Origin of the sequence: Treponema socranskii subsp. buccale, assembly GCF_024181585.1 — a bacterium.
GTDB lineage: Bacteria > Spirochaetota > Spirochaetia > Treponematales > Treponemataceae > Treponema_D > Treponema_D buccale.
Genome location: NZ_CP054258.1, coordinates 1,037,542 through 1,095,212, shown reverse-complemented (window position 1 = coordinate 1,095,212; position 57,671 = coordinate 1,037,542). Strand labels below are relative to the sequence as shown.

At 49.5% G+C, this 57,671-nt stretch carries 48 protein-coding genes (2 of these 48 only partly in view); 12 read left to right on the top strand and 36 right to left on the bottom strand.

All coding sequences use genetic code 11. From position 1 onward, the window contains the following. On the top strand, window positions 1–351 hold the 3' portion of the coding sequence (pyk, locus tag HRI97_RS04780) for a pyruvate kinase (protein ID WP_253727004.1). Its footprint begins 1,443 nt before the window's first position; 351 of the gene's 1,794 nt are visible here — the last part of the coding sequence; its start codon lies beyond the left edge, outside the window; the stop codon is at window positions 349–351. 134 nt (window positions 352–485) lie between these two features. Here the strand turns inward: pyk and HRI97_RS04775 are convergent, their stop codons facing one another. Next, entirely contained in the window at window positions 486–1,271 is a 786-nt protein-coding gene (locus HRI97_RS04775; protein ID WP_253727003.1) for a hypothetical protein, read from the bottom strand. Window positions 1,272–1,324: 53 nt separating this feature from the next. On the opposite strand from HRI97_RS04775, the gene HRI97_RS04770 reads away from it, so the two are divergent. From HRI97_RS04770 to HRI97_RS04745, 6 genes are all read left to right on the top strand, one after another. Next, complete coding sequence (locus HRI97_RS04770) at window positions 1,325–1,759, top strand: MarR family winged helix-turn-helix transcriptional regulator (RefSeq protein ID WP_253727002.1); 435 nt, start codon at window positions 1,325–1,327, stop codon at window positions 1,757–1,759. A 171-nt stretch (window positions 1,760–1,930) separates the two neighbouring features. After that, window positions 1,931–2,944 carry a BMP family ABC transporter substrate-binding protein gene (locus HRI97_RS04765; RefSeq protein WP_253727001.1) on the top strand — a complete coding sequence of 338 codons (1,014 nt, stop codon included), beginning with the start codon at window positions 1,931–1,933 and terminating at the stop codon, window positions 2,942–2,944. Window positions 2,945–2,973: 29 nt separating this feature from the next. Further along, entirely contained in the window at window positions 2,974–4,404 is a 1,431-nt protein-coding gene (locus tag HRI97_RS04760; RefSeq protein ID WP_253727000.1) for an ATP-binding cassette domain-containing protein, read from the top strand. Beyond that, window positions 4,401–5,417: an ABC transporter permease subunit gene (locus HRI97_RS04755; protein WP_253726999.1), complete on the top strand. Its 1,017-nt coding sequence runs from the start codon at window positions 4,401–4,403 to the stop codon at window positions 5,415–5,417. Before HRI97_RS04760 ends, HRI97_RS04755 begins: the two co-directional genes overlap by 4 nt. After that, on the top strand, window positions 5,398–6,231 hold the full coding sequence (locus HRI97_RS04750; RefSeq protein WP_253726998.1) for an ABC transporter permease subunit: 834 nt from the start codon (window positions 5,398–5,400) through the stop codon (window positions 6,229–6,231). The genes HRI97_RS04755 and HRI97_RS04750 overlap by 20 nt, the downstream gene beginning before the upstream one ends. 70 nt (window positions 6,232–6,301) lie before the next feature. Further along, window positions 6,302–7,447, top strand: coding sequence for a M24 family metallopeptidase (locus HRI97_RS04745; protein ID WP_253726997.1), 1,146 nt, complete (start codon window positions 6,302–6,304; stop codon window positions 7,445–7,447). Between the two features lie 34 nt (window positions 7,448–7,481). Here the strand turns inward: HRI97_RS04745 and HRI97_RS04740 are convergent, their stop codons facing one another. Further along, a complete protein-coding gene (locus HRI97_RS04740; RefSeq protein WP_253726995.1) occupies window positions 7,482–10,343 on the bottom strand; it encodes a tetratricopeptide repeat protein in 2,862 nt (953 codons plus the stop codon). Continuing rightward, entirely contained in the window at window positions 10,333–12,030 is a 1,698-nt protein-coding gene (locus HRI97_RS04735) for a fibronectin type III domain-containing protein (RefSeq protein WP_253726993.1), read from the bottom strand. Before HRI97_RS04735 ends, HRI97_RS04740 begins: the two co-directional genes overlap by 11 nt. Before the next feature lie 7 nt (window positions 12,031–12,037). On the opposite strand from HRI97_RS04735, the gene uvrC reads away from it, so the two are divergent. Then, the gene (gene uvrC / locus HRI97_RS04730) at window positions 12,038–14,110 is read left to right on the top strand and encodes an excinuclease ABC subunit UvrC (RefSeq protein WP_253726991.1); all 2,073 of its coding nucleotides are present in this window, start codon (window positions 12,038–12,040) and stop codon (window positions 14,108–14,110) included. Between the two features lie 165 nt (window positions 14,111–14,275). Further along, window positions 14,276–14,578, top strand: a complete 303-nt coding sequence (locus HRI97_RS04725; RefSeq protein ID WP_253726989.1) for a 4-fold beta flower protein — start codon at window positions 14,276–14,278, stop codon at window positions 14,576–14,578. 164 nt (window positions 14,579–14,742) lie between these two features. Here HRI97_RS04725 and HRI97_RS04720 read toward each other — a convergent pair whose 3' ends face one another. From HRI97_RS04720 to leuA, 23 genes are all read right to left on the bottom strand, one after another. After that, window positions 14,743–15,705 (bottom strand): transketolase family protein, encoded by a 963-nt coding sequence (locus HRI97_RS04720; protein WP_253726987.1) that lies wholly within the window; start codon window positions 15,703–15,705, stop codon window positions 14,743–14,745. Further along, window positions 15,702–16,508 carry a transketolase gene (locus HRI97_RS04715; protein WP_253726985.1) on the bottom strand — a complete coding sequence of 269 codons (807 nt, stop codon included), beginning with the start codon at window positions 16,506–16,508 and terminating at the stop codon, window positions 15,702–15,704. The genes HRI97_RS04720 and HRI97_RS04715 overlap by 4 nt, the downstream gene beginning before the upstream one ends. A 108-nt stretch (window positions 16,509–16,616) precedes the next feature. Further along, window positions 16,617–17,900, bottom strand: a complete 1,284-nt coding sequence (ulaA, locus tag HRI97_RS04710) for a PTS ascorbate transporter subunit IIC (protein ID WP_253726983.1) — start codon at window positions 17,898–17,900, stop codon at window positions 16,617–16,619. 47 nt (window positions 17,901–17,947) lie between these two features. Beyond that, entirely contained in the window at window positions 17,948–18,229 is a 282-nt protein-coding gene (locus HRI97_RS04705) for a PTS sugar transporter subunit IIB (protein WP_253726981.1), read from the bottom strand. Further along, on the bottom strand, window positions 18,226–19,926 hold the full coding sequence (gene ptsP, locus HRI97_RS04700) for a phosphoenolpyruvate--protein phosphotransferase (protein ID WP_253726979.1): 1,701 nt from the start codon (window positions 19,924–19,926) through the stop codon (window positions 18,226–18,228). The genes HRI97_RS04705 and ptsP overlap by 4 nt, the downstream gene beginning before the upstream one ends. Before the next feature lie 7 nt (window positions 19,927–19,933). After that, entirely contained in the window at window positions 19,934–20,194 is a 261-nt protein-coding gene (locus HRI97_RS04695) for an HPr family phosphocarrier protein (protein ID WP_253726977.1), read from the bottom strand. After that, a complete protein-coding gene (locus tag HRI97_RS04690) occupies window positions 20,191–20,655 on the bottom strand; it encodes a PTS sugar transporter subunit IIA (RefSeq protein WP_253726975.1) in 465 nt (154 codons plus the stop codon). Before HRI97_RS04690 ends, HRI97_RS04695 begins: the two co-directional genes overlap by 4 nt. A gap of 1 nt (window position 20,656) precedes the next feature. After that, window positions 20,657–22,204 (bottom strand): BglG family transcription antiterminator, encoded by a 1,548-nt coding sequence (locus tag HRI97_RS04685; RefSeq protein ID WP_366794433.1) that lies wholly within the window; start codon window positions 22,202–22,204, stop codon window positions 20,657–20,659. 369 nt (window positions 22,205–22,573) lie between these two features. Next, window positions 22,574–24,337 carry a flavocytochrome c gene (locus HRI97_RS04680; protein ID WP_253726972.1) on the bottom strand — a complete coding sequence of 588 codons (1,764 nt, stop codon included), beginning with the start codon at window positions 24,335–24,337 and terminating at the stop codon, window positions 22,574–22,576. 163 nt (window positions 24,338–24,500) lie between these two features. Continuing rightward, entirely contained in the window at window positions 24,501–25,433 is a 933-nt protein-coding gene (locus HRI97_RS04675; protein WP_253726970.1) for a transketolase family protein, read from the bottom strand. A 1-nt stretch (window position 25,434) separates the two neighbouring features. Beyond that, window positions 25,435–26,241, bottom strand: a complete 807-nt coding sequence (locus HRI97_RS04670; protein ID WP_253726968.1) for a transketolase — start codon at window positions 26,239–26,241, stop codon at window positions 25,435–25,437. Window positions 26,242–26,279: 38 nt separating this feature from the next. Then, window positions 26,280–27,146, bottom strand: a complete 867-nt coding sequence (gene fba / locus HRI97_RS04665) for a class II fructose-1,6-bisphosphate aldolase (RefSeq protein ID WP_253726966.1) — start codon at window positions 27,144–27,146, stop codon at window positions 26,280–26,282. Between the two features lie 31 nt (window positions 27,147–27,177). After that, entirely contained in the window at window positions 27,178–28,836 is a 1,659-nt protein-coding gene (locus HRI97_RS04660) for an ABC transporter permease (protein ID WP_253726964.1), read from the bottom strand. A gap of 11 nt (window positions 28,837–28,847) precedes the next feature. Beyond that, window positions 28,848–29,936, bottom strand: coding sequence for an ABC transporter ATP-binding protein (locus HRI97_RS04655; protein ID WP_253726962.1), 1,089 nt, complete (start codon window positions 29,934–29,936; stop codon window positions 28,848–28,850). A gap of 215 nt (window positions 29,937–30,151) precedes the next feature. Further along, the gene (locus tag HRI97_RS04650; RefSeq protein WP_253726960.1) at window positions 30,152–31,186 is read right to left on the bottom strand and encodes an extracellular solute-binding protein; all 1,035 of its coding nucleotides are present in this window, start codon (window positions 31,184–31,186) and stop codon (window positions 30,152–30,154) included. A 59-nt stretch (window positions 31,187–31,245) separates the two neighbouring features. Continuing rightward, window positions 31,246–32,184 (bottom strand): carbohydrate kinase family protein, encoded by a 939-nt coding sequence (locus tag HRI97_RS04645; protein ID WP_253726958.1) that lies wholly within the window; start codon window positions 32,182–32,184, stop codon window positions 31,246–31,248. After that, complete coding sequence (locus HRI97_RS04640) at window positions 32,177–33,019, bottom strand: MurR/RpiR family transcriptional regulator (RefSeq protein ID WP_253726956.1); 843 nt, start codon at window positions 33,017–33,019, stop codon at window positions 32,177–32,179. Before HRI97_RS04640 ends, HRI97_RS04645 begins: the two co-directional genes overlap by 8 nt. 92 nt (window positions 33,020–33,111) lie before the next feature. Next, on the bottom strand, window positions 33,112–34,014 hold the full coding sequence (locus HRI97_RS04635; RefSeq protein WP_253726954.1) for a metallophosphoesterase: 903 nt from the start codon (window positions 34,012–34,014) through the stop codon (window positions 33,112–33,114). A 182-nt stretch (window positions 34,015–34,196) separates the two neighbouring features. Beyond that, on the bottom strand, window positions 34,197–35,318 hold the full coding sequence (locus HRI97_RS04630) for a DUF362 domain-containing protein (RefSeq protein WP_253726952.1): 1,122 nt from the start codon (window positions 35,316–35,318) through the stop codon (window positions 34,197–34,199). A gap of 75 nt (window positions 35,319–35,393) precedes the next feature. Further along, a complete protein-coding gene (locus HRI97_RS04625; protein WP_021331358.1) occupies window positions 35,394–36,320 on the bottom strand; it encodes a ribonuclease Z in 927 nt (308 codons plus the stop codon). Continuing rightward, window positions 36,317–37,534: a lipid II:glycine glycyltransferase FemX gene (locus HRI97_RS04620; protein ID WP_253726950.1), complete on the bottom strand. Its 1,218-nt coding sequence runs from the start codon at window positions 37,532–37,534 to the stop codon at window positions 36,317–36,319. Before HRI97_RS04620 ends, HRI97_RS04625 begins: the two co-directional genes overlap by 4 nt. 3 nt (window positions 37,535–37,537) lie before the next feature. Next, window positions 37,538–39,856, bottom strand: a complete 2,319-nt coding sequence (metG, locus tag HRI97_RS04615; RefSeq protein WP_253726948.1) for a methionine--tRNA ligase — start codon at window positions 39,854–39,856, stop codon at window positions 37,538–37,540. A gap of 296 nt (window positions 39,857–40,152) precedes the next feature. Further along, window positions 40,153–41,835, bottom strand: a complete 1,683-nt coding sequence (leuA, locus tag HRI97_RS04610; RefSeq protein ID WP_253726946.1) for a 2-isopropylmalate synthase — start codon at window positions 41,833–41,835, stop codon at window positions 40,153–40,155. A gap of 328 nt (window positions 41,836–42,163) precedes the next feature. Between leuA and HRI97_RS04605 the strand changes: the two genes are divergently transcribed. The 3 genes from HRI97_RS04605 to HRI97_RS04595 are packed head-to-tail and all read left to right on the top strand — an operon-like array spanning window position 42,164 to window position 45,134. Further along, window positions 42,164–42,763, top strand: coding sequence for a hypothetical protein (locus HRI97_RS04605; protein WP_253726944.1), 600 nt, complete (start codon window positions 42,164–42,166; stop codon window positions 42,761–42,763). A gap of 56 nt (window positions 42,764–42,819) precedes the next feature. Further along, window positions 42,820–44,229, top strand: a complete 1,410-nt coding sequence (locus HRI97_RS04600; protein ID WP_253726942.1) for a hypothetical protein — start codon at window positions 42,820–42,822, stop codon at window positions 44,227–44,229. Between the two features lie 47 nt (window positions 44,230–44,276). Continuing rightward, window positions 44,277–45,134: an NAD(P)-dependent oxidoreductase gene (locus HRI97_RS04595; RefSeq protein WP_253726941.1), complete on the top strand. Its 858-nt coding sequence runs from the start codon at window positions 44,277–44,279 to the stop codon at window positions 45,132–45,134. 447 nt (window positions 45,135–45,581) lie between these two features. Here the strand turns inward: HRI97_RS04595 and argS are convergent, their stop codons facing one another. From argS to HRI97_RS04545, 10 genes are all read right to left on the bottom strand, one after another. Beyond that, window positions 45,582–47,405, bottom strand: a complete 1,824-nt coding sequence (gene argS, locus HRI97_RS04590) for an arginine--tRNA ligase (protein ID WP_253726939.1) — start codon at window positions 47,403–47,405, stop codon at window positions 45,582–45,584. A gap of 60 nt (window positions 47,406–47,465) precedes the next feature. Continuing rightward, window positions 47,466–48,821 (bottom strand): FAD-dependent oxidoreductase, encoded by a 1,356-nt coding sequence (locus tag HRI97_RS04585; protein WP_253726937.1) that lies wholly within the window; start codon window positions 48,819–48,821, stop codon window positions 47,466–47,468. 17 nt (window positions 48,822–48,838) lie between these two features. Continuing rightward, window positions 48,839–49,675, bottom strand: coding sequence for a carbohydrate ABC transporter permease (locus tag HRI97_RS04580; RefSeq protein WP_253726935.1), 837 nt, complete (start codon window positions 49,673–49,675; stop codon window positions 48,839–48,841). Beyond that, entirely contained in the window at window positions 49,665–50,576 is a 912-nt protein-coding gene (locus tag HRI97_RS04575) for a carbohydrate ABC transporter permease (protein WP_253726933.1), read from the bottom strand. The genes HRI97_RS04580 and HRI97_RS04575 overlap by 11 nt, the downstream gene beginning before the upstream one ends. 102 nt (window positions 50,577–50,678) lie before the next feature. Beyond that, window positions 50,679–51,947 carry an ABC transporter substrate-binding protein gene (locus HRI97_RS04570; protein ID WP_253726931.1) on the bottom strand — a complete coding sequence of 423 codons (1,269 nt, stop codon included), beginning with the start codon at window positions 51,945–51,947 and terminating at the stop codon, window positions 50,679–50,681. An 82-nt stretch (window positions 51,948–52,029) separates the two neighbouring features. Beyond that, on the bottom strand, window positions 52,030–53,151 hold the full coding sequence (locus HRI97_RS04565) for a phosphotransferase enzyme family protein (protein WP_253726929.1): 1,122 nt from the start codon (window positions 53,149–53,151) through the stop codon (window positions 52,030–52,032). 212 nt (window positions 53,152–53,363) lie between these two features. After that, window positions 53,364–55,397 (bottom strand): DUF5107 domain-containing protein, encoded by a 2,034-nt coding sequence (locus HRI97_RS04560; RefSeq protein ID WP_253726927.1) that lies wholly within the window; start codon window positions 55,395–55,397, stop codon window positions 53,364–53,366. 20 nt (window positions 55,398–55,417) lie between these two features. Further along, window positions 55,418–56,266, bottom strand: coding sequence for a carbohydrate ABC transporter permease (locus tag HRI97_RS04555; protein WP_252722080.1), 849 nt, complete (start codon window positions 56,264–56,266; stop codon window positions 55,418–55,420). A gap of 37 nt (window positions 56,267–56,303) precedes the next feature. After that, on the bottom strand, window positions 56,304–57,218 hold the full coding sequence (locus HRI97_RS04550) for a carbohydrate ABC transporter permease (RefSeq protein WP_253726925.1): 915 nt from the start codon (window positions 57,216–57,218) through the stop codon (window positions 56,304–56,306). 215 nt (window positions 57,219–57,433) lie between these two features. After that, window positions 57,434–57,671: the end of an ABC transporter substrate-binding protein gene (locus HRI97_RS04545; protein ID WP_253726923.1), read on the bottom strand. 1,001 nt of this gene lie beyond the right edge of the window; 238 of the gene's 1,239 nt are visible here — the last part of the coding sequence; its start codon lies beyond the right edge, outside the window; its stop codon occupies window positions 57,434–57,436.

Below are 57,671 nucleotides of genomic sequence, written 5' to 3'. Positions count from 1 at the left end.
GGAAACGTATTGGCGCGCGGCCGATCGGGGGGCACGGCATCCGATGTGTCCCGCGTATCCGGAAGAATCGTAAAAGCCTCTTCGCCCGAAGACGCCGTTTCGATGCTCCGCCGCAAAACGGGCGAAATCCTCGTCTGCCCTTCCCTCGACGAAAGCTGGATTCCGATCCTCCGCCTCGTCGACGGCGTCATTTCGGAAGGCACGAATGAAATCCCCGCCGACACGATGAAAATGATAAACACGAATATCGTTTGGCTGAACGAAGCGGGAAAAGACGCCGGTACGATCGAAAACGGACTGACCGTGACGATCGACGGAAAAGATCTGCTCGTATATGAAGGAAAGATGTAGCGGACGAAGCGAAGCGGAAGAACCGGCTTTTCAGGGTTCCGCTTCCGCTTCATTCTCCGCAAACTTCATCCTTTGCGGAGAACGGCTTCGCCGCCCTTACAATCCGGCGTAGGCTTTATTTTTTAAAACAGTCCCTACTCTTTCCACGGAAATATCAGCGATTTGAACGAACGCGGGCCGAGAGTCTCTTTATCGTTTTGCAAAAGTTCGTCCCACGGAATGTATCGCTTTTCTTTCGGCGTCTTCAACTCCGGATGCGCTTCATAATAATCGTATTTATACAAACGCAGACGAAGCGCGTTTACCTGTGCAAGAATGATGCCCGAAAGAGACGGCAAAAGACCGAAAAAAAAGACGCTCAGCACCGTAAGAAAAAAAACATACAGCGCCGTAAACAGAGAAAACGGAACATTGTCAAAAAATATGAGAAAGCATTTTTTCAGGCACTTTTTAAAATCGTTGTGCATGAGAGAGCGGATCGCAACGAACCATTGAAGAGAAAGCAGCGTAAAGACGACGAGCCACACGAACATCGCACCGATAAATATTGCAACGAGCGTTTTTTGCGCAAAATAAAAGGGAATGCACACATACGCTGCAGCTCCTACGACGGCGAGGACAAGACCGAATCGGATGCCGTCGGCGATACACGACGGAATCGCCCGAAAAAAATCCGCAATGTGCGCGCTTCCAAAATTTGCCGCAGAAAAAGCGACTTCTCCCGATGCGAGGGCGAGTATCGATATGACGATGCCTGAAACGAGAATGAGAGCTATGACGACAGGCACGCTTTGCTGCAACGCATAGATGAGCGAAAGAAGTCCCAAAGACACGGCCATGACGACGAGATTTATGACGATGAGCGTGAGCATATTATCCCAGCCGTCGTAAAAATTTTTTTTGATAAAGAAAAGATACATACGGCATTGTACAGCTATTTGATTCGGAGCGCAACAAGGTGTATACTTTTATTATGCAAACGGATATACGGCAGAGCATGTCGCTCGTATCGCGCATACATTCGGCGGCGGCGGATTTTCTCATAAAGCGCCTTGCGGAAAAGGGTTTACCCGACTTCGCGTCTTCTCACGGTTTTATTTTATTCCAGCTCGCGGCAAAAGACGCGCTTACGATGAAAGAGCTTTCGGAAAAAATCAACCGCGACAAATCGACTGCGACCGTTTTGGTGCGAAAACTCGAACGCGACGGATTTGTAAAAACTTCTCCCTCTCCCGGAGATGCGAGAAGCAAACTCGTATCGCTCACGCGTAAAGGAAAACGATACAACGACGTAACGGCCGAGCTTGCAAAGGATCTGCTTAAAATATTCTACAAAGGATTTTCCGAAACCGAAAAGAAAAACGCTTTCGCCTTTCTCACGCGCATTGCAGAAAATTTTTCTCAATAAGACGAAAGACCGTCCGCATACGATGCAGGCGGAACGGCCGCACGCATCGACCAACGGCGGATGCGGTATTTCGCGAACGCTGTGTTTTCATATTGCATTCATGCGAGTGCGGTCACATGCTTGACAAAAGTTTTATATAAAACTATATTTATCGGCAAGAGGTAATTCATTATGAAAAAATCGATATGCGCCGCAGCACTCACGGCTTTTCTTTTGGCTTTGTTTTCGTGCAGCGCAAAAAAAACTCAAGCTCATTCCATCGCGGTTTTCGTCCCCGGCATCATAGCCGATAGCCCCATCTATGCGATGCTCGCCGAAGGCGTGCAGCATGGCGTCGCTTCATACAACGACGGAAAAAATGCAAGCGCGCAGGCTTCCGTCACGGTGCTCGAAGCGGGAACGAACCAAGCCGAATGGTCGGCAAAGCTCACCGCCCTCGCTGCGGAACAAAAATACAGCGTCATCATTTCGTCGAATCCGTCGCTGCCGGAACTCGTCGAACCGCTTACCGTGCAGTTTCCGAATCAAAAGTTTATTCTGCTCGACGCCTATAAGTCGGGCAACTCGTCGGTCGCAACCGTTCGCTACAATCAACACGAACAGTCGTATATGACAGGCTATATGGCGGGTCTCATGACGAAGTCGAAAAAGATAGGTCTCATTGCAGGACAGGAATATCCGGTCATGAACAACGTCATACTTCCCGGCTACAAAGAAGGCGCGGAAGCCGCTTCTCCCGGTACGGCGGTCGATTTCCGCGTCGTCGGCAACTGGTACGATGCGACAAAAGGCGCCGAACTTGCAAATGCGATGTATTCGTCCGGAGTCGATGTGATCCTTCCGATCTGCGGCGGAGCCTCGCAGGGCGTCATCAACGCGGCGAAGGAAAAGGGAAAATATCTCGCATTTTTCGACAACGCGAGCTTTGAGCGCGCGCCGGACAATATCATATCGTGCACACCGCTCAATCAGGCGAAGATGGCGGAAAACGTAACGCTCGACTACCTTACGGGTAAAACCGAATGGGGTACGGCGAAAACCGTCGGCGTCGCGGACGGTTTCGTGAGCTTTGTACAGGATGCGCCGAATCGTAAAAACGGAGCTATAACGGATGAAATGCGTGCAAAGATGCGAGATGTCGTCGCGAGTATAGAAAACGGCACGCTCGTCCTCCCGCAAAATTGACATGACAAATTTTTATTAATTAATTTACTATGGATGTTGCGCTCGAACATATTTCAAAACGGTATCTGCACAAAACGGTGCTCGAAGATCTTTCCCTCGTCTTTCAGGGCGGTATGATTCACGCGCTGCTCGGAGAAAACGGCGCGGGAAAATCGACGACGGCGGCTGTTTTAAGCGGCGCGCTCAAACCCGACGGCGGCAGGATTCTCATCGACGGAAAGGCCGTGCGGTTTTCTTCTCCGCGCGATGCCCTTCGCTCAGGCATCGTCTGCGTGCGTCAGAGGCCGCTCATCGCCGACGGCATCAGCGTATGGGAAAACATTCTCCTCGGAACGGAATACGGAGCTGCGGGAAAAAAGCTCAAAAAGGGTGAAATCCTTTCGCGCGCGGAATTGTTAAAATCGAAATGGGCTCCGCATTTAAACTTCCGCGCTCTCGCCGCCCATATCGGAGGCGACGAACGCTTTTATACGGCGCTCATCTCGGCTCTCATACGCGAGCCGCGTATGCTTATTCTCGACGAGCCGTCCGCGCTCCTCGACCGGGAACAGAGGCTTTCCCTCTATGCAAATATCCGCGAACTTGCAGATAAGGGGATGAACGTCATCGTCATCACGCACATCATGCAGGAAGCTTCCCTCTATACCGATACGGTAACCGTACTGCAAAAGGGAAAGGGTGCCGAACGCTGTGAGCGGAGCGCTCTGTATGTGCCGAAGGCAAAATCGGAAGCCGCACAGCTTCATACCGTTCGTACGGGAAAAAGCGGCTATTGTATTTCGTTCGAACACATCGGCGTACGGCCGAAAAAGCGGCCGGCTCTTTTCGACGTGTCGTTTACCGCAAAAAGCGGCGGTATCACCCTCATCGAAGGCTTGCCCGAAAGCGGACTCGGTACGCTCGAAAACGTCGTCACGGGTATGGAAAGCGCACGTACGGAGGGATTGTGCCGCATCAAAACGGCGGAACGAAGCTTATGCATCGATCTCAAATCGGGAAAGTGGATGCCGTATTTTTTACGAACCGAAGCGAAACTCCGTACGGCTATCATCCCGTCGGACAGAACGTTCCGCGCGTCGAATCCCGACCTTTCGATCGAACAGCTTTTATGCGCAATGTACGGCGGAAAGAGCGCGGACGAATATGCGACGCGACTGATAGAAAAAGCGAAGGTTTCGATCAGGCCCGATGAAAAAGCGGCATCTCTTTCGGGCGGCATGCTGCAGCGCTTAATCCTCGCGCGGGAATTCGAAAACGATCCGAATTTGATCATTGCGTGTGAACCGCTGCAAGGACTCGACGGCAAAGCGGCCGAACGTACGCAGGAGCTGCTTTTAAACTTTGCACATCGCGGCGCCGTCGTCATCGTGCTTTCGTCGTCGGAATTTCCGAAAGCGCTGTGTGCGGCACACTACGTGCTCGAAGGCGGCGCTCTTCGCGAAATGCGGGAGGCGGCGTGAAAAAAATAACAATATTCGATGCGCTCCCCGTCATCGCAGGTCTCGTCTTCACCGTCGCAGTGCTCACTCTCTTTTCGCGCACCCTCGTTTCCGCCCTCGATTTTTTGGCAGGCTCTTTTACGTCGCGCTACTATTTCGGAAGCGTGCTCAATACGGCAGCCCTCCTCTCTGCAGGCGCGCTCGGAGACGCGATCGTGCTTACGGCAGGCGAATACAATTTGGGCGGCGAAGGACAGATTTACGCCGGAGGATTTGCCGCAGCCGTCGTCTTTACGCTTCCCGTCGGATGGCCGTCCGCCTTCGTTACGGCTGCCGCCTTTGCCGCTTCTCTTTTGCTTCCCGCCGCGATGGCCCTCGTATCGGCCTCTCTTCGGCAATTAAAAAACGCCGACGTACTCCTCACGTCCTTTCTCGTTTCGGCGGCGGCGATTCCGTTTATCGATTCGCTTATCGCAGGGAAGTTCCGCGGGCAGACGAACAATCTCCTTGCAACGCCGTTTATCGCGGAGCGTTTTCGCTTTGCGCATATTTTAAATCCATCCCCGCTTTCGGCTTTGGCGCTTATTCCGCTCGCGCTGTGCGGCGCGCTTTGGTACGTCAAATACCGCACGGTAAGCGGAAGACACCTTCAGATCACGGGGATATCGAAAGAGTTTGCAAAATATTCGGGCTACCGGCAAAGCCGCACGCTCTATGCGACGCTCGCAGCGGCAGGCGCGCTTCACGGACTTGCGGGTTTTATCGCTGTCGCGGGAACGTACTACACCTGCCACGCGGGATTTTACGGCGGCATGGGATGGAACGCGCTTTCGTGCGCGCTCATCGCGAATTCGAATCCCGCAATGATCGCTCCGGCAAGCCTTGTGCTCTCCTGGCTTTTTACGTCGGCAAACAGGGTTGCGCTCAACAACAACTTCGGTTTCGATATGAGTGCTCTCATTCAAGGCGTCATGCTTTCGTGCATCGCCGTCAAATATGCAGGAGGTATGCGGCATGCAAAACGCGGTCTTTAGCATAGCCCTTTTATCCGCACCCCTGTTTTTGGCATCGTTCGGCGCACTCACAAGCGAATACTCCGGGCGCATGGCGGTTTTTCTCGACGGCATTATCAACCTCGCGGCATTTTTTTGCTATGCGTTCAGCGTATTGACCGGATCGTTTATCGCAGGCGCATTCCTCTCGGTCTTTTGCTGTACGCTCATCATATTCGTTTCGATCCGCGCCGTCGAATCGCTTCACGCAAATCCCTTTTTGGCATCCCTCGGTTTAAACCTTTTTACCGGCGCCCTCGCGTCGGCCATCTCGGTCGCGCTTTTCGGTACACGCGGCGTGCTCACCTCTCCATCCTTTTCGTTTCCTGCCGTAAACGCTCGCCTTTCGACGGCAGTCATCGCTTTTGTTTTTACGGCGGCGGGATTCGCATTTCTCTACGGGACAAAATACGGGCTCTACATCCGCATCACCGGAAAAGATGCCGACGTCCTTTCTTCGCGAGGCATCGACGTGTCGGCGTGCAGGACTGCGGCGTGGTGCATCGCGGCTTTTTACGGTGCGCTTGCCGGCTGCATACTGTCGTTCAGGCTTTCATCTTTCGTGCCGAATATTTCAAGCGGACGCGGATGGCTCGCCCTCGCGGCGGTATTTTTAGGCAGACGGACGGGATGGGGCACGGCGGCTGCCGTTATCGTCCTCTGCACGGCGGAATATTTTGCGGCGAACTTGCAAAACGTTTTTCAAAATATCGCCTCTCCTCTTTTGATCGCCCTGCCCTATATCGCATCTCTCGCGCTCATCGTGCTCGTACCCGATACGAAGAGGGGCGAATAGAACGCTCGAAATCACCGCTTCGCTTTCCGAAATATAAAAAAATCGCTATATTTATATACAAGGAATATATATGAAAATACCGACAACAGATGAATTTAAAAAGATGTATACCGAGCGCCGTGCACGCGTCGCCCGCTTTATGAAACAAAACGGCATCGGTGCGGCAGTCTTTATCGACAGTGAAGAAAAACGCGAAAGCGCCGTGCGCTATCTTTCAGGCCACATAAACGATGCGGTTTTGCTCGTATTCGACGATGCGTATTCGGTACTCGTTCCGTGGGATGAAATCATGGCAAAACGATATGCATTCGCAGATAAAGTTGTGCCGTATACGAAATATAAAAACACTGCAATCGATGCGGTAAAAGCGGTGCTGAGTGAAAGCGGTCACTTAAAAAACAAAAAAGTCGAACTGCCGCCTTCGACGACCTATCCCGAATTTTTAAAATACGTCGATGCGCTCGAAGGCTGCGACGTCCACTGCCGGGAAAACAGCGTGCATCACTATGTCACAGAGCTCCGCATGATAAAAGACGCGTACGAAATCGCATGTACGAAAGAAGCCGCGCGTATCGGAGATTTAATAATCGATACGGTTGAAGAGGGCATCAAATCGAAAAAGCTCGTAACGGAAACGGATGTCGCATTGCTTATCGAAAGGGAATGCCGCGCTCACGGCTGCGAACGAACGGGATTCGACACGCTCGCCGCGGGACCGGATCGCAGCTGGGGTATCCACTGTTTTCCGAATTACACTTCCGGAAAATGGGCGGATTCGGGACTTTCCATTCTCGATTTCGGCGTCGTCGTAAACGGCTACACGAGCGATACGACGGTCACGGTTGCACGCGGAAAGCTTTCCGCTGCACAGGAAAAGCTCGTCGATCTCGTACAAACAGCCTATGACGAATGTCTCAAACTGTACAAACCCGGTCTTTCAATCCGCGATGCGGCGCTCAAAGCCGACGAAGTATTTGCTGTGGAAAAACGGAAAATGCCTCACGGTCTCGGACATGCGATCGGTCTTGAAATACATGAACCTCCGCGCGTTAATCTCAAAGCATCCGAAACCCTCGTTTTTAAATCGGGCATGATCGTAACGCTTGAACCGGGACTCTACGACGAAGAACTCGGAGGCTGCCGCCTTGAAAACGACGTACTTATCACCGAAAGCGGCAACGAAGTTATAACGCATTCGAGAATTATTAAATTATAATTGATTTGCGGATTCGCATTGCACCCGGGCGAACTCAGCGTCCGCGTGCATTTTCGAGAGCTTCCGATGCGGCAGCGTCGAGAGCTGCGGCAAGGGATGCATCGGGCAAATCGGAAAGTTTTGTTCGCATATCGTGGATGACAAGCGGTACAAGCTGTTCATCGGTGAGTGCGGGAAAGGACTCTTCTCCGTTTTCCAAAAGACCTGCAGACAGTTTTATCTTCCTGAGCGCTTCGGCCGTCGCAAGCAGCCCCGGCTTTCCGGAAAGACGCGCTATCACGTAATCGAGCAAAAGCCTCGTCCGGCTTTTCATGAATTTTTCTTTCCGCCGCGAAGGTAAAAAATCGCACATGGCGCGGAGCTTTTTAAAAAGAGCCAATTCGATTGCAAAGTCTTTTGCGCTTTTTTTATCTTGCAGAGCCGAGGCGATATCGGGAAGCGCGCGCACGGCTTTTTCAAGCGCGGCGTTAAAGTCTCGAGGCATTTCCTCTCTGCGCCCTTCGCCGCCGGTTTGTTTTGAAATATTTTCGTTTGCATCCGTTTCGGAAAGAGCTTTTTCTGCCGCATCCCGTATTTTTTTCACAGCATTTTCTGCCGCACCTTTGACGTTCGACTCCGCATGTTCGGCATCCGACCGTATTCGTTCGACGCTCTTTTTCACCGAACCGATAAGCTCGCGCATTTCATTGACGGCATCGCGCGCGGCTTTGCGCGTCCGATGCGCTTCATCGTAGGAACGACGCAACGCTTCAAGTTCATCCGCACGGCGGACGTTTACGGCTTCCAATGCGGCTTCAAGTTTTCGGGAAGCCGCTTCGGCCGCTTGGCGTTCGACTTCCGCGATGCGTTCGGGAGCAAGTGCACCCGCAGCTTCATGCGGACCCTGTGCACGAAACGAAGATTCCGCAGATATTTGCTCGCTTGCACCGGCTTCCGCTCGCGCTTCTTTTTCAGCGGAAAGCGGCAAAGAGGTCGGACTCTTTGGCAAAGAAGCAGGCGCGTCTTCGGCTATCGGAACGGGCTCGTCTTCGTAATTTACACGCTCAGCTTTACTTTTCGGGAAAACGGTCGGAGGCTCAAATCCCGCATCGATATTTTCCGTGCCGAAGACGTCTTCTATATTTCCGGAAAGACTTTCATCGATTCCCGCAGCAGGCCCCGTCCTCCCGTCGAAAACATCGCCGCTTCCGGCCGCCCGCGCGGTCGCATCTTTGTCGATCGGGCGGTCGGACGGAATGAGGAGATCCAAACCCTCCGCTTCGGAATCCCGCATTTCCTCATCGCTTTCCCGATCGGCAATCGTAAACGGATCGATTTCGTCGTCGGCTTTTAAAAGGCTTTCACCCGCCAAATCAAAATCGAAAAAATCATCGTCTGAGCGAACCTGTCCGTAAACGGAAGCTTCGGCGGCTTTCGTTTCGGGAGAATCCATAACGATTTCCGCACCGGTTGTTTCATCGTTTTCATCCGCAGTATAATCGTTCTGTGTACCGTCCGCTTCTTTTAATAATTTTTCGATACGCGCACTTTCATTTTTTGCCGAAACATTGCCGCCGTCTACGGCGAGGGCGGCGCGGTAAGCGGCAAGCGCGGACGAAAGTTTTCCTTCCTCCGTATCGATTTCCGCCGACAGCACGAGTACTTCTTCATCGCTCGGATATTTTGAAAGATAGCGCGCGATAAAATTCCGCGCCTTATCGAATCGCCCCGCTTGCATAAAGCGTCGCGCCGCCGATTTTTCATACGCAAAATATTGCGAGTCGATCGAATTTATTTTTTTATAACAGGAAGCGGCCTTTTCATCTTCTCCCCTGCAAATACAATACTGTCCGTAGAGATCGAGGATTTGCACATCGTTTTGATTTTCCGCATAGAGCGCTTTCAGTTTTGCAAATGCACTTTCATAATCACGGGCTGAAAGAAGCGTGCGGACATATTGCTCTCCGACTGCGGCGTCCGACGGAAAATCGTTTTCAGCCTGACGAATAAGGGCGGCTCCGTTTTCAAGCGCGCCTTTTTTTTCATACGCGTCGGCAAGGCACGAGATAAGGGTCGTATTTTTCGGATCGAGCGTCAAAGCTTTTTTAAGTGCGGAAACGGCAGCTTCATAATCAAAGCGCTTGAGCGCTATACGGCCGAGCAGCGCAAAAAGCCCCGCATTCGACGGATACAGAGCGATCGCCTTTGTGACGACGGCTGCGGCCGCTTCCGTCTTATGACGACGGAGCAAAAGCGCTGCATACTTTCGAACGGCTTCCGTGTTTCCGGGTTTTGCACGCAGGACAGCTTCGTATACGACGGCCGCTTCTCCGTCCGCGCCGACGGCTTCATACGTTTCGGCAAGATTCAACTGCAGCACCGGATGATTCGGATCGATTTGTAAACCGCGTTTATACGCCGTCATCGCTTTTTGATATTCTTTACGGAGCGCATAGATGGCGCCCAAATGATTGTACGCAAGCGTATCGCCCGGATCAGCGGCGATAACCGATTCGAAGCATTCGATCGCCTTGTCGTAATCTCCCATCGAACGATAGGTAAATCCCAAATTATACTGTATCGCAGTTGTATTGCCGCCTGCGGAGAGCGCTGCACGAAGAGAGCGGAGAGCATCGTCATAGCGGCCGAGCCTGCGGTAAATGCCGCCCGACGCGATGAGAGAGGCCGCATCGTTCGGATCAATCTTATTAATTTTTTCGTAATAAGGAAGAGCGCGCGCATCGTCGCCCGATTTGACGTACACGTCGCCGAGCGCAAAAAGCACATCGCGGTTTTCGGGATCGTTTTTTAACAAGCCCTTATACAAGCGCGCGGCGAGTTCAAAATCGCGGGAAGCGAGAGCTGCCGCCGCACGGCGAAAAACGAATTTATTCTCCTCTGCCCTTTCACTTGCCATAATCGCCGTCCGATGCGGGGCGCGCATAGGTTTCGCGCGAAAGAGGGCCGACTATGCGCCTGTCGAGTTTCGAATAAGATGCAACTGCAAAATAATAAATCGTTCCGTTTTTGAGATTCGTGAGCGTTACCGCCTGCGAAAAACCCGCATCGACAGGCGATGAGCCTTCGCGTGCAACCCGTCCGAGGTATTCGCCGGGTCTCGTGCCGTAGTAAACGTAATAACCGCCCGCATTTTCGTCGACGGAATGCGCCCACGAAAGCGTTACGCTTCCGTCACCGGCAGCCGCTTTTACGGTAAAAGGCGGAAGCGGCAAAGGAGGCACCGTATAATCGATATCGATTTGCGTAATCGACGGCGTGTGCGATCCGTTTCCGTCGGGATAAAGATCGGCGGCTATTTGAAAATACAAACCGTTTACGCCCGAAATCGCTTCTCCGCTTCGCACCGGACGCCACGCGGGATACGAATCCGTCCAGTCGAAAACGTTATCACCGCTTCGTACATAGAGACGCACCGCTGTTTGATCCGGTTTACTCATCAGCGCCGTCACCGAATTGAGGGAAGATGCGACCGACGTTAAAAGCGGCTGCGTTTCGATCCGCCCGCCGGACGCACGGTACTTCGCATAACCGAGAGCCGACGCATCTTCCGATTTTTGCAGCATCGCTTCGTCGCAGGTTCCCCTTTGTATGCGAAAGTCGTCGATAAGCCCCGTATACTTTCCGCACAGTTCTATATCCGCAGGTACGCCGAAATACGCAGGATACACCGAACCCGACGCACGGCCGGTCGACGTAACGTAGGCGATCGCTTCGAGCATGCCGTTCACGCGGTATTCGATACACCCATTCTCTTCGTCGAAAGCGATCGAGTGATACGCCCATGTTCCGGGAATCAGCGTCGTAATGCCCGAAAGCGTTACATCGCCTTTATCGTATCCGTCAAAGATATTCGAAAACGTCCACGAAAGATGATTTTGATAAAAAGATGCCGTAATCATCTGATATACGATATTGCGTCCGATGCTGCGCGACGAGCGCCAATTAAAAACGACTTCACCGTTTTCCGCAACCGCGGGCGAAAGCCAAAACTCAATATAAAATGACGGTGCAGGTCCCTCCGTACCGAAAAGCGCTCCACGTTTTCCGCGAAGCGATATGCCGCCCGTACCGCGGGAAAGAGCGGCGCCTTTTCCCATCGCCGATTTTGCCGAAAGCAAAAGGGCGTTTTTGCTCACAGTGTAATGCCCCGTCTTATCCGAAAACGGCTTTTTTTCGAAATCGAAAAGCGTATCCGTCATCGCGTCCTGAACACGGCTGTCGGTGGCAAGTTCGATACACGGATAGCCGAAGCGCCCCGTCCCCTCCGCAACGCCTCTCCGGAGCGAAAGCTTCGACCAGCCTTCGCTTCCGCCGATCGTCACGGAATCGGCAAAGGCGGAACGGATACACAAAACGGCCGAAAGCGCGTACAATAAAAAGCACGCGCGAAAGCGAAGCGTCCGCGAAACGGCAAGTGTATGCGCCGAACGAAGAGCGGTCGATAAAACGAAAGCGCGCACCGGATGAAAAGCGCACGAAACGGCAAGTGTATGCGCCGAACGAAGCGCACATAAAGCGGCAAACGCACGTACTGGACGAAGCGCGGACAAAATCGTTATTTTTTTATTATACGGAAAACACATAGGCACTATGGCAAAAGCGGTACGGGAAATATTACACGAAACGGCATTACAAGCCCCCTCTTCAAGCGGCGTCTACCTGTGGCGGAACCGGCAGGGAGATGTCATCTATGTCGGCAAAGCGAAAAATCTGAAAAATCGCCTCACCTCGTATTTTTCCGGCAGCAAAGACATCAAAACGAAACTCCTCGTCGCGCACGCCGAGTCAATCGAGTATATCACAACGGCAAACGAATATGAAGCCTTTCTGCTCGAAAACAATCTTATTAAAAAATACAATCCGCGTTACAACATCGATTTGAAAGACGGCAAATCCTATCCCGTTTTGCGGATCACGAACGAAGATTTTCCGCGCGTCATCAAAACGCGGCGCATCCTCGAAGACGGCTCGACCTATTTCGGCCCCTACCCCGACGCGGGCGCGCTCGACACCTTTATCGACACGCTCTACCGCATCTACCCCGTGCGCCGGTGCAAAACGCTTAAAAAACGCGATGCCCCCTGCCTCTACTACCACATCGGCCGATGCGACGCCCCCTGCTGCAAAAAAATTTCCCGCGAAGCCTATACCGAATACATCGGCGAAATCGCAAGCCTTCTTGAGGGAAAAGGAGACGACACCCTAAAAAAAATAAAAGCCGAAATGCAAAAGGCATCAGAAAACCTCGACTTCGAAAAGGCCGCGCGCTTGAGAGACGGACTCTCAGCGCTTTCGATCATGCAAAAACAGAACATCGTCCAAACTTTCGACGGAGATGACCGCGACTATATCGCCTATTGGAGGGAAGGAGAACTCGTAAGCTTTACCGTCTTAAAACTCCGCGGCGGCAAACTCGAAGGACGCGGCAATTACCGCACCGTAAGCTTAAACGAAGACGCGGAACTCATCGGAGAGTTTTTCAACGCATACTACACCGACAAAGCCGAAGTGCCGCCTCACATCTATATACCGAATTTATTAATTAATAATTTATCCGACATTGAAAATTCTCATACCGATGCGGGGAAGAGCCCTCCCCCGCGCTCGCACACGGTTGCTCGCTCCCCCTCCAGCGGGGGCACCCCGCAACTCCCCGATCGAAGCGTCGCTTTTCTCTCGCCCGCCGAACTTGCAAGATGGTTTTCCGAAACGCTCGGCGCCGAAACCGAAGTCGTCCCCGTTTCCGACGCAAGAGGAAACGCAAAATACCACACGGCAGCCATCAATATGGCAAAGCAAAACGCGCATGAAGATATCGTGCGGCGCTTACGCGAACGGGGCGACATACCCGCGCTCGAAGAACTCAAAACGCTTCTTTCTCTCGACACGCTTCCCGTGCGCATCGAAGGATTCGACATCGCGCATATCGGCGGAAAATTCCCCGTCGCAAGTTTAATAAGTTTTTATAACGGCAACCCCGACAAAAAAAATTACCGCTATTTCCGTCTCAAAACGACCGACGGCATCATAGACGACTTCGCATCCATGCGGGAAGCGACGAGCAGACGCTATACGCGGCTTTTAAACGAAGGGCGGGAATTGCCGGATCTCCTCCTCATAGACGGCGGCATCGGACAGGTGAATGCGGTGCAGAGCGTACTCACATCGCTCGGCATCGACATCCCGATCGCGGGACTTGCCGAAAAAAACGAAGAAATCTACCGTCCGGGCAACAGCACGCCCGTCGTACTTCCGCGCAGAAGCGACGCGCTCCGCCTGCTCCAGCGCGTAAGAGACGAAACGCACCGCTTTGCGACAAGTAAAAACCAGCGCCTCCGCACCAAAGAAAATACCGTAAGCATTTTTCTCGAACTTCCGGGCATCGGCGAAAAGCGAGCACGCACATTGATAAAAACATTTACGACGCTCGAAAACCTCGCAAGTGCCGATAAAGAGCGCATCGCGGACGCGCTCGGCGTGAGTGCCGACGAAGCGGAAAAAATTATGCGGGAAGCGAAAAAGCTCAACGATGCACGGAAAGGAAAAAAAGCGAAACAGATCGAATCGCTCGAAAATGCCGGCACGACTGCACAAAAAGCCGCAGCAGCGCACTATATCGACAGTCTTGCCGGCGCCGCCCTCAACGGAAGCGGTACCGAATAAAGGCAGTCTATTGCCGAAAGTACCGCGCCTTTTTACAGCACGCATTGTTTTCTGCCAATATAATTTCATCCGCCCTTCCCGCGCCTGATTGTAGAAAATGCGATTTTCTCTATAATGTATACGATCGCTATATGACCGCATAAAAAATTATTAAGGAAATTGCAAATGGAATACATTTTCGATAAAGAAGGAAACCCGCTCGGCGTCGTACAAGGCGCATACATCCGCGACATGGAAGGAAATCCCGTCGGACAGCTCAAGGGCGAACACGTCCACAAACTGAGCGGAGGCTATGTCGGAGAGCTCAAAGACGGCATGATTTTGGACATGCACAAAGGCAACTTCGGAAACGCAGGCTATGCCGAAAATCCGGGAAAGGGTATGCATCCTATGGCACATTCTCCGCGGCCTCCGGTGCGCACCGTATTCGAAGACGCGTGGGAGAGATTATTTGACGATGGGAGGTAAGATGTGCGCGTTCGACGGCAGTTGTTGCACGAAATGATAACGTCAGTCAATACAGAGAAGATTTAAAAGAGGTAGCCTCCGCCGAGCGGATTTGTACAATCGTGCAAAAAGGCGTGATCGATAGACTGATGGATGAGCTTTGCGATAACTCCTTAAAATTATATTTATTCGGCTGAAACACACCCCAAAATACTTAAGACTTTTTTTTCAATAGCCTCTGCAGAAAGACCGAATTTGGATTTCACTGCCTGTGATTTTCCGGATTCGGTAAAAACATCGTTGACGCCGACATATCCAACAGGACAACGAGCTGACGAAGTGCAGAGTGTTTCTGCAACAATACCGCCAAGCCCTCCGTAGACTGAATGGTTTTCTACCGTAACGATAGTCTTAACTTGTTTTGCAATATCTAAAATACCGGTATTGTCAAACGGTTTTAATGACGGAACAGCCAAAAGTTTTCCTTTTAGCTTCTTGTCTGCCAAGCGCATAAATCCGTCACAGGCTTGTAAAGCGGCACTGCCTTCATATACGATTGCAAAATCATCACCTTTGTCACATATCATTTCCAATGTATCGAATGAGAATTGCGTGTTTGCGGAATGAAGTACCGGTGTTTCATCGCGCGGCACTCTAATGTAAACAGGCCCTTGTATCTGTAAAGCATAAAACATGGCGGCGCGTACTTGGAAATGATCGGCAGGTGACAGCACCGTTAAGCACGGTATTGTTCGCGTGAGCGCTATTTCTTCATTTGCATGATGTGTCCCGCCGTCAGGCCCGTTATCCATACCCGGGTGTGTTGCCACGATCTTTACATTTAAGTTTGAAAAACAGTTTTGACGCAACTGTGTCCAACAAGTTCCGCTGGAAAAAAGCGCAAAGTTAGCATAAAAAGGAATGAGTCCTTCTGCCGCAAGGCCGGCAGAAACGCTCATGGCGTTCTGTTCGCCGATTCCCATTTCAAAAAATCTGTCAGGATAGGCCCTTGCGAAAGCATCTGTTTTTGTTGCAGCAGCCAAATCGCAGTCCAGTACAACTGTGCGAGGATCTTTTTTACCGATTTCAACCCATATATCACCGAGAAAGGATCTGGGTGAAACCGTTTCAGTATACAGCGAGTTCATACTACTTCTCCCAATGCCGCCATTGCGCTTTTGTATTCATCATCGGACAGGCCTTTGCTATGCCATGCGGGATTGTTTTCCATATAGGGAACTCCCTTGCCTTTGACCGTTTTTGCAATTATACATAAAGGTTTTTTAGGATGTTTTTTTGTCTGTGCAGGATCCAGCGCGTCGATAATAGCGTCAAAATCATGCCCGTCAATGTTAATGCAATGCCAGCCGAAACTCTGCATTTTATCTGCCAAGGGTTCCGGTACTGTAACCTTTCCATGGGATGAAAATCCGTTGCGATCTATGATGCACACAAGATTTTCAAGCTCAAAAGACGGCGCAAACATTGCGGCTTCCCAAAATTGACCGACTTCAATTTCTCCGTCGCCTACTGTAACAAAAACACGATGAGGATCTTTGTTGCGTTTTTTTGCCAACGCCATGCCCATCCCGACGGACAACCCTTGCCCAAGCAATCCTGTTGTAGCATCGATTGCGTTCGGCAATTTGACTGTCCAAGGATGTCCTTCTAAAGGAGAGTTAACAGCCCTATATTGCGATAAAAGACCTTCGTCGAGCAAACCTTTTTCACAAAGTATCGCATATAAGGCCGGCACGGCATGACCTTTCGACAAGATAAATTTATCTTTGCCGTTTTTATCCTTTGTCATATATTTTTGAAAAATGACGGTAATAATATCTGCTATAGATAAAGAACCGCCGGGATGACCCGCGTTTGCTTTGTATATCATTGATATAATGCGTTTTCGGCATTTAGCGGCAACGGCTTGCAAATCTTTTTTCTCATCCATAAATCGACCTCTAATAAGTGAGGATGCTTTGCTTTTAAGCATCCTCACATTTTTCATAAACCGATACGATTTCCCTTCGCGTATAAGGGAATATCTCATCAGTATTTCCTAGATCTTTCCGAAAAGTTTACCGAGATAGTAAATAACCAAACCGATTACAACAAAGTCCGTTTCCGGGAATGCCGATCCGGCAAGTCCCATCTTTGCAAAAACAGGATACATAAGAGCCGGGCCTACGGCAATGAGAATACCGGTTACAAAGCCGCCGGCAATAGCGCCTTTCCAACCGCCGGTTGCATTACCGAAAACCCCTGCAGTTGCACCGATAAAGAAATAAGGTATTGCAACGGGAATGATAACCACGGTCCCCAACAGAGAAAAGACAGCCATGCAAATCAACCCGGCAACATAAGCGGAAATAAAGCCGATCACTGTTGCGGTCGGAGCATAAGGGAACACCACAGGGCAATCCAACGCCGGTTTTGCATTGGGAATGAACTTTTCAGAAATACCGACAAAGGCCGGCACAAGTTCCGATAACATCAGACGTACACCGGTAATAATTACATATACGGCACCGGTAAACATAAGACCTTGCATCAGAGGGAACAACAACCAATGCGTATCGCCTGCAATTTTTTGCACAGCTTCTTTACCGGCTGAAAAGGCGGATATATAGTAAAAAATAATGATAGAAAGAGCGATAGATACGATATAATCTTTAAAAATCGAAAGCCAACCGGGTAGTTTTAATTTTTCCGTGCTTTCTTCAGGGTTACCCACTTTTGATCCTATCCAGCCGGAAAGCGCGTATGTTAAGGTGCAATAATGTCCGATAGCAAGTTCATCGCTTCCTGTAACTTTTTTCATAAAAGGATGGGCAATTGCAGGGTATATTGCTGCGGCAAATCCGAGTATGATAGAGCCGATTATTACAGTGAGTACATCGTTTAAACCGACTGCTTTTAACGATACGGATAGAAGTGCAGCTAAGAACAAATTATGTTGGCCGGTAAGAAATATAAATTTAAATTTCGTTACGCGCGCAATTAACAAGTTGGCGCAAAATCCCAGCACCATAATAAGAGTTATGATCGTGCCTAAATTTTTTTGAGCCATACCGGTAATCGCTTCAGCAAGCGGCAAAACGCCTTGAAGATTAAACCCTGTCGCGAATAGCTGTTGGAAATTAGCAAGAGCTCCAACAGCGGCACCGCCGCCAATACCGAAAATAAGAAATCCGACAATTGTTTTCGTCGTTCCGGTAATAACCGCGCTCGGTGATTTTTTTTGCAACAATAAACCGATCAAAGCCATAAGGCCGACAAGTAATGATGCTTGCCCAAGCAACTGGAACACGACAAAGTGTACAAGATTCCAAATAGTTTGCATAATTCTTTCCTCCTGTATTTAATTTTCTTTTACTCCAAAAATTGTTTTCAAGACTGTTCGGCAAAAAAATTGTCAAGTTTGTTTTTTATTGCCTCTTTATCCAAAATATTTTCGATGCCGATACAGTATTTAAACTTTCCCTCAATCTCCGGTACCAGATCACTCATAGTAATAACAACGTCTACATCGTGGTATTGCTCAATACCGCTTAAAGCATCATGAACCAATTCCAGTTGATAGCCATTTTCACGAATAACCTGATCCACCTTAATTCTAAGCATCATACTGCTTCCCATGCCGGTTCGACATACAATTAACCCCCGTTTCATCGCACCTCCTTTTTTTGCTTCTTATCGGCATCCATAATTTTTGCCGAAAGAATCTCTTTTTTTATCTTTTGAATATTTGCCGGTGTCATACTGAAGCAGCGTAATCCCAAATTCAAAAGTGTTTGTGTAAAAAGCGGATTACCCGCCATTTCACCGCATACACACACATGCTTTTTATATTTTTTCCCTGCATCTATTGTCATCTTAATTAACTGCAAAACTGCAGGATGGTTTTCCCGATACAAATGAGCAACCTTTGCATTATTGCGGTCGGCTGCCAGTGTGTATTGCGTTAAATCGTTGGTACCGATACTGAAAAAATCGACGCTTTGCGCAAGCGTATCCGCAATTAATGCTGCGGCAGGTGTTTCAATCATAATCCCGATTTTTACATTTTGACCGAAAGGAATCTTTTCTTTATGCAAATCTTTTTTTATACGTTCAACTAAAGAAAGCAGGTTTTTTACTTCTTCTTCCGTTGTAATCATCGGAAACATAATGTATAAATTGCCGTATACGGCCGCACGCAGCAGGGCACGGAGTTGAGGAAAAAACAGTTTGATATTATCCGTACAATAACGGATGCCGCGCCATCCCAAAAAAGGGTTTTCCTCTTTAGGTAAATGCACGCACGGATACACTTTATCACCGCCGATATCAAAGGTTCTGATTGTTACGCTTTTTCCGTCCATCGCTTGCAGTACGGCACGGTAGATTTTAAATTGATTTTCCTCTGACGGAAAATCCGTTCCGGCTTCGCTTAATAAAAATTCTGTACGGAATAAGCCGATACCGTCCACCCTTTGTGCGACGGCTCGAGAAACTTCCTGAACCGAACCGATATTTGCCATAAGTTCTATGTGTACGCCGTTTTCAGTTACGGCGCGTTGTTCAACTAAAGTGTTAAAATATTCTTTTTCTTTTTGTAACTGCACGGTTTTTTCGGTATAAAAAGAAGCGGTTGCAGCTTCCGGATTAAGCACGCACAGTTTTTTTTCCGTGTCGATAACGGCTTTGTCGTCTTCCTTAATTTCCGCGTATGGGATGCCGGAAATCATCGGTATGGCGTAGGAGCGTGCGATAATAGCGGTATGAGAGGTTTTGCCCCCTTCTTCGCTGATAATACCGAGCAGTAAATTTTTATCGATTTCGGACATATCTATCGGACTGAGCGCTTTCACCGCGAGTATGCAAGGTTTTTCTATGCGTGCTCTTTTTTGCACATGTCCCGAAGCATACGACAAAAGCATGGCAAACAGTTGTTCAAAATCCTGCGCCCGCTGTTTTAAATACTCGTCTTCAAGTGCGCTCATATCGTCGGTATATTCTTGTGCCGTAAGCGTTAAAGCTTCGGTTAAAAAAACTTTTTGTTTCCGTATGCGTTGCACTACGTCTTTTTCAAGTTCCGGATCGTTTAATATAGCAATATAACTGCGGATAATTTCAGCTCTTTCCGCGTCGTCTGCGGCAGCAGTGCTGTTTTCAGCACAAGATAAAAGAGAAGTCAACTTCGCTGCAACAGCGTTTTTTACTTCACGGAAGCGATCGCATTCGGCATCTTCGTTTAAAAACGGCTGCCGCCCCTCCGCCGCTTGCGATTTCGAGTAATCTAAAGGAGCCGAATCGTCCGTCCACTTAACGATGCAGCCGACACACACACCATCGGACAGCACGTTTCCCGTTATCCGCTTTTCCATACCGCTCTTACTCTTCTAATCGATCAATAAATTCGGTAAGCGCTTGTACGGCCTTTTCTTCATCAGCACCGTCGGCTTCCAAAACAACTCTATCGTTTTGAGAAATTCCTATACGCAGCAATTTGATTATACTTTTTGCATTTGCCGTTTTTTCATTTTTTCGAATGTTAATATCCGATTGAAATGTATTTGCGAGCGTTACAAAATCGTTTGCCGGACGCGTATGCAAACCCGTCGGATTTTGTATGGTTATTTCTTTTGAAATCATGTATTTTCCTCCTCACTTATGCGAAAGATTTTTTGCAGATCGCTTTCAGTTTTCGCATTCCGCAAACCGGACAAAGCTTTGTCATTGTCAAAGAGTGTCATTACTTCGATAATCGCCTGTTCGTTCAGCGCCTTTTTATCAGGAGCCGCAATACATAAAATGATGTCAACCGGATCGTTTACCTTATGACCGAAAAAAACGGGTTTTTTCAAACACACCAAGCCGTATCCCAATTTAAGCGCCCCCTGTTCGGGACGTGCATGCGGCATAGCTATTCCGGGGGCAATAACAAAATAAGGACCGAATTCTTTTACCGCATCGAGAATCGCTTCGTAATATGCAGGCAAAGCACATCCGGAATCTATCAGTAAATCCGCAGATTTTTTTACCGCATCTTGCCATGTATCCGCTTCGGCTTGCAACAAAAAAGTTTTATGTCGCAAAATAAAATCAGAAAGCATACTAGATTCCCCTTTGTATACTCAGCAGTATATTTTTTATTTTTTGTATGTCCGAGTCTTCCAACTGAACGGATATATAAACAGCGGGCACCGATAAAGGCGCAGTATCTATAACGGAAATAATAAAATCAATGCCTTTTTCTTTTATGTATGAATCGGTGAGCTTTCGCACGGACACCGTTTCGATAAGCTCGAGTTCGGGAAATTCCTTGCATATACGTTCTTTAAGAATGCTGCTCACGACGATACCGGAGGCACAGACCAGAACGGCCGATATTTTTTTTATATTCGACTTAAAAAAAGGAGCTATAAAACTCAGCAAAACGCCGGCTTCTTTTTCGGAAACATCGATATGAAGGCGCGCTTGTAAAAAATCCGCAGCCGGTTTTACAATTTTTTGCATACGATTGTCATTATTTAAAATATTTTCGGCAAATGACGCTGCATATTCCTGTATCGAAAAAAGCTGCCGGTGATTTTTTAATAGATGCCTTAGTTGTAAATATATGATATAGGCAACTTTTTTATGTTCGGTAACGTATCCGTCTAAAGACGCTTCTATAAACGATACAAAATTTCCTGCAATTTGGACGTATTGCTTTTGGTTTTTAAACATACTTGCCGCAGCTTCGGTGCTTTGTAAAATTTCCGTAAAAAACAGCGTTTCGGTGTCGGCATAATCATTTTCACTTATTAAAAAATGCAAAGAACGGCAGGTTTGTTTTATCTCAGTACTTATCTGATCATCTTCATATGCTTTATCGTCTTTACGAGGCGCCACAAAAAAACCGTTGGCACAGCGGAACTCCATAATACTGACACATAAAAACAAGAGTACAAAGTCTATATCCGAAAAAGAAGTTGATGAGAGCGTTTCGATTTTTTCCACAAAATCGAAATTTTGCTTTATATGTGTTTTTTCGTTTAGATATTCAAACACGGCGCACGTAAAAGTATAGATTTTAAGTCTGTTTTCAGGGATTGCCGGTTTATGAATATAAGTATACAATAAACTCATAAATTCATTAAAATTCAGATAGAGACAAGCCGTATTCAAAGCCGCTTGCCGTGCAGCGATTTCATTTCCGCTGATATATGTTCCGACTCCTCTTTTACGCAAAATGACGCAGCCGGATTTTTTAAGATTTTGTTCAAGCTCGGTAAGTATTTTTGACACACCCGTTTCCGAAATATTAAGGCGTCGGGCAAGTGACGCAATTTTCACCGTGTCTTTTTCATTCAAAAGATAAAGCAGCACCAAAAAACTTTTTTCTTCCAGAGAAAATTCCTGAGAATAGTTTTTACGCTCAAAATCATTGATAAGGGTTTCCTTTGCATTTTTACTTCCCGTGAGCATAAATCCCTTGCCGCGTAATTTTACAAGGGACAGGTCATACGGTTGAATATATTTTTCAATTTGCGGCAATAGCCGGAAAAAAGTGCTTTCGCTTGCACCTATTTTTTCGGCGATTATTACAGAGGAAATATAATCGGATGCATCAAGAAGTACATTCAGAATACTTATTATCTTTGAGTCACCGATATTCATGACTTATATTATGTATCGACTTTTCCGAAATTGTAAAGAAAAAGTAAATTTTTATTGACATTAAGAGTTGTTGTCATTTTGTTTATGGGGAAAGTATAAACATGTTTTATATTTTCATTTTTTTAAATGATATGATACCGATAAGATTTTATTAATCGGAATAATTTAGATTGATACTATTAAGAAAAACATCGCCTGACACGATTTTCAAAATCGATATTTGTTTTCATTAAGAAAGGAACCCTGTTCTCCCTTTCCGTGAAAACCCGGCAAATAAGCTATCCTAATTTCCCGGCACCCGCCCACAAGTTCGGCAGCATTCGAAATCGCTTTCGCTGCCGCCGAACCGTCGTTTCTGTTACAAACCGCTTACTTTGCCGCGTTTTTTCCCGCGATGCGGCCGAACACGATGATGTCGGCGATCGCGTCGCTGCCCAAGCGGTTTTTGCCGTGGACGCCTCCGGTCACTTCTCCCGCGGCATACAAACCGGGGATCACCGTACCGTCGGTTTTTATAACTTGCGCTTGGCTGTTGATTTTGACGCCGCCCATCGTGTGGTGTACGGCGGGCACTGCTTTCAAAATATAAAACGGCGCTTTTTCGATCGGGAAGGTCAAGCTGCGTTTATTGAATTCGGGATCTTTGCCCTGCGCGACGTAGCTGTTGTAGCGGTCGACGGTCGCGATCATCTCTTTTGCATCGATGCCGAAAAATTCCGCCGCTTTTTCAAGCGTATCGGCTTTTACCAACAATTTGTTTTTGTACAAATAAGCGATTTCGGCCGCGTGGTTTTCTTCCAGATGACTTTCATCGTAGCCTTTTTGATCGATGATTTCATAGCAGCAATGTCCCGTCTGCGCTTTGATCGCCATGGACATAACGTCGCGGCGTCCGAGTTCTTCGACAAAGCGCTTGCCTTCTTTGTTTACGATAACGCTGTGTCCGTAGAGGCGTGCGTCGTCGAAATACAAAAGCGTGCCCGTAAGCGGATCGCATATCGGGTAGGTTTGGATATACTGCATATCGACGAGGGCCGCTCCGATCTTTTCGGACATCACGATACCGTCGCCCGTGCTGCCGACCGTATTCGTCGAAAGGATATTTTCATCGACTGCGGGATTGTATTTTTTGCGCATCTCAAGGTTCGAACCGAAGCCGCCGGTTGCGAGCACGACGCCTTTTTTCGCATAAAAGGTGTAGTTCGTCGTCTTGCTTTCGGCTGAAACTCCGGTAACGCGTCCTTTCGCATCCTGCACGAACGCGACTGCGGGTGTGCTGTATACGATGGGAATGCCGAGCTTTTCCGCTTTGGCGAGCATCTTGGTGATGAGTTCTTTGCCGCTCGCACCGGCCGGAATCAAACTGCGCTTTACCGAATGTCCGCCGAAAAACATCAGCGCGTTTTCCCATACGACACCGCATTTGTCCCTGAGCCATTCCGCGCCGGCAAGCGCATTCGACGCGACGACGTGCACGAGTTCGGGGTTATTGATATTGTCGCCGCCTTTCATCATATCCTGTTCGAAGCGAGCAACGCTGTCTTCGATGCCGTCCCGCTTTTGGAGCCAGTTGCCCGGAGCCGCCATTTCGGCTCCCGAAATGAGCGTATTGCCTCCGGCCATCGGCATCTTTTCCAAAACGATAACGTCGGCGCCCGCTTCTTTCGCTTCGATTGCAGCTGCAAGTCCCGCGCCGCCCGCACCGATGACGATGACGTCGTGCGTTTCGGTTTTGATTTTCTTTGCTTTTGCTTTCGGCGCTGCGGCAGCTTTTTTATTCGCTTTCAGTTCTCCGCCCGCCTGTGCGACCGCCGCATTCACCGCAGCGAGAAAGCCTTTCGAAGTGAGCGTACAGCCCGAAACCGTATCGACTACCGTACTGTTCGATTTTATTACCGCCGCTTTAAGCGTGTCCATCGCTTTGTCGAAGCCCGGCGTTTCGTTGTGAGAAAGCACTTTGATGTCGGCGATCGCGTTCTTTTTGACGGTTACCTGCACCGTTATCTTTCCGCCCTTGCCCTCGCCCGTTCCGGTATACGTTCCGTTTTTCATCGAAGCACTTTGCGGCCACACGGTAAACAAAACCGTCGAAGCGAACAACGCCGCAAACAGTCCCTTTAAAATCTTTTTCATAATTTTTCCTCCATACATGTATACGCATTCGGAAACCGAACGTATGTTATGCAGTATAAGCGTATCATAATACTCAGTCGTTTTATTGTCAAACGAGTATACGATCGGTATTTTTTTATTAATTAATAATATTTATTCCTCGATATACCGGATACTCCGCACCTTACAGGAGCGATCTCGCTTTCGAGACGATGTTGTCGGCGGTGATGCCGTATTCGGCAAGGAGTTCGGCCGTTTGCCCCGACTGTCCGAATCGGTCGTCGACCGCAACGTGCGCCATCTTTACGCCGCCCTTACCGAGGAGCGCATAAGATGCCGCTTCGCCGATACCCCCGAAACGGTTCGCTTCTTCGCAGACGAGGATTCGTCCGCCGCAGCCGAGCGTTTCACTTACAATCGCATCGGTGTCGAGCGGTTTAATCGTGTGGATGTTCAGCACGGAAGCTTCGATACCGTCGGACGCGAGCTGCTCGGCCGCTTCGAGGGCGAGCGGCGTCATAATACCGGTTGCGACGATGCAGAGATCCTTGCCGGAACGCAGGCTCTGCGCTTTTCCGATTTCGAACGGCGTGTCGCAAGAAGTGACGATCGGCATGGGTTCGCGCGACGTACGGATATACACGGGGCCTTTAAAATGATAGGCCGCTTCGACGATCAGCTTTGCCTGATTGTAATCGCATGGACTCAGCACCGTCATATTCGGAACTGCGCGAAGCGCGGCGATGTCCTCTATGCACTGGTGCGTGCCTCCGTCGCCCGCAGGCGTGATGCCCGAATGACTTCCGGCAATTTTTACGTTCGCTTTGCTGTATGCCGCCGCATTTCGGATAATTTCAAACGCTCTTCCGGCAGTAAACATTGCAAACGAAGATGCGAAGGGCACGTAACCGACTTTCGACAAGCCGACGGCCATGCCGATCAAATTCTGTTCAGCGATGCCGGTTTCTATGTAGCGGTCGGGAAATGCTTTTCTAAAAGTCAAAGATCCCGTCGCATGTCCCAAATCCGCGTCGAGGACAATCACATCCGAATATTTTTTGCCGAGCTCGACGAGGCCGTCGCCGTAGCCCTGCCGTGTTGCTTTTTTTTCGCTCATATCAGTTGTCCTCCAATTCTTTAAGCGCCTTTTCAAGCTCGTCGCCCGAAGGAGCTTTTCCGTGCCAGCCGAGTCCGTTTTCCATAAACGAAACGCCCTTGCCTTTGATCGTATCGCAGATAACGGCGAGCGGCTTTCCGTCTTCACGGTGATCGAGCGCGGAAAGCAGCGCCTCATAATCGTGCCCGTTCGCCTCGCACACGGCAAAACCGAATGCGCGGAATTTTGCCGCAAGATCGCCGAGCGACATGACTTCGTCGATCGATCCGTCAAGCTGCAGATGATTGTTGTCGACGATGACGGTGAGATTGTCGAGGTGATAATGAGAAGCGGCCATAAAGGCTTCCCACGCAAGACCTTCCTGCAGCTCTCCGTCACCGGTAAGCACGTATACACGGTTCGGCTTTTTTGCCAAACGGAAACCGAGCGCCATACCCGCTGCAACCGATATGCCTTGTCCGAGGGAACCGGTACTGCAGTCTACGCCGGGGCATTTATTGCAATCCGGATGTCCCTGCAGCATACTGTGCAGTCGGCGGATGTTTTTGAGTTCCGCTTTCGGAAAATAACCCTTATCCGCAAGTATCGCATAGTACGGCGGATTCGCGTGCCCCTTGCTCAGCACAAAACGGTCGCGCGCTTCATCATTCGGATCGCCCGACAGTTTCATCTTAGAATAATAAAGGGCAACCATGATATCCGTCGCCGAAAGGGAACCGCCGGGATGACCGGAACCCGCTTCTCCTATCATCCAAACAGTATCGCGTCGGATCTGCTTGGCTTTCTTTTTCAACTCTTCTATCGTCATACTAACCTCTCGATCGTATTCCATTATAGCATATCGATTTACGCTTTTCCGATACTTCCGAACAGCGTCATCTTTTCAATACATACGCGTTTGGTCGCTTCAAGACCGGGCGCAAGCACGGCTCGCGGCGTAAAGCCTTTGCTCTCTTCATCTTTTCCTTCGGCAAAATATTTTTTCGTCGCTTTGGTAAATGCTATTTGGCATTCGGTATTGACGTTGACTTTCGATACGCCGAGCGTGATCGCTTTTTTTACCATGTCGGCGGGAATGCCCGATCCTCCGTGCAGCACGAGCGGCAAATCGCCCGTCTTTGCCTGAATGGCTGCAAGCACATCGAAATCCAAGCCCTTCCATCCGGCAGGATATTTTCCGTGAATATTGCCGATACCCGCAGCGAGAAAATCGACGCCTAAAGATGCGATGCGCTCACATTCGGCAGGGTCGGCGCATTCTCCGGAATTGATAACGCCGTCTTCTTCACCGCCGATCGCGCCGACTTCGGCTTCGACGGAAATGCCCTTCGCGTGCGCCTTTTCGACGACTTCGCGCGTTTTTGCGATGTTTTCATCGATCGAATATTTCGAACCGTCGAACATAACGGATGAAAAGCCGTTGTCAATCGCATCGAGCGCTTCTTCATAAGTCCCGTGATCGACGTGCAGCGCGACAGGAACAGTGATTTTCAAAAAATTAATAAAACCGCTCACCATGTCGGCGATTGTCCGATAGCCGCCCATGTATTTCGCCGTTCCGCCGGAAACGCCGAGTATGATAGGCGACTTAACTTCTTGGGCCGCGAGCAAAAAAGCGCGGACGCTTTCCATATTATTAAGATTGAAGTGCCCCACCGCATAGCGGCCTTTTTTCGCATCGATGAGCATTTCTTTTGCAGATACTAAAACCATATCGACTCCTATAAATAATTTTTTGATTCGATTATATCGAAATATCTCCGTCTTTCGAAACTTTCGTAAACAGTAAAAGTGAAATAACCGTAAAGACCATCAAAATCGTCGATACGGCGCAAGCTTTGCCGTCCGTTCCTCGAGAAACCATCACGTACACGCCGAGATTCAACGTAATCGTTTTCGACGAATACAAAATGATCGAAGAAGACAATTCGGTAATAAGCGTAACCCAACTCATAATTGCACCGGAAACGATACCGCTGAACATCATCGGAACGGTAATGCGCACAAGCGTTTTCGTTTTGCCGGCTCCGAGACTGATCGCCGCTTCTTCGACGGAAATCGGAATCTGTCCGAGAACGGCGACGGAGCTTCGAATCGTATACGGAATACGGCGGATACACATCGCAATCACCATGATCATCGCAGTACCCGTAAGTACCAGCGGCCCCTTGTTGAACGCCATAACCATCGCGATGCCGACGACCGAACCGGGTATGATATACGGCACCATCGACAGCGTATCGATAATATTGTTGATAATATTATAGCGCCGCACGACAAGGTATGAAATCAAAATCGCAAGTACGACGACGATGACGAGTGCGCCGCCGCATATCTTTACGGTATTCCATATAGCCCCGCCCATCGTACCGAACACTTGGCGATAGCTCATAAGCGAATATCCGGGACGGAACATATTGCCGGTCTTCGTCGTATTTTTAAACGACAAAAAGATGAGATAGACTTGCGGCAAAAGCGAAATGATGACGAGAGCGTAGGCATAGATATGGATCGCGATGCTCGCTGCAAGGCGCGGCTTTTTGCGCTCTATGCGGTGCAGCGCACTCATCGAAAAACTCGTTCTATTCGAAAGATATTTTTGAAATAAAAATACGATGAGCGTAATAAAAATGGCGATAACGCTTATAGCGGCGGCAAAGCTGTGGTTGATGCTCGTTTCGCCGACGTATTGATTATATATTTCCACGGGAAACGTGCGGTAGCCTTCTCCGATCAAAAGCGGAGTGCCGAAATCGGCAAGCGAACGCATAAATACCATGAGGGCGGCGGCAAGTATGGACGGCATGCACAGCGGCAATACGATCGTCAAAAATCTCCGCCAGCCGGTGCGTCCCATATTTGCGGAAGCTTCGAGCAGCGAATTGTCGACGTTTTTCAGCGCGCCCGAAACATAGAGAAACACGAGCGAAAAGAGTTTTGTCGACAGCACGAGCAGGATCCCCTTAAATCCGTAGATGTTCGGCATTACGATATTGAACGCCGACTTCAGAAATTTCGTGATAAGCCCCGAACGACCGAGCAGCAAAATCCACGAATACGCACCGATAAAAGGCGCGGACATGGAGGTGAGCACGATCAAAATCTGCAACAGCTGTCGGCCTTTGATTTCGTAGACATTGTACAAGTATGCAAGCGGCACGCCGATAATGAGGCAGATAATCGTAACGCATATTGAAATTTTAAAACTGTTGAACAGTGTAATGAAATAATACGGATCGCTGAAAAACTGTTTAAAATATCCGAGCGTAAACGAGCCTGTCGCGTTGTCGCGTACGGACTGCGTTATGACTTTTAAAATCGGATAGAGCATAAACAGCACATACAGCGCGAGGATACCCAAACTGACCGGTATCCAAAAATCTATTTTTTTCGTCTTTATCACACCGATCTCCGTTATTTTATGATAGAACGCATACCGTCGCGGGTAAAAACATTGATCTTTTCTTTTTTGACGCCGAGTCGGACGGGCGTTCCTTTCTTTACGATTTCATCTATCGTCGATTCTTGGATGACTTCTATGCGTTTGCCGCCGGCAAGATCGATAAAGTAATGCGTATTCAAACCGAGGAAAGTGCTGTATGCGACCGTTCCCGGCAAACCTTCGCCGTTTTTATCTTCAAGGACGACAAACTCTTCCGGACGGATCGACACAATGACATCCTCACCGTCTTCCGCTCCGACGATATTGTCCATAACAATTTTAACGCCGCCAGAAAATTCCAATGCGTAAGACGATACATTTTTGCGTATCTTCGCTTCGACGGTATTCGTGCGGCCGATGAACATCGAAACGAATAAATTTTCCGGACGCTGATACAACGCTTTCGGAGAACCGATCTGCTGTATAACGCCTGCGTTCATAACGGCTATGCGGTCGGAAACGGCCATCGCCTCTTCCTGGTCGTGCGTTACGTACACGGTTGTAATGCCGAGGTCGTGCTGGATTTCTTTAATGACTTCGCGCATTTCGACGCGCAGCTTCGCATCGAGGTTCGACAGCGGTTCGTCCATCAAAAGAACTTCCGGCTCTATCGCAAGCGCACGCGCAAGGGCGACTCTCTGCTGCTGTCCGCCCGACAGTCGTTCCGGCAGACGATCCTGATACTGATCGATTTTCATCAATTTTAAAAAATGATTTGTCCGTTTATCGATTTCGTTTTTCGGCAAATGCTTATTCTGTAAGCCGAAGGCGACGTTTTTGCGCACCGTTAAATGCGGAAAAATGGCGTAATTTTGAAACACCATACCGATATTTCGCTTTGACGGATCGAGATCGTTGATTCGCCGGTCGCCGAAATAAAAATCGCCGCCTTCGATCGAATTAAAACCGGCGATCATACGGAGCAGCGTCGTTTTTCCGCATCCCGACGGTCCGAGCAGCGTAAAAAATTCTCCGGGATTTATTTCCACGGAAAGATCGGGAATAACGACACCGTCGTCGTATTTTTTTAGTGCATGTGAAATTTTAATTCCGACATTCATACGAAGTTCTCCATAATTGTGCGGAACCGGACAATATAAACCGGTTCCGCGGTGAATGGCAATAAATTTTATTCGTGCGGAGGGTTTAATACCCCGACGCTTGCGTCGTAACAAAGGGTATTAAAGCCGACTGCAACCACCTTATGAGAACAACATACCCCGACGCTTACGTCGGGGGTGTTGATTAAAAGGTGATCCGCGAAACGTTCGGAAAATCAGTGCTTGATCCGCAGGGCGTTCCAGCGTGTAAAAATCGCGCTTTGATTTTGTGCCAAAGCGATCGTATCGGCTTCACGATAATTAATAGAAGACAGATCTACGATATATTTATTCGTCGCCGAAAGCTTTGAAGCCGTCGCGGGGCGAGCGCCGCATTCAAGATATATCGCCTGGCACTCATCGCTCTCAAGAAAATCCATAAAGAGTTTTGCATTGTCGAGATTCGCGCATCCTTTGATAATCGCCGAACCGAACGCGATCGACGTAACGCCTTCGGCCGGATATACGATGTGAACACCTTCCGCTCCTTCCGAGAGCATCTGTACGCACGCCGGTTCGTAGGTAAGTCCGACGGCATATTCGCCGTTGTAAACGCCGCGGTATACGGCGGACGATCCGCTCGTAATAACGACATTGTTCATCAGTTTATCGATATAATCCCATGCAGCATCGTTGTCCCATCCGCCGAAATCGGTGAGTATGCACTGCAGCGAATTCCATGCGCTGGAACTTCCCGTAGGATCTGCGGAAACGACGACTCCCTTCAAACGAGGATCGAGGAGATCGGCAAAGCCTTTGATCGAAACGCCTTTTTCTTTTTCAAGTGCATCGTTTACCCAAAGGCACGGTATCTGGGCGTCGTGATAGGTTAAAACGCCCGTCGTATTTTTGAATTCGGGCGGCATAAGCTTGTCGTTCACGCATACGTAGTTTTCAAAATACTGACCGTATGTGAGCGTATCGGCATAGACAAGTCCGCCGAACATAATGTCCGCCTGCGGATTGCCGGCTTCCGCTTGAATACGGGTTTTACATTCACCCGCACCCGCCTGCGTGTAGTTGATTTTGATATCCGGATATTTCGCTTGGAAGGCGCCCATAATCGCGTTGTACTGCAGATCGCTCACCGTCGTATATACGTTCAATACGCCGGAAGCTTTGCCGCCCTTTGCAGCACCATCCTGCTTTTTGCAGGAACTCAATGACAGCGCCAAAACCGCAGCTGCCAGCATTACCATAACCTTTTTCATCATTTCCTCCTGACATAACCGATATATGATCACTGCAATTTCGCAGAAATCGACACTATTTAAAGCACGCGTATTTTTTCGATCGTTCGGCCGTTCATAAACGAAAGCGCATCCTCATACGACGGAATCCCGTTTCTGCCCCCGACTTTCGTACACTTGAGCGCCGAAACCGCGCTTGCAAATTTAATATTCGTTTCCAAATCCATACCTTTAAAATAACCTGCGAGGAAAGCGCCGTGAAACACATCTCCCGCTCCGGTCGTATCGACTGCCGCGACATCATACGCGGGAAAGCGGAACACGCCGCCTCCGATGACCGCCATACAGCCCGACGCCCCTTGCGTGCCGATGACGATCTTCGGCCCCCAGTGCGACATTTCAAGCAGCGCACGGGCATAGTCGGCTATACCCGACACAATGAAGGGGTACCGCGCATTCATAATGAGGATGTCGGCAAGGGATGCGAGCACTTTATTTTTTTCGTTGTCGCGCTGCATCGAACAACCGTCGAGGGACACCGTAACGCCCGCCTCTTTTGCGATGCGGACGGCCGAAAGCGCGTTATCGTATTTCGTTCCGTCAATATGAAGCGCATGCGCGCCGCCGACAAGCTTTACAAGGCGCTCATCCCATTCGATAGGCGCGAGTTTATCCGGATATGGAAACTTCGTGCGGGAGGCGTTGGCGGGGTTGATCATGAGATACGACACGGAACTTCGACCGCCGGGCACGATATCGATATATGAAGTATCGACGTTGTCTTTTTGCAAAGAGTCGATTATCTTCCGCCCGGTATCGTCGTCGCCGACCTTTCCGATAAAAGCCGAGGAACAGCCGAGGCGGGAAGAAGCGACGACGGCAGTGGCTGCAGCTCCTCCGCCCTGCTCTGCGATTGCAGTGATGTGTGTAGAACCGTCTTCGGGAGGATAGGCTTCGACGGTACACAGATAATCGAAACAATTATGCCCGACGCCGACGATTTGCGGAAAATCACTCATCTGCCGAACGCTCCTTTTGCATACCTTTACGCATCGCTACCCCCGCATACAGCGCGTTGATGACGGCGATTCCCGCCATCCGTTCATATATCGAATCGCCGGAAAGCATACGGGCACGGCTCGTTGCAACGAGACGGTAATCGGCAAGCTTCGCGAGCGAGGATTCCCCGACATCGCTTATACCGATGACGACAGCACCCTTTTGTTTGGCGATTTTAACGGATTCTACGACATCCCGTGTTTCACCGGAACGCGAAATGGCTATGACCACATCTCCTGCATCGAAATGCGCCGGCTGCATGTATTCAAAGTTAAAAGAAGTCGTGTAATTGACGCGGATGCCGATTTTTCGAAAATTATGCAGGGCGCTCCGTGCGGCAGGAGCCGCTCCTCCGATACCGAAAATTTCTATGTATGATGCGCGGGACAGCACGTCGACGGCTTTTTCAAGTTCGGTGTCGTCGAGCAGATCGAACGTATCGCTTAAAGCTTCCATAGAGCCGAAAAAAACTTTGCGTTTGATGTCGTGTATCGTATCGTTCGGGCGCAGCACAAAATCGTCCGGAATTCGTCCCCTATCCAAAACCCTTTCTTCGGAAATTGCAATTTTAAAATCTTTTAAGCCCGCATAGCCGATATGATGAAGGAAACGGACGACCGTCGCTTCGCTGACACCGTTACTGTCGGCAAGTGTTCGGACAGTACCGCTTAAAACGGATTCGGGAGCGTTTAAAACATAGTCAGCGATACGGTTTTCCGACGCGCTGAGTTTATTCAAAGAGCTGCGTACTTGTACTTCCCAAAGCGGAATTGCTGCAATATTGACCTGCTCCATGTACTGCGACCTTCTTGGTAAATCGTAACACGACTTTCAAAAACTGTCAACAAAAATGTAGTAAAAATATCACAGGGTACGCAGCAGTAATATCACTTTTTAATCGGTATAACCCGCACCAGCGTCAATTCGGGATTATTGAAGATACGAACGATTTTCGGCTGCTGGTACGAAAGGCCGCGGCTTACGATCATCACGGAGCGCGTATTGTTTTTAAGCACATATTTCCCGCCCGCATATTTCGGAAACATACCTTGTCCCGGCGCATAGAGCGCGTTTATAAAAGGCGGAAATCGCCACAGCCCGCCGTGCGCATGCCCCGCCAAAATCACATCGAAATCGTATTTTACGTAATCGTTTACGTATTCGGGGCGGTGAACGAGGAGCATCGTAAACAAAACCGTGCGCCCGTCCTCCGCAAAGGAACGAACGAGCGCGTCCGTTTTTTGCGCGACTGCGGCAAGGCGCTTGCGGTAGGAAACTCTGTCGTCTCCGACTTTGAGCGCCGCCCGTTCTCCCAAACCGAAATACGGATCTTCGACGCCCGAGATAACGACGGTACCTTGCGCAAAATCGAGAGAGACCGCTTCGTCGTGCAGCACTTTAAAACCGTACTGCTCGAGCATCGCGTATTTTTTTTCGATATGCAGATCGGAAAAATCGTGGTTTCCCGTCACAAAAAATCCGGGACAGAGATCGCGAATGCCTGCAAGGAGCGCTTCAACGTTTTTGAAGGGCTTATCGCCTTTCATTCTTTCATCGAAGAGATCTCCCGTGATCGCGATGATGTCGGGGCGTGCCTTTTTTATCTTTTCGATGATTTTGATTTCATCTTTTCCGAAATCGTTCGAATGAAAATCGGAAATCTGCACGATTCTGATTTCGTCCGAAACCCGCTCCTCTTCGATATCGTATACGACCGTTCGAATCGTGCGGCATGAAGTGATGACGACGATTGAAAATAAAATAAATAATTTATTAAGTTTTCGTTTCATACCTATTCCGATTTGCGTAACAAAACGACCGGAAGCGTGCACGATGCGGCGTTCGAGCGGGAGACCCGCGTGCGACTTTGTGCGTTCAGCTTGCGGAAGCCTCGCTTAAAAGCACAACCGGAGCGTAAGCGGGGATTCCGCTGTGAGAGCCGCAATTGTTCACAATTCCGAACGATTGCAATCTATAGTTTTATCAATTCGTAATCGCGCACTCCCATACCGACTTTTTCCGCGTGTTCGAGCTGTACTTTCCAATTCGTCGTCGGATGCACATCGCAAAACCAATCGTTATGAACGTGTTCCCGTTCGTCCATGATCGTGCCGTGGAGATAAGGCTGGCGGTTCGTCATGTCGGCACACGCGGCATCGAGAGCGACGGCATCGAACGATGCAAACATTCCGACATCGGGGATGATCGGCGCATCGTTTTCGGCATGACAGTCACAGCACGGGGAAACGTCGACGATGAGCGATATGTGAAACTGCGGCCGGCCTTTTACGACGGCGGCTGCGTATTCGGCCATCTTTTTGCACAGTATCTCATTCGTATTTTTCCCGACGGGATGCGTCGCATCTTTCGGACAGGCGCCGATGCATCTCCCGCAGCCGACGCAGATTTCTTCATCGATGCGCGCTTTCCGTTTGCCGTCTTCGGTTTTAATAAATTCGATCGCGTCCTGTCCGCATTCGCGCGCGCACGCGCCGCAGCCTATGCACAGATCTTCATCGACTTCCGGTTTTCCGTCGTTGTGCTGTTCCATCTTTCCCGCTCTGCTCGCACATCCCATGCCGATATTTTTGATCGTTCCTCCGAAGCCCGTACTTTCATGCAGTTTAAAATGTGTCAGCGAGATGAACACATCGGCGTCCATCACCGCGTGCCCGATCTTCGCCTGTTTTATGTATTCGCCTTCGGGAAAATCGACATAAGTCTCGTCCGTCCCCTTCAATCCGTCGCCGATGATTACGTGACAGCCGCACGCAAGAGGGTCGAAACCGTCCATAAATGCCGCGTCGAGATGATCGAGTGCATTTTTTCGTAAGCCGGGATAGAGCGTATTGCAATCGGTTAAAAAAGGCCTTCCTCCGGCGGTTTTAATAAATTCCGAAAGCGCTCTCGCATAATTCGGCCGCAAGTATGCGAGGTTTCCCGGCTCCCCGAAGTGCAGCTTTATCGCCGTAAATTTGCCGTCAAAATCGATCGTTTCGATTCCCACTTTTTTAACGAGACGGACGAGTTTTTGCATAAGGCTTTCACTGTTCGTCGTACGAAAATCAGCCCAATACACTTTCGCTTTTTCCATAAAATCCTCCGTCTTTTATATATTCTGTAAACATCGTTAAAATATTCAACACGCATACAAAGCACCGCGAGCCCTTTATTCGACGTAGGGAATGTCGAAGTGCATACGGTCTTTGGTGAGTTCCGCGGCGGGAAAGATCGTCCGCGCTTCATCGAGCAAAACGGAAAGCTCTCTGTCGGTATAGCGCGGACTGTAGTGAATCATCGCCATACGTTTGACACCGGCGTCGCGAGCGATCGTCGCGGCCTGTTTTGCCGTCATGTGTTTCTTTTCTCTCGCCTGATCGATGAGCGCTTCTTCGAACATACCTTCGCAGATCAAAAGATCGCTTCCGCGCACTTCGTCCGCGATCGACGGTTTATAGAGCGTGTCGGTCACATAACTGAACTTTCTTCCGCTCCGCGAGGGACCGAGCACTCGGTCGGGCGTAACGGTTTTTCCGTCGGAAGCCGTAACGCTCTCGCCTTTTTGCAGTTTGCCCCACAGCGGCCCCATCGGCACTTTGAGCGCTTTCGCTTTTTCGGGACTGAACTCACCCGGCCGGTCGAGCTCTTCGAGCGTATAGCCGACGCAGGTTTTCGTGTGCGCAAGCGGAAAGGCCCGGATATAAAACCCTTCCCCTCCGTGCACGACGCAGGGAGCCGTAATCTCTTTTACGACAACGGGATAATTGATAAACATGTCGAGCACTTTGCGGCTCGTTTCGATATATTCGGCGATCTTCGGCGGGCCGTAGATATACAGCGGTTCGGTACGGTCTACCTGCGAAGAAAGCATCATAATGCCGGGCAGCCCCGTTACGTGATCGGCGTGGGTGTGCGACACGAAAATCGCATTTATCTTTTTCCACTTGAGATTGAGACGCCTGAGCGACACTTGCGTTCCCTCTCCTCCGTCAAATAAAAAGAGCTCCCCTTCGCGGCGCAAAAGCACCGACGTGAGATGGCGGTACGGGAGCGGCATCATTCCGCCGCAGCCCAAAACAAAGGCTTCCATATTCATAAGGCACGACCTGCAAGAATTTTTTTGATTCGTTTATGATAAAACGCTCTCACGCTTTCGGCAAACGCATAGGGCGCATAGAGCGGCGAAAGCGGAAAATCGAGGGATCCCGGGCGATGCACGATGCGCCCGCCGAATCCGGTTTTAAAAAGATAGAGACCGTACATCGGATGATTTTTATCGTCCGACGGCGGCATACCGTAAAAATCGTAGACGGCCGATCCGTAAGATTTCGCATCGCATATCGCAGTCCACTGCAAAAGATAGGCGGGCATGAGGTTTCGCTTGACGTTTGAAGAAGCGCCGTAGAGATAGACCGCTTCGCTTTTAGAAAAGAGCGTGATGATCGACGCGAGGTTTTCCCCTTCGTGCGATGCGATATAGACCGTGATGAGCGGGGCGTCTTTATGTGCCGCACTCAAAGCGAAAAGGTCTTCATAGTATTTTTTTGCGTGGATCGCAATGCCGTCGCGGCTCGCCGTCGTCTTATAGAGTTCGTAAAAAATATCGAGAGCACGCGCAGCGTCGAAATCGAGCGAGCTAACGTCCGCCTTATCGCTTTTCGCGCGGTATGCGCGGACGACAACGCCCTTTTTTTGTGCAAGGCGGATATTGTAGCGCCACTTGCTCCGCATTGCAGAAAGGAGTTCGTCTTCCGATTTCGTCAAATCGATAAGCGTCGTGTCGGGCGGCTGAATATCGGTTTTCGTTTTAACGATCGCCAGTTTTTCCGAAGCAGCCGCTTGCTTCATCTCTGCGACAAAAAAATCGCGCGAAGCTATCGAATAAAAATCGAGTGAGGAATCAAAGCGTATACAAAGCGTGTGCTTGGGGAGAAAGTCTTTAAGAGACTCTGAAAACTCCGCCAAAAACTGCGCATACGAGGCGGCATCCTCCTGCCGCACGCCGACCCCTCCGTTTTCTTTTTCATCGGCTTTTATCGAGAGGTTTTGCAATGTACCGTTGTCACTGCCGTTGTCGCCGTAAAAAAAAGACGGCATCATCGGAATATAGGCGATGGAAAAATATTTTGCAAAGCGCCGCACGAGAACCGAAACGGTAAAAGCACCGCCCCCTTCCGATCGGACATCGAAAAAGAGCGATTTCCAGCCGTGCAGGGATTTAAACGCCGCCCAAAACGGCGACTGCAAAAAACGCTCTCCTCCGTCGGCAAGCGAGCGCGGAGAGAGAGGCGAAATCGTAAAAGAAAACACTTGTTATGCTACTCCGCCGTTTACGGTTTTTTCCGTCGTAAGCGCTTTTCCGTCCGCCGTGAGTTTTTTATCCTGAATAACGACGGTGCGGTCATGCACTTTTATTTCGATTTGGAAAAACACGTCCGCGCTTATCTCTTTTTCTTTTTGCGCCGAAGGATCTTCTCCTTCAAGCACGACGGGAGTGCCGGGAGCCGCCCACGGAGCCGTTACGAGTTCGACGCATTCTTTGCCCGCTTCATCGGTGTAATCCGCCGCAAGGAGCATACCGCGGCTTTCAATTCCGCGCATTTTCCGCGGAGCGAGGTTATCGACGAGGATGATGTGCTTTCCGAGCAGTTCGTCTTCTTTTAAATACGGCACGAGCCCGCTTTGAATGACGCGCTCCGTACCGCTTCCGTCGTCGAGGTGCTCGATATAGAGCTTATCGGATTCGGGATTGCGTTCGACGGAAACGATCTTTGCGACTTTGAGCGAAACGAATTTATTAAAATGCGCGCACATATCGGCTGCGAGGGCAGGCTCTTTTTTTTCGGCCTTTGCCTTTTGCGCATTCGGCTTTCCGAGCGCCCCTTCTTCGCGCGATTTTTGATTGCCCGAAAAACGCTCTTTAAAAGCTTTCATCGTCTTATCGTCCATCGGCGTAAAGTATACGCTCGTCGCTCCTATCTCCGAAAGCCCCTCCGTTTTTCCGAGATCGCTCCACCTAAGCGCACCTTCCGGATCGTCCTTTCCGATACGCTTTTCGGTGATCGTTTTACCGAAAAACGAAGCGACTTTTTGCGCATACTGCGGGAGATAGGGTGCCGTCAATATCATCAAATCTTTTATGACATAGCACAAATTGTGTATGAGCTTTGCCGCTTTTTCAGGATCGGTGTTGCGCGTTTTCCACGGCTCGGCCGCTTGGAACGCTTTGTTTCCGATATCGCTTATCGCAAAAATTTCGCGGAACGCGTCTTTGAGATTCGCCCATTCGAGCAGTTCGGTAATTCTCCGCTCCCGCGCTTTTACTTCCGCCCACAACGCTTCGTCTTCAGGAGCGTCGGGGATTTTGCCGCCGTAGTATTTGTTGACGAACAGCAGCGTGCGGTTTACGAGATTGCCGAGATTTCCGATAAGTTCCGCATTGTATTTTTCCTGAAAATCCTTCCACGTAAATTGATAATCGGATTTTTCCGGACGGTTGTAAAAGATGTAAAACCGCCATGCATCCGCGGGAATACCGCTTTCCTTCGCATCCGTTCCGAATACGCCGACGCCCTTCGACTTCGAAAATTTGCCGTCTTCATAATTTAAAAATTCGGTCGAACTCATGTGAAAGAGCTTTGTCCAATCGCGTCCGCTTCCGAGCAGGCTCGACGGAAAGACGACCGTGTGAAAGGGGATATTGTCTTTGCCGATAAATTGAAAAAGCTCGACGGGTATTTTGGCCGCCGCTTCATCGGATTCGGACGGAAGCCACCAGCTTTTATAGTCGAAGGATTTTTTCCCCGCCGCAGCGAGTTCGTTTGCGAGCTGGAGCGTTATCGAAATATAGCCGATCGGCGCGTCGAACCACACGTAAAAGACTTTGTCTTCGTAGCCTTCTTTCGGCACGGGTATGCCCCATTTCAAATCCCGCGTGATCGCACGTTCATTTAAACCGTCTCTTATCCACGCCTTTGTCATTTGAATCGCGTTTGCGCTCCACTTTCCTTCGACGCTCGCCTTTTCCATCCACGCTTCAAGCCGCCCCTCAATCGCAGGCAAATCGATGTACAAGTGCTTCGTCTCCCGCACTTCGGGGGAAGAACCGCAGGTAGCGCATTTCGCTTTTATTAAATCGGTCGGATCGAGGAGGCTGCCGCAGTTTTCGCACTGATCGCCTCTCGCGTCTTCACTTCCGCATTTGGGACAGGTGCCGCGCACATAACGGTCGGCCAAAAACATATTGCAGTGCGGACAAAAGAGCTGCTTTGTCACGTGCTCTTTGATAAAGCCGTTCGCATCGAGATTGTTAAAAATTTCCTGCGTAACGTCTTTGATCTCTTCGTTCGACGTACGTCCGAATTTGTCGAAAGCGATGTGAAACCAATCGTATATTTCCGTGTGCAGTTTATAATAGTGATCGCAGAGTTCGCGCGGCGTTTTGCCCTCTTCGAGCGCTTTCGTCTCGGTTGCCGTGCCGTATTCGTCGGTACCGCAGATGTACAGCGTATCGCAGCCCCTGCTTCTGCAAAAGCGTGCAAAGACGTCGGCTGAAAGCATTTGAATGAGATTTCCGAGATGAGGAACGTTGTTGACGTACGGAAGCGCCGATGTAATGAGTTTTCTATTCATAATTTTTTATTATAGCCGGAACGGAGGATTTTGTACATTACCCGACGGAACGTATATCGACGGAACGTATCGAGGAACGTCTGCTTGAGCGGAAACAAGCATACATTCTGAAAGTTTGGAAGAGAAAAAGGGCGAAAGAGGAGCTGTCCAAAAACTTCAGTTTTTGGACAGCTCCCTTGATGTACTATGCGACGTTTAAAATTAAGTCATTACAATATAAAGACTTAATTTTAAACTCGACAGGCTGTCGAGAAAGTAACCGACTTTTGAGACAGCCCCTCTTTCGCAAAAAATTATTAAAAATTTATCGCACTTACCACGGCGGTGACTCCCGCACGCCCGACGTTGCTGCTCCTGCCAGCACCCCACACTTGCTTTCCGTCTTCCGTCGTGATCTGCACATACGCCATAGCGCTCGTATCGCTGCCGCGTCCGATGCTGTGTTCGTGGAACGATGTTATATTGAATTTCGGAACCGGTGTCGATTTCAGCGCGTTGACGAAAGCGTCGAGCGGACCGTTTCCCTTTGCGCCGATCGTGTACTTTTCGCCCTTCCATTCGACTGCGGCGCGGCACATAACCTGCTCGTCGCCGTCGCTTTCGATACCGCGGTCGAGATGCGTTTCGTTCAAATCGAGTATTTTAAGCGGAGAGGTTTTATTGAGCCATGTCTTCGCAAAGATATCGTATATCTCTTCGCTTTTGAGTTCTCTCTGCGCTTCGTCCGCAGCGACTTTAACGATATCGCCGAAAGCCGCATGCATCGCTTTGGGCAGCATGATGCCGTAGTCCTGTTCGAGGATAAAGGCGGCACCTCCTTTTCCGCTTTGACTGTTGATCCTGATGATGCCTTCGTATTGTCTTCCGATGTCGTGAGGATCGATCGGAAGATAGGGCACATCCCACAGAGCGCTCTCCCCTGCCCGAGTTCGGGCAGCCATACCTTTTCGAATCGCATCCTGATGGGAACCGGAAAAGGCGGTAAACACGAGTTCGCCCGCATAAGGCACGCGGGGACCGACGCTCATGCCGGTAAACTCTTCGTAGCGCTCGCGCACGCTGTCGATATGCGTAAAATCGAGAGCGGGATCGACGCCCTGCGTATACATATTGAGGGCGACGTTTACGATGTCGAGGTTTCCCGTGCGCTCGCCGTTTCCGAAAAGCGTGCCTTCAACTCTGTCTGCTCCCGCAAGCAAGCCGAGTTCGCACGAAGCGACGGCTTCTCCGCGGTCGTTGTGATTGTGTAAACTGACGATGACGTTTTCGCGGTTCGAAATGTGTTTGCAAAAATATTCGATTTGATCGGCGAAGATGTTCGGCGTCGCACATTCGACCGTCGTCGGCAAATTCAAAATAATTTTATCACTCGTCGTTTTCGCCCACGCTTCTTTTACCGCTTCGCAGATTTCGACCGCGTATTCGATTTCGGTCGTCGAAAAACTTTCAGGCGAATATTCGAGGCGGATGTGCGTGTCGCCCGCGTCCGAAAGACAGTCCTGTACGCACTTGACGCCGTCGAGGGCGAGCTGCGTAACCTGCGCCTTTGTCATGCCGAACGTATATTTTCGCTGCGCGGGGGACGTCGAATTGTAGATGTGGAAAATCGCTTTCGGCGCACCTTTCAGCGATGCGAAGGTCTTTTTGACAAGGTGTTCACGCGCCTGGCAGAGCACTTGCAGCGTTACGTCTTCGGGTACTCGGTTTTCTTCGATAAGCCTGCGTAAAAACACATACTCCGTTTCGGATGCGGACGGAAATCCCACTTCGATTTCTTTGAATCCGATCTTTACGAGTAGATCGAAAAAATCGAGCTTTTGCTCTACGCCCATAGGATTGACGAGCGCCTGATTGCCGTCGCGGAGATCGACCGAACACCACACCGGCGCTTTTGTGATAAGCTTATCCGGCCATTCGCGCTTTCCGATATCGATTTTCGGAAACTGCCGGTACTTTCCTTTTGCATCCATTCCTGCCATTGTATTGCTCCTTGCGCATCGCGCCGCACACCGTTATTTAAAAACAAAAAGACCCGCCGCCGAAGCGACAGGTCTGTAATTTATAGGATAACGATATACAGCACCTTTACCGTCGGCAAATCGAGAAAACATTTGCATATAGTAGTGCCGTATATATCATATAATAAGTATCGCATAAAAAAACGGCTCTGTCAAGGCGGACGGCAGGCGGCGACAGCAGCGGGCGGCACAAGCGAGCAACGGCGGGAGGCGGAAATCCGTTTCGGCAAAAATGCTGTATTTTCGAGCGATGTTGTGGTATAGTAAAGAATACGGAGAAAAGGCGTATATGAATAGTCCGCTTGCGGCTATAGAGAAAAGAATGAATATAATTTTAGTATTTGGAATTTTACTTTTCAGTATTGCAATAATTGAAACTATTTTATCCGGAACATGGAACAGATATTATTTTTTATATGGAATTCCGATTTACTCAAAAGAAATTGAAATTTCAGATTTAAATAAAACATCACAGCTAATTATTCATTTTATAGATACTATGGATACGGTAAAAGGTCTTTCAAAATATAAAGGAAAGAGATTGGACGAGAATACTTTTGCATTCCGAAAAAAAATGATTGCTATTAATTTTTTTCGGAATGATTTTGAAAATATTCATGGAACAATCGGTATTGATTCGGAAAACAGAACTCTTAAAATAAAAGGGTATGCCGGATACAGTTTTCCGGCATTAATGCTTTATATATTTATTGTCTTTACGGCAAGTTTTGAATCATTTCTTACAGAAGCATTTTCATCATTAATAATAATTTTAATTTTATCATCAATATCTTATGCTTTCAATCGTAGAAAATATAATAAATTATTTGCTGAAATTACAAAATTAATAAAGGGATATGATTCGTCCGTAAATATGACATACACATAACAACCTTTTCAAAGCCGATAACACGGTCAAGCAGCGTTGCGGTTTAAAACAATGATATGGGTGACAGGCCGCCTGCTTACAGGAGTAAAAAAATGAAAAGTCGGGGAATAATAAAAAAAATTCTTTTAATTTTGATTTTATCCGTTTCAGCACTTGGGACAATTTTCGCTTTCGATTATAAAAAAATAAAGAAAAACTATGACGAAGCTGAAAGTTATTTCGATAAAAAAAATTATGAAGACGCGATAAAAAAGTATACGGAAGTTTTCAAACACTCTGCTTATTTTTATGATTTAAAAGACGAAGAGAAAAAACAAATATCTTCGGATTACGGATTGCAGGTCGATGAGATCGGTGAGATAAAACTGCTTTATTATTCGCTCTACAACATAGCGTGCTGTTATTCGCTGACGGGAAATTTTTCAAAGGCAAAGGAATATCTGCTTTATGCGATTTATGCCGGCTACCCCAAACCGAACTATATTTTCAATGATTCCGATATGAAGCCGCTTTTTTCATCCGCTCCTTCTTTAAAATCCGAGGTTGAAAAAATATACAGACAAGGTAACTCAAAATCGCTTGTTCAAGGAAAGCTGTTTGAGCAATGGATTGTCAATGACTGCTTTCGATATGGGTTCGACGGAGATACGGTGATACGGTATTACGGATCATCCGATTGGAAGGATCACAAGTTTAAGGGAACTTATAAAGTAAAAAACTATCACATAATGATGCATTTTTACAAAGAATCATACAGGAAGCCTGACCCGTGGGCATCGGCCATGCCCGGAGGCGGCACGATAACACCGTATACTTCATATTCCGAATATCCCGAATATGAAGATATAGACAGTAACGAGACTATAAATTGGTTTGAAAGTAACTATTATTGGACCGCATTGGGAAAAGATTACGGATCTTCCTTTGAACAAATTGAAGAAAACTATACATCGGATTGGGATGAAAAGGACTATACCGAGCTGATCGCGGAACGGATTGAAGATTATTATTCCGAAAATCGCAAAATTGAGCGGACGGAAGAAGAAATAAAGGCTTCTGCAAACAGGCGAAGGCAAAAAGTGCTTGATTATATCGCAAAGGTCGGAAAAAATGACCGCACTGTTTTTATTCTTCCGGAGGGAACTGAAAAAGTAGAATGGGATGACATTGATATACCGGATGAAACCGTCGCAATTCTGCTCCCGGAGGGGCTTGAGACTTTTTGCGCGGATATTCCGAATGATGTACAATATATGAATTTTCCGTCAACTTTAAAGGGATTATACGTTACCTTCTCGCCCGACTCTCCGATCGAAGTGCTTGACTTGAAGAACTGGGCAACGTATTATTCCGGTATTCTCCCGATAAAATCAGGGATACGTATGTTCCCGGCTGGACGGAAACTCCCCCCGAATGGCATAAAAGCTGGGATATGTTTTGTAATGCACATTTCGGAGAGTATCTGAAAGAATAAAAAACATAACGCGCAATAAAAAACAGGAGGAGCGACGATATGAAAAAAATCGGTTTTATCGGCGTCGGGATTATGGGAAAATCGATGGTACGCAATCTTATGAAAGCGGGATTCGATCTTCGCATATTCGCACGGCATAAGCAAAACGTTGAAGACGTCATTTCCGAGGGCGCAGTCTTTTGCGACAGCATTTCGGACTGCGTCAAAGACTCCGACGCGGTTATCACGATCGTAGGCTTTCCGCCCGACGTCGAAGACGTGTATTTTTCTCCCGGAAAAATTATGGCGAGCGCGAAAAAGGGAACATATCTCATCGATATGACGACGACGAGCCCGACGCTTGCAGAACGTTTGTACCGCGAAGGAAAAGCGAAGGGCTTTCACGTGATCGACGCGCCGGTTACCGGAGGCGACACGGGTGCAAAAGCGGGTACGCTTTCCATTCTCGCAGGCGGAGACAAAGAAGATTTCGAAGCGTGTATGCCGCTTTTCAAAGCGATGGGAACGAATATCAATTATCAGGGCAAAGCGGGAAACGGTCAGCATGCGAAGATGGCGAATCAAATACTGATCGCGGGCGCACTTTCGGGCGTGTGCGAAGCGTTTGCGTACGCGAAAGCGAAGGGGCTCGATTTGAACGTATTGTTAAAATCGGTTGCAACGGGAGCGGCAGGGAGCAAGCAGCTCGACGCGTTCGGCCCGAAGCTCATCGCGGGCGACTACGCTCCGGGCTTTAAGCTCAAGCATTTTATTAAAGACATGAAGCTTGCCGACGACGAAGCGAAAAAAGCGGGACTGCATCTCGGAGTGCTTGAGCACGTGCTCGAAAATTACGAAGCGCTCGAAAAAGAAGGATTGGGCGAAGACGGCACGCAGTCACTCATAAAACGCTATTAGGCTGAAGCGCCGATATATGCACGGGGCAACCGCACCAAAAACTATATTCTCTAAAAAATAGTATGTAACGTAAAAAGTCGGCTGCACTCCCGGCAGCAGCCCTGCCGTCCGCCGCGGCAGACCGTGATCGGAATCGGACTGCGCAAACTTTTTTAAAAAAGTTTGCTTGCCATTCCTTGTAGTACGGCATTGCAGAAAATGTCAATTTTCGAAAATGCCGTGCTAGTGCGCGAAAGCGTACTAGTATATACACAAGTTTGCGAAGCAAACTTGCTGTTAAACGGAACGCGCTATTTTAGCGTCCCGTTTAACCTCGGTCTGAGCGGCTCGGCGGCAGTACCGCTGCCTCGCGTTCCGCCTTTTTTATTTACTCATATGATTTTTTTATGGTGTACATTTTTGGTACGTTCGCCCTGTTGGCGATGTCTCTTCCGCTGCCCCGCGCCTCTACATCTTTTCCAAATACGGCACGAGCACGAGATACATCGCGTTTTTTAAAACGGTGAGCGTGCATTCGGCAAGGAAGAGGCGCCCTTTTACGAGCTCCGTTTTTTCCGCGGCGAGGATCGGGCATTGCTGATAGAATTTGCCGAACGCTTTGCTTACGTCGTACAAATACTGCGCGACCATGCTCGGATCGAGCGCTTCCGCAGCTTTTGCGACGACGGACGGAAAATCGCCGAGTTTTTTTATTAAATCCCATTCGCTTTCAGACGAGAGAAGCGAAACGGCTTTTTCGCTTGTATCGGGAGCGATGCCGCTTTCTTCCGCTTTCCGCAAAATCGACGCGATGCGCGCACCCATGTACTGCAGATAGGGGCCGGTATTTCCGGTAAAGGACAGCGACTCTTCGGGATTAAAGAGCATGTCTTTAACCGGTGCGACATTCAATAAATAATAATGGAGGGCTGCGAGCGCAATCTTTTCCGCTACATCGTCCGCATCTCCGACGTCTTCTTCCCTGCCCTTCGCTTCAATTTCTTTGAGAGATGCCGCATGGAGTTCGTCGATTAAATCGTCGGCGTCGACTATCGTTCCTTCTCTGCTTTTCATTCTGCCGCTCGGCAAATTGACAAGACCGTAACTTAAATGATAGAGATCGTTCGCCCAATCGAAACCGAGTTTTTTCAATATATAAAAGAGCACTTTAAAATGATAGATCTGCTCGCTTGCGACGACGTAAACGAGACGGTTGAACGGCCAGTCGTCGTGCCGGCTGATCGCCATGCCGATATCCTGCGTCATGTAGACGGACGTGCCATCTTTTCTGAGCAGCACTTTTTCGTGTTCGCGATCGTCTTTGCCTCCGACGACTTCACTCACGTCGATGCGCACGGATCCGTCGTCCGCTTTGAAAAATATGCCCTTTTCAAGCCCCGCTTTGATTTCGTCTTTGCCTTTGAGATAGGTTTCGCTTTCGAAATAGAGTTTGTCGAAGGATACGCCGGTACGCGCATAGGTTTTTTCGATACCCGAAATCGTCCAGTCGTTCATCTTTTTCCAAAGCGCGAGAACTTTTTCGTCTCCCGCTTCCCACGCTCTCAGCATCGCTTCCGCATCGGCGACGGCTTCGGGATGTTCTTTTGCATACGCGTCGAATTCGACATAGCACCGGCCGACAAAGTGATCGCCTTTTATACCGAGCGACTCGGGCGTGTCGCCATTGGCTTCGTGAAAGAGTTTATACGCGAGCATCGATTTGCAGATATGTATGCCGCGGTTATTGATGATGTTCACCTTATACACTTCCGCGCCCGCTTTTTTCAAAATGCGGCTCACGCTTTCACCGAGCGCGTCGTTTCTCATGTGACCGAGATGGAGCGGTTTATTCGTATTCGGACCGGAATATTCGACCATAACGCGCTTTCCGGCAAAAGTTTTTTTCCCGTCGTCGCTCTTCGAACCGTACTCGATACCCTCTCGGGCGATGCGCGAAAGGATCGCAAAAGAAGCCGACGATTTATCGAGCTTGACGTTTACGTAAGGGCCCACAGCAAGGAATTCGCCGACGGAAGATACGGAGATCCCTTCGAACGACGTTTCGGAATTGATAATATGCACGACGCTTTGAGCGATCGCGGGAGGAGCGAGACGGAGAAGTTTTGCATAGGCGAACATCGGAACGCCGATATCGCCCAGAGCCGGATCGGGAGGAGTTTGCAGCGTCAAAGTTTCCGAAGCGACAGCGGAAGCATCCGGATTTTTTTCGGCGATAAATCGATTCAACGCCGCAGCGACCACGACGCGGCAAGCGCTTTTAGCATCATTCATAGGCGCTATGATAACAGATTGTATGAATCTTTGCCAGTGCGGCATTTATTAATACCGGCTCTATCCTAAAAATGCGCCCCGTTCTTCGAGTGCCGCTCGGAGTTCTCCCGTCGGAACATCGATCGGAAGACAGCCGTGCCGTTTTGCGATTGCAGCGGCAACACCTGCGGCTTCTCCGAGCGCACCGCAGCACGGAGAAAGGCGCGTCGACGCCTGCGCTTCAAAGGATGCGCTTATGTCTCTTCCCGCGGCCATAACATTCGGCACGGAAGCGTTGACGAGCGTACGGTAAGGAATCGTATAGTATTCTCCGTCTTTCAAAAAGCGCGAATCGGTCGCCGCTCCGTCGCTCGAATGGATATCGATCGGATAGCCGAATGCGACAACCGCATCATCGAAGCGGCGGGCGGAAAGAATATCGTCCGCCGTAATCGTATAAATGCCTTTCATGCGGCGAGAACTTCGTACGCCGACTGAAGGACCCGATGCGATAAGGTGAGCGCGGGCGAAACCCGGTATGTGCTTTTTCATAAAAGCGTACAGCTCCCACACTTGCCGTCTTCCCTCGGTTTCCGCGCGGCTGATGCCGAAGGGATCGACGGGGCTTTCGCCGTTTATGCGCGTCATATTGACGATCACTTCGTCCCTCGTATTCGTTTCGAAAAAAAGCGCTATATCGCGGTCAAAGGTGATTTCCCCTTTTTTGATACCGTCTTTCATAATATCTTCAAAGCCCGAACACGAAAGACGGCTCGCTTTTTTTTGTATGCCGATTTTCGATTTCAAAAAAGGAAAAAGCGATGCGTCCTTGTCCATAAGAGCGCGGATCGAGTCGATATCGACATTCGAAAGGCGGAAGTTCATCGTCATGGGCTGATCTTTGCCGTCGGAATCCCTTCCCTCTGCATAAGGTACGCCCGCCTGAAAAATGAGGTCTCCGTCCCCCGTCGCATCGATAAAATACGGAGCGCGCGCAGAAAGTTTTTTTCCGCAGCTTAATAATGAAACGGATTCCGCCCTTCCCGCGCAAAGGGACACGCTTTCAATCGATGAGTGATATAAAATCGTAACTCCCGCTTCAAGGCACATAAGCTCGAGCTCCCGCTTAAAGCCTTCAGCGTCGAAAGGAGTAACCGTATACGTATAACCGGTAGAATCGACCGTATGTCCGGGCGACAAGCCTTTTTTTACGAGACGCCGCACGAGCTCGTCGGTGATTCCACGGATCACTTGCGTGCTTCCCGCGTGAAAGGTCATCATGGGACCGGTTCCAGAACTCGTCATGGAACCGCCGAGCGCTCCCTGCTCTTCGGCGAGCAGCACGGAAAGCCCCATACGGCCCGCGCTTGCGGCGGCGAGCGAACCCGCAATGCCTCCTCCCGCTACGATGCAATCGAAATCATATATATCATTCATATATCCGCTCCGCGAATTTATTTTATGCCCGAATTGACCATAGCGTTCGTAATCTTCCTCTGAAATAAAAGATAGACTGCGATGATCGGAAGCACGGAAAGCGTCGTCGCTGCAAGCTGCAAGTGCCACTGCGGCAAACCGTAAGAATCGTTGAAGTTCGCAAGCGACAGCGGCAGCGTAAACTTTTCCAAACTGTTTATGAATACGAGCGGCTCGAGGTACATATTCCATACCGATAAAAACGCGAGAATAGCCGCGGACGATGCGACGGGAAGCGAAATCGGAAACATGATTTTAATAAATGTGCCGAAAAGGGAAAGTCCGTCCATACGGGCGGCTTCTTCGAGCTCTTTGGGCACCGTGATATAATATTGCCGAAACATAAAGGCCGAAAAGGCTCCCTGCGCGCAAAAAATCGGAATGAGCATGAGCGGAATGAGGGAGTCAAGTGCGTGCAGACGTATCATCTGAAAGTACATCGGGATTATCGTCACTTCGATCGGCATCATCATCGCGGTAAGCAGAACTACAAAGAGTGCGTTTTTATACGGAAAGCGTATGCGCGCAAACGCATAGCCGCTGAGCGAAGCGATGACAACGTTGCCCGAAGTGGCGACGGCGGCAACCAAAAGCGTATTCGCGTAATGGCGCGCAAAAGGCTGCACTTCGAATACGGCGCGGTAATTATGCCAGCTCCACGATTTCGGAAGGAGAGAGGGCTTACCGAAAATGAGAGCGGGTTCGTTTAAAGAATTGACAAGCATCCACCAAAAGGGATAGACGAACAGCACGCTGAGCGCGAGCGCAATGATAATGTACGGAACGTACGCGCGGATCATATTATTAATTTTCATAGTATGACACCTTTTTTCGGATGTTCCACTGTACTACGGTGAACGCAAGCACGATTACGAAGAGCAGCACCGAAAGCGTACTCGCGTATCCGATATCGAACATTTTAAACGCCTGATGATAGATATAATAGACAAGCACCATCGTCGAACCTTCGGGACCTCCGTCGGTCATCAATTTTATCGTATCGAATACGCGCATGGAACCGATTACCGTGACGATCGCAATCATCAATACGGACGGCATGAGAAGCGGCAGCTTGATTTTCCGAAAAAGCGTAAAACGCTCCGCCCCGTCGATACGCGCGGCTTCGATAACGTCTTCGGGCATATTGAGTACCGCGCCCGTTAAAATGAGCACGTTCATACCGAGGTTTTTGAGTACGCGGCTTACGATAACGCCCGCCATAGCCCAGCCCTTTTCGTAGAGCCAGTTCGGTCCTGCAATGCCGAAGAGCGAAAGAAACCGATTTACCGGCCCGCTGTCGCCTCCCTGCAAAAGATATTTGCACACGATCGACCATGCGACGCCGCTCGTTACAACCGGCAAAAAGACGATCGTATTCACATACCAGTGCGCATTTTTCTCCCGTCCGAGATAGAGCGCAAGAGCGAGCGCGAGGATGAGGTTCAGCGGTACGACGCCGAGTGAAAACACGAAAGTATTGCCGAGCGTTTTCATAAACAGCGGATCTTCGGCAAGCGCCGCGTAATTTGTCCCTCCCGCAAACCCCGCCGAACCGAAGAGGAGATTTTTCTCTTCGAACGAATAGACGAATATCATGATGAGGGGAAATAAAACGAAAAGAGCGTAGCCGATCATCTGCGGAGCGATAAAAGCGAAACCCGAAATACTTTCGGCTCTCGTCAAAGCTCCCGCTTTATATGATTTTATATGTTTCATATTGTGTATGAGATCTCTTGCCGGCAGGACTGTCTTTGCCCCTAAGAGCGAACGCGGAGAAGTTTTCACCGCGTTCGATTATGAGAAAACCCTGCAAGCGCCTTATTTGATGTATTTTGAATAGACTTTTGCGACTTCGTCGACAACGGCTTTGACGTCGGCGTCGGCTTTCCACAGTTTATCCCATACCATGCGGGATTCGACTTGGATCTGCGTGTACAGCGCATGAGACGGAAGAACGCGGCCTGTCGCAATGGAATCGGCGACGGAAGCTTTCATCTGTTCGGGTTTGACGTTCGGATTGCTGCTCAAAAACGCAGCGGAGGCGAGCACCGATTTGCGTGCCGGCGGCCAAATGCCGGCCATACGCGCCGCACAACTTTCGCTTGTCATATAGGCGACAAGTTCCGACGCGAGGGCGGCCTTTTTGCCGCGCGCATTTGCGGCGATCGCAGCCTGTCCTATGACAGGGATATTGCCCTTGGGACCTGCAGGCATCGGTGCCATACCCCACGCAAAAGGCGCGGATACGAGCTTCGACACGCGGGAAACCTGTCCCACGGTCATAGCGGCGTTTCCGGCATAAAAATCGCTTTGATCTCCGGGCGGAACGACCGAGCGGTCTTTAAATACCATATTGTGAAAGAGCGAAATCGCTTTGACGCTTTCGGGAGTATTGATAAGCACTTTGTTTCCCTGCCACGCGTCTCCGCCGTATGAGCGGATTATCGGACAGAGATTGTGCAGTATGCGGTCGCCGTAACCGCCGCCGTCCACCGTTTGGTATGCCCACACACCCGTTTTGTCTTTGATCTGTTTGCACATCGTGCGGAAGTTTTCCCATGTCCATGTGCCGTCTTTAATCATTTGTTCGGGAGTTTTTACACCCGCTTTTTTTAACAAGTCGGCATTATAAAGAATAAAAAACGGAGAAGTGGAAAAGGGAACGGCGTAAACGGCTTTGCCGCTTTTCCACAATTCGAGCGCCGATTCGGAAAGGTCGTCGCGGTTGTACGAAGCGAGCGCGTTCGAAAGATTTGCAAGCGTCTTCGCGCGGATAAAGGCGGGAGCCGACGTTTCGAGAATCCAAAACACGTCAGGCGCCGCATTTCCCTGCAATTCGAGTGAAAGCTTCGCCGTATATTCGCCGAACGGAATCGTTTCGAAATCGGCTTTAATGGCGATACCTTTTTTTTGCGCAAACTCTTCGACGAACGAATTGAGCAGCGCGATTTGATCTTTGTTGCTCGTCCACGTCGTAATCTTCATCGTCACGGGAGCGCCTTTGGCACTCGTCGGACCAGCTGCAAAAGCTTGAGCGGCAGCGAAGGCGATGCAGAGCGCACCGAACACTTTTACGATTTTTTTCATAATGCCTCCATCGAAAATCGATACTATCATAATACCGCATAAAAAGCGATGTCAAGTTCGCGTTCAGTTCACAGAGCGATAATCAGCGAGCGGAAGAAAGGGAGCGCACAATCGCTTCGAGTGAATCCTTCCGTTTTTCGAATTCTCGCACGAGCTTTATCTGTGTGCGGGCGCGGTCGAGGTTGTGAGATTCACGGTCTGTCTTAAAATAGCGGTCGCCTTCGATATAGTCGGCGAGAAAGCGCATGCCGCATTCGAGCGTCATAATCTTTGCTCCTACAGGAAGCAGGCGAAGCTCATCTTCGGTGAGCGTACCGCGCGAGCCTGCGATATATCCCTCCGCACCGGCGCGAAAGAGGCCTTCGTCGAGACGCACCTTCGACAGATCCCTTTCGTCTTCGGCACCCGTACTCGCGCCGAAGCGTATCGCATCTCCGAAATCGAAACCCGCAAAACCCGGCATCACCGTATCCAAATCGATAACGCATAAACCTTTACGCGTCTCCCTGTCGAGGAGCACGTTATTGAGTTTCGCATCGTTGTGCGTCACGCGGAGGGGAAGGACGCCCGCGCCGTATGCGTCGGCGTATACGCGCATATCGTCTTCGTGCGAAATATAAAAATCGATTTCGTCCCGAACGGATGCCGCTCTGCCGCACGCGTCGCGCTTTACCGTATCGATAAAATCGCGGTAGCGCTTCGGCGTGTCGTGAAAAGCGGGAATCGTTTCATGCAGTGAGGCTGCCGGAAAATCGGAGAGAAGATATTGAAATGTGCCGAACGCATAAGAGGCGTTGTAAAAATCGGCTTCGCTTTGCGCGGCATCTATACTCAGCGCGTCTTCGATAAAGCGATACGCCCTCCAGCACGCGCCTTTTTTGCTTCGGGTATAGAGAGCACCCTCTTTATTTTTAATAAAGGTCATCGCTTCACGCGACGCGTCTCCTCCGTTTTTAATAATTTTTTCTGCAAGGAACGAAGTAACGCGCCAGATATTGTCCATGAGCGCGTCAACGTCTTTGAATACGTCGGTATTGATACGCTGCACGATATAACGATTTTCTTTTCCGCCGTTGTCATAGGTTGCAAAAAAAGTGTCGTTGATGTGGCCGCTTCCGAAGCGGACGCACGAGCGGCAGATTCCGGAAAACGGATAGGATGAGAGGATATCGCGTATTTCCGTATTCGCTTTTTCGCTGGTCATAAGGACTCCCATAAAAACTTTTGCAGGATGTTTCGACATCCGAAAAAGTTTTTAGCCGTGCGCGTAAGCGCACACGTTGAATAGTCGAGTTTGCGAAATACGGTATATCATATCTATTCTGTTTTTATCAAAACGATACACATACACTTCTTCTGCAAACATCCGTGCAAACTCGAGATAAAAAGCGACGGCGATATTTCAGACGGCGCTTTTTATCGTACCTCCTTTCGACCGCTCGATCCGCCGGAAGACTTCATGCTGAAATCGAGGCAAAAGGGAGGCGGCGAAGCGTGCATTCTGCTCCAAATATCGGCGAGAGGGGATTCACTTTCGCGGATATTCGCAAAGTTGCGGGAAAGCGTTTTGTACGCTTCATCTTTTTTTCCGAGCGATGCGCATGCCCTGCCGTACGCGATAACAAGAGAGTCGCTGTTTTTCCACGCATCGGGAAGCGAGCTATAGAGTTCGATCGCTTTTTCATAGCGTTCCGTTTGCACGAGGAGGGCTGCATATTCTTCGGCGACGGAGACGTCCGCGTAAAATCCTGCAGCCCGGGAAGCGCGCTCATAATGCGAAAGCGCTCCGGCAATATCGTTTTTGAAAAGCGCAAGCTGCGCGAGATTTCTCTGCGTCCACGCGGTGCTGCACGCTTTTTCGGCATCGAGCCAACACGATGCGGCACCTTTTTCATCACCGTTTTCCATTTTCATAACGCCCAAGTGATAGAATGCATTCCACGGGGGCATCTCTTTCGAAGCGGCTATGTATGCTTCGAGCAGGCGCTGCCATTTTCTCCCCGTCATAAATTGACCCGGACCGTCTTCGGGGGCGCGATACGGAAAGCTTTCTTCCGTAAGCAAAAGCCGCCACTGGTTTTGCTTGCCCGAAAAACAAAAGGCCGCAGACGGCGGTATATCGCTTTCGCCCTGCATCATCCGCCGCTCTTTTTCGAGCGCGCCCCATTCTCCCGCATCGAAAAGCGTTTTTGCAATCGGAAGATCGGCTTCAGCCGCATAGGATGCGTCGAGCAAATCGAGCTTTGACGTGTCGATCGAATCGCGTACGCTGCGCTCGACGGCGCTCGCGGCGAGGTTCCAATCGTTCGATGCGGCATCGCTTGCCGATACGCAAAGAAGTCCGAAAGCCTGCGTCCACTCCCACCTGTCGCGCGGGGGCATACTGACGCCGTGGAGCTGCGTCTGCGAAAGCCCCGCCTGTATTTCAAAGTAGCGGCAGTCGGCAGTTTCCTCTTCTCCTTCGCGTGCGCCAAGCGACGTTTCGGCTTCCCCTGCGAGAAAGCTCCCCCAATGCCTCCCGCCGCGGCAGTTTCCCCAGCAAAACATTTTCCGGTATGAAAGCTCTCCGGTCGAAACATCGAATAAACCCGCACCGTCTTTTTCGAGGGCTGCTTCCCACGGATGGGATTCGTCGGTACAGTTAAAAAAGTATTCGCTCGAAAAAGGAATGCGCGCAGGATAGGACAGGTCGATGTCGGGAGCTATGGGAAAAAACGGCATGCGGCCGTAACCGAAAGTCGGTCTGCCGTTTTGATCATCCGGCGTCTTATACAGGGCATGACGGGAAGAAGCGAATACGCGGGACGATTCCGTCTGCGACACTGCGATATTCGTCCAATAATAAACGGAAAGCGGCTCGTCGTTTATGTTGAAGATAACCGGATGCGCGTACAGAAAGCGCGAGGATGGGGGAAGATGAAAATCGATTTGCCAAAAAAAATCTTTACACCGCTCATACGAATACATGCGCAAAAATTCTTCACCGTCCGATGCGCGCACCGACGCAAAGCCGACAGTCGAACAGGTTGTAAACGCGTGCCCGTACTGCCCCACATTCCATTCGATGCCGCCTGAAAACCACGCATTGCGTATGGCGAGATTTGCCGGCTGGAGCACTTCGTTTTTATACAAAAGCTCGCGCCCCTCCGTTTTATCGACGAGCGACCAAAGCCGCCCTCCCCAATCGGGAAGAAATTCCGCTTTTATAAAATCGTTTTCCATGACGATCGTGCGGATATCGCATTCCTTTCTGTTACGGTCGTATCTGTCCTGCACCGTATACGGCAAAACCCGATACCCGCACGAAAAGCCCGCTCCGCTCGAGCAAAAGGGCGGCGTGCCTTTCAGAAACTCGACGTGCATATCGTGTTCGCGCGAACGGAAATGCGGCAACGGGTTTTCCCCCTGTAAAAGCGCGGCGGATATTTTTTCGGTCGAAACGTATATCATAACGATAAATCCCTTACCGGTCAGCCCTTGATCGCACCGCTCGTAACTCCGGCGATCACCCGTTCGGAGAGGAACAGGTACAAAATAAACGTCGGCAAAAATACGATGACGACGCTTGCAAACATACCGCCCCAATCGCCCGTATAGCGCATCGACTGAATCATATTGTAGAGCCCGACGGCGACGGGACGCACGGCGGTTCTGTTTGCGAATATGAGCGACATAAAATATTCGTTCCACACGGTGATAAAATTAAAGATGCTCACCGTAACGATGCCCGGCTGTGCAAGCGGAAAGATGATAATCCAAAACGCCGCTATCGGATTGCAGCCGTCTATAGCCGCAGCCTCTTCGTACGAGGGACTTAAATTTCTGAAAAAGGCGGAAAGATAAAACACACCGAACGGAATGTTCATCGCCGTATACAAAAAAATGATAAGGATCCGGTTGTTTGTCAAATGCAGCTGCGACACGAGGCCGAACAGCGGCATGATAACCATGATGAGCGGTATACCGAGCCCCGCAGCGAACATATTCTGCAGCAGCGCGTTTCCTTTGAATTTAAAACGGGACAGCACATAGGCTGCGGGTGCGGAAATGACGACGATCGCCGTGCAGGATGCGAGCGTGTACAAAAGCGAGTTCATAAAAAACACCGAAACCCTTTGCGTGCTCCACGCTTTTACGTAATTGTCGAAATGAAAACCGCTTACGAATTTGAACATGTGATCGGAGAAAATCTCCTGCGACGTCGAAAAAGAGGCGAACACTACCCAGCCGATGAGGATAAACGTAAACAAAACCCAAAGCCCTACCAGCGTGTATCCTGCAGCAACGGAATACCGTTTTCCGACATTAGACTTAACCATATGCTTTTTATTAAATTCCGGCATCGTATCGCCTCCCCTATACTTCCGTGTCGTCGTTTTTAACGATGCGGCTTGTCAACAAAAACACGACGATAACGATGAGCATCATGATAATGCCGATAGCCGCGCCCGCACCGGTATCACGCGCCGTGTTCGCCGCAGATGAAGAGCCGAACACGAGTTCGTACATATAATTCATCGGAGCGACGGTATCGTTCGAAAGATTTACCGGACTGAACAGCTGCCCCCACACGAAAAAACCGACGGTATACACCGTCCACATGACGAGGTTCGTGCGTGCGACGCCGCGCAAAAACGGAACGGTTATGTGGATAAAACGCTGCCAGCCGTTGCATCCGTCGAGCAGCGCCGCTTCGTAATAATCGCGCGGGATCTGTTCGATACCGCTCATAAAGATGAGCATGTGATAGCCGACCATACCGAAACAGTATGCGACGAGCATGCTCCAAAACAGGTTTCCCGGCCCCGTCCACAATATCTTTTCCGCTCCTTCCAAAATGCCGATTTTATGCAATACCGTGTACAGCAAACCGTAATCCGGATTGTAGATGTAATTGATCCACATCGTTCCCATCGCGACGGCGCTCACGACATTCGGAAGATATATGGCGCTTCTGAAAAACGATTTTGCGCGTATGCCGCTCGACAGGATAAAAGCGAAGAGCAAACTCATGAACATCGTACCGAGCCCGCCGATACACCAAATGCGCGCGATATTGTACATCGACTGCAAAAAAATAGGAGTCGAAAATAATTTTTTATAATTACCGAAACCGAAAAATTTCCATGTCGAAACGGAATCCGAAATACTTTCGATACGGAAAAAACTCATGACGAAGGTTCTGATTGTCGGATATAAAAAGAAAAGCATGTAGCATATAAGCGCCGGAGTTAAAAACACGGCGATCATCGTTTTATTTTTTTTGAGCATCGCAAAATTATCCTGGCAAAAAATACTTTGAGGTCGACGCCGGATATCCCCTTCGTGATCGCTCGACGCCTTCCCCTGATTTCTGCGATGTTTAAGATAAGTCGTTGAGGATAGCGACTAATCTTAAACTCGACGGGCTGTCTCAAAAGGCGATTGCTTTTTCGACAGCCCCATACTTTTATCGAATTACATTTTCAAAATCGATATCCGTTTTGTTATTTTGTCATCGCATCCGCAAAGGACTGCGCCGTATGCGTACCGACGATGAGCTTTGCAAAATTTTCTTTTATTCTTGCGTTTATGTCGGGGCTGTCTTCCATACCGCACGCATACGGGAAGCGCTTCGTCGTCGAATCGACGATAACTTTCGCATCGGCGAGCTGCATCGGCCACTCCGAATCGTTTGCAACGGGGATACCGATGCTTTCGGAGGCAAGTCTTTCATCCCATTTT

What these genes read in the sequence shown, in the direction of transcription:
- HRI97_RS04655 (WP_253726962.1), bottom strand. Translation starts at nt 29,936, where the DNA reads ATGAATGTCGGAATTAAAATTTCACATGCACTAAAAAAATACGACGAC.
- HRI97_RS04550 (WP_253726925.1), bottom strand. Translation starts at nt 57,218, where the DNA reads ATGCTCAAAAAAAATAAAACGATGATCGCCGTGTTTTTAACTCCGGCG.
- ptsP (WP_253726979.1), bottom strand. Translation starts at nt 19,926, where the DNA reads ATGGAAAAGCGGATAACGGGAAACGTGCTGTCCGATGGTGTGTGTGTC.
- HRI97_RS04680 (WP_253726972.1), bottom strand. Translation starts at nt 24,337, where the DNA reads ATGAAAAAGATTTTAAAGGGACTGTTTGCGGCGTTGTTCGCTTCGACG.
- HRI97_RS04595 (WP_253726941.1), top strand. Translation starts at nt 44,277, where the DNA reads ATGAAAAAAATCGGTTTTATCGGCGTCGGGATTATGGGAAAATCGATG.
- HRI97_RS04650 (WP_253726960.1), bottom strand. Translation starts at nt 31,186, where the DNA reads ATGAAAAAGGTTATGGTAATGCTGGCAGCTGCGGTTTTGGCGCTGTCA.
- HRI97_RS04760 (WP_253727000.1), top strand. Translation starts at nt 2,974, where the DNA reads ATGGATGTTGCGCTCGAACATATTTCAAAACGGTATCTGCACAAAACG.
- HRI97_RS04765 (WP_253727001.1), top strand. Translation starts at nt 1,931, where the DNA reads ATGAAAAAATCGATATGCGCCGCAGCACTCACGGCTTTTCTTTTGGCT.
- HRI97_RS04645 (WP_253726958.1), bottom strand. Translation starts at nt 32,184, where the DNA reads ATGAGTGATTTTCCGCAAATCGTCGGCGTCGGGCATAATTGTTTCGAT.
- HRI97_RS04555 (WP_252722080.1), bottom strand. Translation starts at nt 56,266, where the DNA reads ATGGTTAAGTCTAATGTCGGAAAACGGTATTCCGTTGCTGCAGGATAC.
- HRI97_RS04570 (WP_253726931.1), bottom strand. Translation starts at nt 51,947, where the DNA reads ATGAAAAAAATCGTAAAAGTGTTCGGTGCGCTCTGCATCGCCTTCGCT.
- fba (WP_253726966.1), bottom strand. Translation starts at nt 27,146, where the DNA reads ATGGTTTTAGTATCTGCAAAAGAAATGCTCATCGATGCGAAAAAAGGC.
- argS (WP_253726939.1), bottom strand. Translation starts at nt 47,405, where the DNA reads ATGAATGATGCTAAAAGCGCTTGCCGCGTCGTGGTCGCTGCGGCGTTG.
- HRI97_RS04560 (WP_253726927.1), bottom strand. Translation starts at nt 55,397, where the DNA reads ATGATATACGTTTCGACCGAAAAAATATCCGCCGCGCTTTTACAGGGG.
- HRI97_RS04635 (WP_253726954.1), bottom strand. Translation starts at nt 34,014, where the DNA reads ATGAAACGAAAACTTAATAAATTATTTATTTTATTTTCAATCGTCGTC.
- HRI97_RS04575 (WP_253726933.1), bottom strand. Translation starts at nt 50,576, where the DNA reads ATGAAACATATAAAATCATATAAAGCGGGAGCTTTGACGAGAGCCGAA.
- HRI97_RS04600 (WP_253726942.1), top strand. Translation starts at nt 42,820, where the DNA reads ATGGGTGACAGGCCGCCTGCTTACAGGAGTAAAAAAATGAAAAGTCGG.
- HRI97_RS04735 (WP_253726993.1), bottom strand. Translation starts at nt 12,030, where the DNA reads ATGTGTTTTCCGTATAATAAAAAAATAACGATTTTGTCCGCGCTTCGT.
- HRI97_RS04630 (WP_253726952.1), bottom strand. Translation starts at nt 35,318, where the DNA reads ATGGAAAAAGCGAAAGTGTATTGGGCTGATTTTCGTACGACGAACAGT.
- HRI97_RS04690 (WP_253726975.1), bottom strand. Translation starts at nt 20,655, where the DNA reads ATGCTTTCTGATTTTATTTTGCGACATAAAACTTTTTTGTTGCAAGCC.
- HRI97_RS04720 (WP_253726987.1), bottom strand. Translation starts at nt 15,705, where the DNA reads ATGAACTCGCTGTATACTGAAACGGTTTCACCCAGATCCTTTCTCGGT.
- HRI97_RS04725 (WP_253726989.1), top strand. Translation starts at nt 14,276, where the DNA reads ATGGAATACATTTTCGATAAAGAAGGAAACCCGCTCGGCGTCGTACAA.
- HRI97_RS04715 (WP_253726985.1), bottom strand. Translation starts at nt 16,508, where the DNA reads ATGGATGAGAAAAAAGATTTGCAAGCCGTTGCCGCTAAATGCCGAAAA.
- HRI97_RS04625 (WP_021331358.1), bottom strand. Translation starts at nt 36,320, where the DNA reads ATGAATATGGAAGCCTTTGTTTTGGGCTGCGGCGGAATGATGCCGCTC.
- HRI97_RS04750 (WP_253726998.1), top strand. Translation starts at nt 5,398, where the DNA reads ATGCAAAACGCGGTCTTTAGCATAGCCCTTTTATCCGCACCCCTGTTT.
- HRI97_RS04770 (WP_253727002.1), top strand. Translation starts at nt 1,325, where the DNA reads ATGCAAACGGATATACGGCAGAGCATGTCGCTCGTATCGCGCATACAT.
- HRI97_RS04685 (WP_366794433.1), bottom strand. Translation starts at nt 22,204, where the DNA reads ATGAATATCGGTGACTCAAAGATAATAAGTATTCTGAATGTACTTCTT.
- HRI97_RS04675 (WP_253726970.1), bottom strand. Translation starts at nt 25,433, where the DNA reads ATGAGCGAAAAAAAAGCAACACGGCAGGGCTACGGCGACGGCCTCGTC.
- HRI97_RS04580 (WP_253726935.1), bottom strand. Translation starts at nt 49,675, where the DNA reads ATGAAAATTAATAATATGATCCGCGCGTACGTTCCGTACATTATCATT.
- HRI97_RS04695 (WP_253726977.1), bottom strand. Translation starts at nt 20,194, where the DNA reads ATGATTTCAAAAGAAATAACCATACAAAATCCGACGGGTTTGCATACG.
- HRI97_RS04640 (WP_253726956.1), bottom strand. Translation starts at nt 33,019, where the DNA reads ATGGAGCAGGTCAATATTGCAGCAATTCCGCTTTGGGAAGTACAAGTA.
- HRI97_RS04740 (WP_253726995.1), bottom strand. Translation starts at nt 10,343, where the DNA reads ATGGCAAGTGAAAGGGCAGAGGAGAATAAATTCGTTTTTCGCCGTGCG.
- HRI97_RS04775 (WP_253727003.1), bottom strand. Translation starts at nt 1,271, where the DNA reads ATGTATCTTTTCTTTATCAAAAAAAATTTTTACGACGGCTGGGATAAT.
- ulaA (WP_253726983.1), bottom strand. Translation starts at nt 17,900, where the DNA reads ATGCAAACTATTTGGAATCTTGTACACTTTGTCGTGTTCCAGTTGCTT.
- HRI97_RS04585 (WP_253726937.1), bottom strand. Translation starts at nt 48,821, where the DNA reads ATGAATGATATATATGATTTCGATTGCATCGTAGCGGGAGGAGGCATT.
- uvrC (WP_253726991.1), top strand. Translation starts at nt 12,038, where the DNA reads ATGGCAAAAGCGGTACGGGAAATATTACACGAAACGGCATTACAAGCC.
- HRI97_RS04565 (WP_253726929.1), bottom strand. Translation starts at nt 53,151, where the DNA reads ATGACCAGCGAAAAAGCGAATACGGAAATACGCGATATCCTCTCATCC.
- HRI97_RS04670 (WP_253726968.1), bottom strand. Translation starts at nt 26,241, where the DNA reads ATGACGATAGAAGAGTTGAAAAAGAAAGCCAAGCAGATCCGACGCGAT.
- metG (WP_253726948.1), bottom strand. Translation starts at nt 39,856, where the DNA reads ATGAATAGAAAACTCATTACATCGGCGCTTCCGTACGTCAACAACGTT.
- leuA (WP_253726946.1), bottom strand. Translation starts at nt 41,835, where the DNA reads ATGGCAGGAATGGATGCAAAAGGAAAGTACCGGCAGTTTCCGAAAATC.
- HRI97_RS04605 (WP_253726944.1), top strand. Translation starts at nt 42,164, where the DNA reads ATGAATAGTCCGCTTGCGGCTATAGAGAAAAGAATGAATATAATTTTA.
- HRI97_RS04705 (WP_253726981.1), bottom strand. Translation starts at nt 18,229, where the DNA reads ATGAAACGGGGGTTAATTGTATGTCGAACCGGCATGGGAAGCAGTATG.
- HRI97_RS04745 (WP_253726997.1), top strand. Translation starts at nt 6,302, where the DNA reads ATGAAAATACCGACAACAGATGAATTTAAAAAGATGTATACCGAGCGC.